At 71.4% G+C, this 55,954-nt stretch carries 54 protein-coding genes (1 of these 54 only partly in view); 22 read left to right on the forward strand and 32 right to left on the reverse strand.

Going from position 1 to position 55,954, the window contains the following annotated elements:
• From AW271_RS20545 to AW271_RS20585, 9 genes are all read left to right on the forward strand, one after another.
• A protein-coding gene (locus AW271_RS20545) for a TcpE family conjugal transfer membrane protein (RefSeq protein ID WP_169806368.1) crosses the window boundary here: on the forward strand, positions 1 to 1,899 show its 3' portion. Its footprint begins 633 nt before the window's first position; the window shows 1,899 of its 2,532 coding nt (coding positions 634-2,532); its start codon lies beyond the left edge, outside the window; it ends in the stop codon at positions 1,897 to 1,899.
• On the forward strand, positions 1,892 to 4,366 hold the full coding sequence (locus tag AW271_RS20550; protein WP_062338996.1) for an ATP-binding protein: 2,475 nt from the start codon (positions 1,892 to 1,894) through the stop codon (positions 4,364 to 4,366). The genes AW271_RS20545 and AW271_RS20550 overlap by 8 nt, the downstream gene beginning before the upstream one ends.
• Entirely contained in the window at positions 4,363 to 6,645 is a 2,283-nt protein-coding gene (locus AW271_RS20555) for a type IV secretion system protein (RefSeq protein ID WP_062338997.1), read from the forward strand. The genes AW271_RS20550 and AW271_RS20555 overlap by 4 nt, the downstream gene beginning before the upstream one ends.
• 2 nt (positions 6,646 to 6,647) lie before the next feature.
• Positions 6,648 to 7,280: a hypothetical protein gene (locus tag AW271_RS20560; protein ID WP_245653130.1), complete on the forward strand. Its 633-nt coding sequence runs from the start codon at positions 6,648 to 6,650 to the stop codon at positions 7,278 to 7,280.
• Positions 7,277 to 8,353 (forward strand): bifunctional lytic transglycosylase/C40 family peptidase, encoded by a 1,077-nt coding sequence (locus AW271_RS20565; protein WP_245653131.1) that lies wholly within the window; start codon positions 7,277 to 7,279, stop codon positions 8,351 to 8,353. Before AW271_RS20560 ends, AW271_RS20565 begins: the two co-directional genes overlap by 4 nt.
• Positions 8,354 to 8,359: 6 nt before the next feature.
• Positions 8,360 to 8,752 (forward strand): (deoxy)nucleoside triphosphate pyrophosphohydrolase, encoded by a 393-nt coding sequence (locus AW271_RS20570; RefSeq protein ID WP_062338999.1) that lies wholly within the window; start codon positions 8,360 to 8,362, stop codon positions 8,750 to 8,752.
• Between the two features lie 55 nt (positions 8,753 to 8,807).
• Positions 8,808 to 10,376: a hypothetical protein gene (locus tag AW271_RS20575; protein ID WP_157554421.1), complete on the forward strand. Its 1,569-nt coding sequence runs from the start codon at positions 8,808 to 8,810 to the stop codon at positions 10,374 to 10,376.
• 105 nt (positions 10,377 to 10,481) lie between these two features.
• On the forward strand, positions 10,482 to 11,432 hold the full coding sequence (locus AW271_RS20580; RefSeq protein ID WP_062339001.1) for a hypothetical protein: 951 nt from the start codon (positions 10,482 to 10,484) through the stop codon (positions 11,430 to 11,432).
• 202 nt (positions 11,433 to 11,634) lie between these two features.
• Positions 11,635 to 13,644, forward strand: a complete 2,010-nt coding sequence (locus AW271_RS20585) for a glycosyl hydrolase family 28-related protein (protein WP_062339002.1) — start codon at positions 11,635 to 11,637, stop codon at positions 13,642 to 13,644.
• Between the two features lie 40 nt (positions 13,645 to 13,684).
• Here the strand turns inward: AW271_RS20585 and AW271_RS20590 are convergent, their stop codons facing one another.
• The 19 genes from AW271_RS20590 to AW271_RS20655 all read right to left on the reverse strand — a co-directional run bounded on the left by AW271_RS20590 (position 13,685) and on the right by AW271_RS20655 (position 29,580).
• Positions 13,685 to 14,884 (reverse strand): M16 family metallopeptidase, encoded by a 1,200-nt coding sequence (locus tag AW271_RS20590; protein WP_062339003.1) that lies wholly within the window; start codon positions 14,882 to 14,884, stop codon positions 13,685 to 13,687.
• Positions 14,881 to 16,140: a M16 family metallopeptidase gene (locus AW271_RS20595; RefSeq protein ID WP_062339004.1), complete on the reverse strand. Its 1,260-nt coding sequence runs from the start codon at positions 16,138 to 16,140 to the stop codon at positions 14,881 to 14,883. The genes AW271_RS20590 and AW271_RS20595 overlap by 4 nt, the downstream gene beginning before the upstream one ends.
• On the reverse strand, positions 16,137 to 17,054 hold the full coding sequence (locus AW271_RS20600) for an aminoglycoside phosphotransferase family protein (protein ID WP_062339005.1): 918 nt from the start codon (positions 17,052 to 17,054) through the stop codon (positions 16,137 to 16,139). The genes AW271_RS20595 and AW271_RS20600 overlap by 4 nt, the downstream gene beginning before the upstream one ends.
• Complete coding sequence (locus tag AW271_RS20605) at positions 17,051 to 17,632, reverse strand: flavoprotein (protein WP_062339006.1); 582 nt, start codon at positions 17,630 to 17,632, stop codon at positions 17,051 to 17,053. The genes AW271_RS20600 and AW271_RS20605 overlap by 4 nt, the downstream gene beginning before the upstream one ends.
• Entirely contained in the window at positions 17,625 to 18,587 is a 963-nt protein-coding gene (locus tag AW271_RS20610) for an LLM class flavin-dependent oxidoreductase (RefSeq protein ID WP_062339007.1), read from the reverse strand. The genes AW271_RS20605 and AW271_RS20610 overlap by 8 nt, the downstream gene beginning before the upstream one ends.
• A gap of 98 nt (positions 18,588 to 18,685) precedes the next feature.
• Positions 18,686 to 18,847 (reverse strand): LxmA leader domain family RiPP, encoded by a 162-nt coding sequence (locus AW271_RS39860; RefSeq protein ID WP_157554423.1) that lies wholly within the window; start codon positions 18,845 to 18,847, stop codon positions 18,686 to 18,688.
• A 72-nt stretch (positions 18,848 to 18,919) separates the two neighbouring features.
• Positions 18,920 to 19,069: an LxmA leader domain family RiPP gene (locus tag AW271_RS39865; RefSeq protein WP_157554425.1), complete on the reverse strand. Its 150-nt coding sequence runs from the start codon at positions 19,067 to 19,069 to the stop codon at positions 18,920 to 18,922.
• A gap of 36 nt (positions 19,070 to 19,105) precedes the next feature.
• On the reverse strand, positions 19,106 to 19,252 hold the full coding sequence (locus tag AW271_RS39870; protein WP_157554427.1) for a hypothetical protein: 147 nt from the start codon (positions 19,250 to 19,252) through the stop codon (positions 19,106 to 19,108).
• A gap of 5 nt (positions 19,253 to 19,257) precedes the next feature.
• Entirely contained in the window at positions 19,258 to 19,422 is a 165-nt protein-coding gene (locus AW271_RS39875) for a hypothetical protein (protein WP_157554429.1), read from the reverse strand.
• 31 nt (positions 19,423 to 19,453) lie between these two features.
• Positions 19,454 to 19,612, reverse strand: coding sequence for an LxmA leader domain family RiPP (locus AW271_RS39880; RefSeq protein ID WP_157554431.1), 159 nt, complete (start codon positions 19,610 to 19,612; stop codon positions 19,454 to 19,456).
• Between the two features lie 42 nt (positions 19,613 to 19,654).
• The gene (locus AW271_RS20615) at positions 19,655 to 20,575 is read right to left on the reverse strand and encodes a T3SS effector HopA1 family protein (RefSeq protein WP_062339008.1); all 921 of its coding nucleotides are present in this window, start codon (positions 20,573 to 20,575) and stop codon (positions 19,655 to 19,657) included.
• Entirely contained in the window at positions 20,572 to 21,639 is a 1,068-nt protein-coding gene (lxmK, locus tag AW271_RS20620; RefSeq protein WP_062339009.1) for a class V lanthionine synthetase subunit LxmK, read from the reverse strand. The genes AW271_RS20615 and lxmK overlap by 4 nt, the downstream gene beginning before the upstream one ends.
• A 202-nt stretch (positions 21,640 to 21,841) precedes the next feature.
• Entirely contained in the window at positions 21,842 to 22,588 is a 747-nt protein-coding gene (locus AW271_RS20625; protein WP_062339010.1) for a succinate dehydrogenase/fumarate reductase iron-sulfur subunit, read from the reverse strand.
• Positions 22,585 to 24,486, reverse strand: a complete 1,902-nt coding sequence (locus tag AW271_RS20630) for a fumarate reductase/succinate dehydrogenase flavoprotein subunit (protein WP_062339011.1) — start codon at positions 24,484 to 24,486, stop codon at positions 22,585 to 22,587. Before AW271_RS20630 ends, AW271_RS20625 begins: the two co-directional genes overlap by 4 nt.
• A 3-nt stretch (positions 24,487 to 24,489) precedes the next feature.
• On the reverse strand, positions 24,490 to 25,275 hold the full coding sequence (gene sdhC, locus AW271_RS20635; RefSeq protein WP_062339012.1) for a succinate dehydrogenase subunit SdhC: 786 nt from the start codon (positions 25,273 to 25,275) through the stop codon (positions 24,490 to 24,492).
• Between the two features lie 166 nt (positions 25,276 to 25,441).
• The gene (locus AW271_RS20640) at positions 25,442 to 25,894 is read right to left on the reverse strand and encodes a response regulator (protein WP_157554433.1); all 453 of its coding nucleotides are present in this window, start codon (positions 25,892 to 25,894) and stop codon (positions 25,442 to 25,444) included.
• Complete coding sequence (locus AW271_RS20645) at positions 25,887 to 27,446, reverse strand: sensor histidine kinase (RefSeq protein WP_169806369.1); 1,560 nt, start codon at positions 27,444 to 27,446, stop codon at positions 25,887 to 25,889. Before AW271_RS20645 ends, AW271_RS20640 begins: the two co-directional genes overlap by 8 nt.
• 1 nt (position 27,447) lies before the next feature.
• A complete protein-coding gene (locus AW271_RS20650; RefSeq protein ID WP_062339013.1) occupies positions 27,448 to 28,602 on the reverse strand; it encodes a PP2C family protein-serine/threonine phosphatase in 1,155 nt (384 codons plus the stop codon).
• 48 nt (positions 28,603 to 28,650) lie between these two features.
• Entirely contained in the window at positions 28,651 to 29,580 is a 930-nt protein-coding gene (locus AW271_RS20655) for a LysR family transcriptional regulator (protein WP_062339014.1), read from the reverse strand.
• A gap of 152 nt (positions 29,581 to 29,732) precedes the next feature.
• Here AW271_RS20655 and AW271_RS20660 point away from each other — a divergent pair, with 152 nt between their 5' ends.
• The 3 genes from AW271_RS20660 to AW271_RS20670 are packed head-to-tail and all read left to right on the forward strand — an operon-like array spanning position 29,733 to position 33,135.
• Entirely contained in the window at positions 29,733 to 30,470 is a 738-nt protein-coding gene (locus AW271_RS20660) for a succinate dehydrogenase cytochrome b subunit (RefSeq protein WP_369408453.1), read from the forward strand.
• Positions 30,467 to 32,392, forward strand: a complete 1,926-nt coding sequence (locus AW271_RS20665) for a fumarate reductase/succinate dehydrogenase flavoprotein subunit (protein WP_062339015.1) — start codon at positions 30,467 to 30,469, stop codon at positions 32,390 to 32,392. The genes AW271_RS20660 and AW271_RS20665 overlap by 4 nt, the downstream gene beginning before the upstream one ends.
• Positions 32,389 to 33,135 (forward strand): succinate dehydrogenase/fumarate reductase iron-sulfur subunit, encoded by a 747-nt coding sequence (locus tag AW271_RS20670; protein ID WP_062339016.1) that lies wholly within the window; start codon positions 32,389 to 32,391, stop codon positions 33,133 to 33,135. Before AW271_RS20665 ends, AW271_RS20670 begins: the two co-directional genes overlap by 4 nt.
• A gap of 63 nt (positions 33,136 to 33,198) precedes the next feature.
• Here the strand turns inward: AW271_RS20670 and AW271_RS20675 are convergent, their stop codons facing one another.
• Both AW271_RS20675 and AW271_RS20680 read right to left on the reverse strand, forming a co-directional pair.
• Positions 33,199 to 33,774, reverse strand: coding sequence for a Clp protease N-terminal domain-containing protein (locus AW271_RS20675; protein ID WP_062339017.1), 576 nt, complete (start codon positions 33,772 to 33,774; stop codon positions 33,199 to 33,201).
• A 2-nt stretch (positions 33,775 to 33,776) separates the two neighbouring features.
• The gene (locus tag AW271_RS20680; RefSeq protein ID WP_030451855.1) at positions 33,777 to 34,010 is read right to left on the reverse strand and encodes a hypothetical protein; all 234 of its coding nucleotides are present in this window, start codon (positions 34,008 to 34,010) and stop codon (positions 33,777 to 33,779) included.
• A gap of 161 nt (positions 34,011 to 34,171) precedes the next feature.
• Between AW271_RS20680 and AW271_RS20685 the strand changes: the two genes are divergently transcribed.
• Positions 34,172 to 35,785, forward strand: coding sequence for an ABC transporter ATP-binding protein (locus AW271_RS20685; RefSeq protein ID WP_245653132.1), 1,614 nt, complete (start codon positions 34,172 to 34,174; stop codon positions 35,783 to 35,785).
• On the forward strand, positions 35,782 to 37,515 hold the full coding sequence (locus AW271_RS20690) for an ABC transporter ATP-binding protein (RefSeq protein ID WP_062339019.1): 1,734 nt from the start codon (positions 35,782 to 35,784) through the stop codon (positions 37,513 to 37,515). The genes AW271_RS20685 and AW271_RS20690 overlap by 4 nt, the downstream gene beginning before the upstream one ends.
• Here AW271_RS20690 and AW271_RS20695 read toward each other — a convergent pair.
• Positions 37,512 to 39,545 carry a prolyl oligopeptidase family serine peptidase gene (locus AW271_RS20695; RefSeq protein WP_062339020.1) on the reverse strand — a complete coding sequence of 678 codons (2,034 nt, stop codon included), beginning with the start codon at positions 39,543 to 39,545 and terminating at the stop codon, positions 37,512 to 37,514. The two genes, AW271_RS20690 and AW271_RS20695, sit on opposite strands and share 4 nt — an antisense overlap.
• A 19-nt stretch (positions 39,546 to 39,564) precedes the next feature.
• Here AW271_RS20695 and mshB point away from each other — a divergent pair, with 19 nt between their 5' ends.
• From mshB to AW271_RS20715, 4 genes are read left to right on the forward strand one after another with little or no spacing between them, the layout of a single operon-like run.
• On the forward strand, positions 39,565 to 40,353 hold the full coding sequence (gene mshB, locus AW271_RS20700; protein ID WP_062339021.1) for an N-acetyl-1-D-myo-inositol-2-amino-2-deoxy-alpha-D-glucopyranoside deacetylase: 789 nt from the start codon (positions 39,565 to 39,567) through the stop codon (positions 40,351 to 40,353).
• A 9-nt stretch (positions 40,354 to 40,362) separates the two neighbouring features.
• Positions 40,363 to 40,806: a DUF6113 family protein gene (locus AW271_RS39885; protein ID WP_062339022.1), complete on the forward strand. Its 444-nt coding sequence runs from the start codon at positions 40,363 to 40,365 to the stop codon at positions 40,804 to 40,806.
• Between the two features lie 5 nt (positions 40,807 to 40,811).
• A complete protein-coding gene (locus AW271_RS20710; protein WP_062339023.1) occupies positions 40,812 to 41,300 on the forward strand; it encodes a flavin reductase family protein in 489 nt (162 codons plus the stop codon).
• Between the two features lie 15 nt (positions 41,301 to 41,315).
• A complete protein-coding gene (locus AW271_RS20715) occupies positions 41,316 to 41,750 on the forward strand; it encodes a hypothetical protein (RefSeq protein WP_062339024.1) in 435 nt (144 codons plus the stop codon).
• Here the strand turns inward: AW271_RS20715 and AW271_RS20720 are convergent, their stop codons facing one another.
• The 9 genes from AW271_RS20720 to AW271_RS20760 all read right to left on the reverse strand — a co-directional run bounded on the left by AW271_RS20720 (position 41,751) and on the right by AW271_RS20760 (position 51,741).
• Positions 41,751 to 41,999 carry a type II toxin-antitoxin system VapC family toxin gene (locus AW271_RS20720; RefSeq protein WP_062339025.1) on the reverse strand — a complete coding sequence of 83 codons (249 nt, stop codon included), beginning with the start codon at positions 41,997 to 41,999 and terminating at the stop codon, positions 41,751 to 41,753.
• A 65-nt stretch (positions 42,000 to 42,064) separates the two neighbouring features.
• Positions 42,065 to 42,754 (reverse strand): hypothetical protein, encoded by a 690-nt coding sequence (locus tag AW271_RS20725; RefSeq protein WP_062339026.1) that lies wholly within the window; start codon positions 42,752 to 42,754, stop codon positions 42,065 to 42,067.
• 10 nt (positions 42,755 to 42,764) lie between these two features.
• The gene (locus AW271_RS20730; protein WP_062339027.1) at positions 42,765 to 43,727 is read right to left on the reverse strand and encodes a GH25 family lysozyme; all 963 of its coding nucleotides are present in this window, start codon (positions 43,725 to 43,727) and stop codon (positions 42,765 to 42,767) included.
• Between the two features lie 46 nt (positions 43,728 to 43,773).
• A complete protein-coding gene (locus AW271_RS20735) occupies positions 43,774 to 45,603 on the reverse strand; it encodes a sigma factor-like helix-turn-helix DNA-binding protein (protein WP_062339028.1) in 1,830 nt (609 codons plus the stop codon).
• A gap of 48 nt (positions 45,604 to 45,651) precedes the next feature.
• Positions 45,652 to 47,706 (reverse strand): UvrD-helicase domain-containing protein, encoded by a 2,055-nt coding sequence (locus AW271_RS20740; RefSeq protein WP_062339029.1) that lies wholly within the window; start codon positions 47,704 to 47,706, stop codon positions 45,652 to 45,654.
• 6 nt (positions 47,707 to 47,712) lie between these two features.
• Positions 47,713 to 49,455: a hypothetical protein gene (locus tag AW271_RS20745; protein WP_157554435.1), complete on the reverse strand. Its 1,743-nt coding sequence runs from the start codon at positions 49,453 to 49,455 to the stop codon at positions 47,713 to 47,715.
• Positions 49,456 to 49,560: 105 nt separating this feature from the next.
• A complete protein-coding gene (locus tag AW271_RS20750) occupies positions 49,561 to 50,313 on the reverse strand; it encodes a class I SAM-dependent methyltransferase (protein ID WP_062339031.1) in 753 nt (250 codons plus the stop codon).
• An 82-nt stretch (positions 50,314 to 50,395) separates the two neighbouring features.
• Positions 50,396 to 51,487 carry an ABC transporter substrate-binding protein gene (locus AW271_RS20755; RefSeq protein WP_083976937.1) on the reverse strand — a complete coding sequence of 364 codons (1,092 nt, stop codon included), beginning with the start codon at positions 51,485 to 51,487 and terminating at the stop codon, positions 50,396 to 50,398.
• Between the two features lie 47 nt (positions 51,488 to 51,534).
• Positions 51,535 to 51,741: a putative acetyltransferase gene (locus tag AW271_RS20760; protein WP_062339032.1), complete on the reverse strand. Its 207-nt coding sequence runs from the start codon at positions 51,739 to 51,741 to the stop codon at positions 51,535 to 51,537.
• Positions 51,742 to 51,838: 97 nt separating this feature from the next.
• On the opposite strand from AW271_RS20760, the gene fdxA reads away from it, so the two are divergent.
• The 3 genes from fdxA to AW271_RS20775 are packed head-to-tail and all read left to right on the forward strand — an operon-like array spanning position 51,839 to position 53,934.
• Positions 51,839 to 52,165 carry a ferredoxin gene (gene fdxA, locus AW271_RS20765; RefSeq protein ID WP_062339033.1) on the forward strand — a complete coding sequence of 109 codons (327 nt, stop codon included), beginning with the start codon at positions 51,839 to 51,841 and terminating at the stop codon, positions 52,163 to 52,165.
• Between the two features lie 24 nt (positions 52,166 to 52,189).
• Positions 52,190 to 53,275: a succinyldiaminopimelate transaminase gene (dapC, locus tag AW271_RS20770; protein ID WP_062339034.1), complete on the forward strand. Its 1,086-nt coding sequence runs from the start codon at positions 52,190 to 52,192 to the stop codon at positions 53,273 to 53,275.
• Positions 53,276 to 53,331: 56 nt separating this feature from the next.
• Complete coding sequence (locus AW271_RS20775; protein ID WP_062339035.1) at positions 53,332 to 53,934, forward strand: DUF4178 domain-containing protein; 603 nt, start codon at positions 53,332 to 53,334, stop codon at positions 53,932 to 53,934.
• Here AW271_RS20775 and AW271_RS20780 read toward each other — a convergent pair.
• Positions 53,931 to 54,701 carry a hypothetical protein gene (locus AW271_RS20780; RefSeq protein ID WP_063818046.1) on the reverse strand — a complete coding sequence of 257 codons (771 nt, stop codon included), beginning with the start codon at positions 54,699 to 54,701 and terminating at the stop codon, positions 53,931 to 53,933. The two genes, AW271_RS20775 and AW271_RS20780, sit on opposite strands and share 4 nt — an antisense overlap.
• Before the next feature lie 47 nt (positions 54,702 to 54,748).
• Here AW271_RS20780 and dapE point away from each other — a divergent pair, with 47 nt between their 5' ends.
• Complete coding sequence (dapE, locus tag AW271_RS20785; protein ID WP_062339036.1) at positions 54,749 to 55,795, forward strand: succinyl-diaminopimelate desuccinylase; 1,047 nt, start codon at positions 54,749 to 54,751, stop codon at positions 55,793 to 55,795.
• The last annotated feature ends 159 nt before the right edge of the window (positions 55,796 to 55,954 follow it).

Here is a 55,954-nt window from a genome sequence, read left to right on the forward strand (position 1 = left end):
CGCCCGGTGGGAGAACCCCCGGCCGACCCGGCGAAGGACCGCTCCCGCCCCCTCGCCGCCACCCCCCTCCGCCCGGCCCTCCTCGCCCACCCCTCCGACCAGCCCACGACCCCCGAAGCCCCCGAGTCCCCGACCCGCCCGCTCCGCCGGCCCGAGCCCCAGGTGGGCGAGACGCCTCCGCGCCCGCTTCAGCGGCCCGAGACCCCGGAGCGCGAGACGCGCCCACTCAGGCGGCCCGAGACCCCCGCGCGCGGGGAGACCGGGTCCCGGTCGCAGGGTCTCACCGTGCCGATGCGCCTGGTTCCCGGCGGCCCGGCCCGGCCGGGAGACGCCGGCGTGCCCACGCCCGCCGAGACCGGCCCCAAGCGGCAGGACTCCGACGTGGCCGCGCACACGGCGGCCGAAGCCCCGGCCCGTCCGGCGGAAGGCGGCGCCAAGCCGCAGACGCCCGAGGTGCCCGAGGTACCCGCCAAGCATCGGGCCGAGGAGTCTGCCCGCGCGCCGCGGGTCTCCGACGTGCCCGTGTGGCCGGTTCCCGACCACGAGGCACAGCCCGCTTCTGGTTCCGGGGCAGAGGGCGGGCCGACACCGCCTGCCGAAGTTCCCGCGCCCTCGCCCGCAGAGGCCGATGCCCCGGTTTCGCCGCAGTTCTCGTGGTCGCCGGTGGCCGAGGCCGAGCCTGTCGCAGCCGCCGGGCCTGACTCCGCCGAATCGGGCGCTGCCCAGTCCGTACAGGAAGAGGGCACGGCGCGGGTGGCCCGCCACTCCGGGGGTGAGGTCGCCGACGAGGAGTCCGCTTCGGCTCACGTGGGCAGGCATGCCGCGGCCGTGCCTCCCGCACGGGTGGAGCCGGAGCCCGCCGACGAGCCGGCCGAGGAGATCTCGTCGCCGCCGATACGGCCCGATGCGTTGCGGAGACTGCGGAGGCTGGCGGCGTCCGCCGACTCCGCCGTCGAGCCCGAGGCGCCCGCGCCCGCGGTCGACTGGCAGAAGGAGCGGCTCCGCAAGGGGCAGCCGCCGGCGCCGTTCATCCCGGCGGAGCGGGGGTCGGAGGCCACGTGGCGGCGGGTGTCGCAGGTCGTCGCCGGGTCCGACGGCGACAACGACGAAGACCGTGCCCGCACGACCATCAGCGGCAGCCGCCGCATCGTCGTGCTGGGCTGCACCGGCGGGGCGGGGCAGACGACGACCACGCTGCTCCTGGGGCACTCGCTGGCCCGCCTCAGGGAGGACGGGGTCGTCGTGGTCGACGCCAACTCCGGGGGCGACGGGCTCACCGGGCGCATCACGCCCGAGACGCCCGAGACGCTCAGCTCGTTCCTGACGGCGGTCGACGGCGTCGGCACCCGCGTGCGCGACTACACGACCCGGACCGACTCCGGGCTCGACGTGCTCGCCGCCGACGTCGACCCCGGGGCCGAGCAGCGTATCGGCGATCGGGGCTGGTTCTCTGACCAGCGCATTGCCCGGGCGATGCGGCTGCTCGACCAGCAGTACCGGATCATCCTGATGGACCCGGCCGCCGCGCTCGCGGCGCGGCTGCTGCCCTACGCCGACCAGCTCGTGCTGGTCGCGCCGGCCAGCGCCGACGCCCCCGACTCGGTCGCCATGACCTACGACTGGCTCGACGGGCACGGCTGCGCCGATCTGCGGCGCAGGGCCGTCGTGGTCATCAACGGCGTGTCGCGAAGGAGCATGGCCGATGTCGAGCGGGCCGAGACGGTCGCGCGCGGAAGGTGCAGGGCGATCGTGAGGGTCCCATGGGAAGACGAGCTGGCCGAACCCGGACAAGTCGACCTCGATGACCTTCGCAGCGGCGGCCGCAGGGCGTACGTTGCCCTTGCCGGGGTTGTCGCGAGCGGATTGACCACGGCGAGAGGGGAGAGCTTCGTTGGCTAGGGCGTCGCGGGCGCGCAGTCGCCTGGCGGTCCGGTACTTCGACGACCGGATCCTCCTCACCGACTCCGCTGCCTGGGCCTACTTCCGGTTGCCCACGGTCAGCTACGAGTTCATCACTCCCGAGGAGCGCGAGGCGCTCGCGAACAACATCACGATCGCGCTGGCCGCGATCCGGATGACCGACGCCGAGGTGCACCTGCGGGTGGCCCACCGCACCTACCCGGCGGCCGAGTGGGCGATGGCCCTCAACGCCACCTCCGACGAGGGGCCGGGCTGGCGCGACTACCTCGAGGAGATGTACCGCCACGTCTGGGCCAAGGACTTCTGGTCCAAGGAGGTCTACCTCGGGGTGCGGCTCGGGCCGCGCGGCGCGCAACTCGGCGAGGGCGTGCTGGCGCAGCTGTTCGGCTTCTACCAGAAGACCGAGAAGAACCTCGGGCTCGACGACGACCACGTGCCGGAGAAGGAGGTCGCGAAGTGGACCGACGCGGCCGAGCGGCTCGGCCGCGCGCTCGCCTCCGGTTCGCTGTACGCGCGGCACGCCACCTCCGTCGAGGTCGCCTGGTTGTTCCAGCACGCCGCGACCGGCGCGCTCGGCGACCCGCCGGCGTCGGCGTCGAAGCGGCGCAAGTGGGGGCGCGGCGAGATCGAGGCCCTCGTCGAGGGGCAGATCCACAACGGCCGGTCGCTGCTGCGGATCGAGCAGCCCGGCGGCGACTCCTACGTCGCCCACCTGTCGTTCGCCCGGTTCCCCGACCTGATGCCGTTCCCCGACGGCGAGCCCTGGATGCACTTCGGCGACCAGCTCCCGTTCCCGGTCGAGATCTCCTCCCGGATGCGGCTCATCCCGCCCGTACGCGCCTCCCGCGACGTCGCCAGGAAGCTGGCCCACGCGCGCGACATGGACATCCACATCCGCGAGGCGGGCGCCGAGGCGCCGCTGGCGCTGGCCGAGCAGATCGACGCCGCCCGCATGCTCGAACACGGCATCACGAAGGAGCGCCTGCCGTTCGTCTACGGCTGGCACCGCATGAGCGTGAGCGCGCCGACCGAGGAGATGTGCGTCCAGCGGGTCGAGGCGGTCATCGAGCACTACCGCGACATGGGCATCGACGTCGTCAACTCGACCGGCGACCAGTTCTCGTTGTTCTGCGAGGCGCTGCCGGGCGAGAAGGTCAGGGTGAACGCCTACGCCCAGCGGCAGCCGCTGCGCACCATCGCGGGCGGCATGGCGACCGCCACGGTCGACCTGGGCGACCGGGCCGACGAGGCGGGGTGGCTGGGGCCGTACATCGGGGAGACGCTGGGGCGGGCACGCTCCATCGTGCACTTCGACCCGCTGGTGGCGGCGACCAAGAACCGGCCGACGGCCATCGCGATCACCGGTGAGCCCGGCGGCGGCAAGACCACGCTGGCGCTGCTGCTCATCTACCAGATGGCGCTGCGCGGGGTCACCGTCGCGGTCATCGACCCGAAGGGCGACGCCGAGTCGCTGGTGCAGCTGCTGCGGCGGCGCGGACGGCAGGCCCGCACGATCCCCCTCGGGTCGGCCGCGCCGGGGCTGCTCGACCCGTTCTCGTTCGGCGACGACCTGGCCGCCAAGAAGACGATGGCCACCGAGACGCTGCGGCTGCTGCTGCCGCGCATGTCGGAGGAGCGCGAGTCGGCCATGGTGCAGGCCGTCGCGGCCGTCGCCAACGAGCCCGACCCCTCGCTCGGGAAGGTGATCGACCACCTCGACCGGTCGGAGGACGCCGCGTCCAAGAACCTGGGCGCCGTGTTGCGGTCGATGTCTGAAATGCACCTTGCCCGGCTGTGCTTCGACCCCTCCGGCGGCGACCAGATCGACACCGAGGGCTGGACCACCGTGTTCACCCTGGGCGGTCTCACGCTGCCCGACGCGGCGACCGGGCGCGACGACTACTCCTACGAGCAGCGGCTGTCGGTCGCCCTGCTCTACCTGGTCTCGCAGTTCGCCCGGCGGCTGATGAACGGGCTCGACAGACGTACCCCCAAAGCGATCTTCCTCGACGAGGCGTGGGCGATCACGTCCACGCCCGAGGGCGCCAAGCTGGTGCCCGAGGTGTCCCGCATGGGACGGTCGCGCAACACCGCACTCGTGCTGGTGTCCCAGAACGCGGGTGACCTGCTGAACGAGCAGGTCACCAACTGCCTTTCCTCGGTGTTCGCCTTCCGCTCGACCGAACGGGTCGAGGTGGAGCACGTACTGGAGCTCCTGGGAGTCGATCCGAACGAGGAACACAAGGGCGTGCTGCGCTCGCTGCGCAACGGCGAGTGCGTCTTCCGCGACCTCGACGGTCGGGCGGGCCGGATCGGCGTCGACCTGATCTCCGAGGAGCTGCTGCGCTGGCTCGACACCAATCCGACGCACGCCAAGCCGGATGAGGTCGAGCAGGACAAGGTGGGTTCGGGTCGTTCGGGGGTCGCGCGGGAGGTGCGCTCGTGAAACGCAGGGTCGCCCTGCTCATGCTGGTGTTCGTCACGTTCTTCGTGGCGTCGCCGGTCATCGTCGGGTCGTCGGTGGCACACGCCGACGGGATCTGTGACATGTCCGCCGCCCTCGCGCCGGAGGTGGTGGGCTCGGGCGTCGACGGGCTCGTCAAACCCCCGCCGCCCGATGTGGGCGACACCGGCGCCGCCGCCGGCGCCGGTCTCGGAGCGGGCGCCGGTACGTCGGTCAAGGCGCCCGAAGTGGCCCCGATGACCAACTACGAGACCTACGGCATGTCGGGCCAGTTCTGGCACACCTACGAGCTCGGCTGCTCCGACGTCGCGGCCGTCATCGGCAACGCCTGGGCCAACGCGATCTTCTCGTGGGCCAAGGCGGTCGACCGGCTGACCATCACGACGTACGAGGCCGCCGCGACCGAAGGTCCGCTGCTGCCCATCAAGAACGTCGTCGACGACATCGTCACCAACCTGGCCGACGCGATGTACTGGCCGTTCCTGCGGCCGATCGTGATCATCGCGGCGATCTGGCTGGCCTGGTACGGCCTGCTCCGCAAACGCGCCACCACGACCGCCGAGGCGGTCATCTGGATGGTCGTCGCGGTCACGGTCGCGACCTGGTTCTTCAGCCGTCCGCAAGACCTGACCGGCGTCGGCAAGACCATCACCGACAAGACGACCGAGATCGTCAACTCGGCCTTCGCCGGCCTGCCCGGCGCGGGCGGCGCGTCCTGCCTGCCGCCCCCCGCGACCACCCCGGCCGCCGCCGACGCCGCCACTCCGGCCACCCCGGCGGCCGCCCCGCCGGTCACCGGCGGCGGCTACGGGCAGCCGGGCACGCCGGGCGTGGCGCAGAACGCCGACGCGCTCTGGTCGACCCTGGTCTGCAAGCCGTGGCTGATGGGCATGTTCGGCACCGCCGACGCGGGCTCGCCGATCGTGACGCAGTTCGGCGAGAAGGCCCTTTCGCTGCAGGCCCTCACCCAGGCCGAGCAGGCGGCCCGGCAGTCGCCCGGCGGCGACGCCCACCAGCGGGCCTGGGAGGAGCAGATCGCCGAGCCGCTGCGCGCCAGCCCGTCGTTCTACCTGCTCCAGGGCAAAGACTGGACCAGCCGTCTCGGCGTGGCGATCGGGGCGTTCATCGCGGCCATGGTCGCCGGGTTGCTGATCTTCCTGGTGGCGGTCTCGCTGCTGGTGCTGAAGGTCGGCTTCCTGTTGTTGCTGATCATGGGGCCGATCTTCCTGCTGATCGGCGTCCATCCCGGCACCGGGCGCATCATCGCGATGCGCTGGGTGGAGATGCTCGTCGGCACGCTGCTGAGACAGGCCGTGCTCGCCCTCGTGCTGGGCGTGCTGGTCTACGGCTACGCCCTGATCATCTCCACGCCGCTGCCGTGGGGCATGCAGATCATGTTCATGGCGCTGCTGACGCTGGCGGTGTTCTTCTACCGCAGGCCGTTCCAGCACCTGTTCTCCTCGCTCAGCGGCTCCACCTTCACCACCCGCGTGCTCGGCGAGGCCGCCACGGCCCCGACGCTGCAGCGGGCCGCCGGGGCGCTGCCGCCGGTCGCCGCGGCCCGGGTGGGCCGCTGGGGGCTGCGCAAGGCCGAGCCGATGCTCAACGCCGCCGTCGCCGGCGCGTCCGGTGGCGCGGCCGGAGCCGCGCAGACGGCCGCCGGGGTCGCCCAGGGCAAGGTCCGGGGCGAGGAACGGGTCGGTGTGCGCGCCAACGGCCAGCCCGCGCCGCTGGAGAACCCGGAGCAGGCGGCCCGGCGCAAGACCGGGGTGCCCGCGCCCCGGACCGGCGCGGCCCCGCCGCTCAACCTGAGCCGTCCGCCGGCCACGACCCGCCCGCCCGCGCCCGCACCGGCCGCTCCCGCCCGCGCCTCGTCGGGCGGTGGAGGCGGTGGCGGAGGCGGCGGTGGCGGCGGCTGGTTCAGCGGCCGTTCGGGCGGCTGGGCCTCGCGGCCCTCGGCGTCTCGCGGATCGGGGGGCGGCATCCTCGGCGGCGGGTTCTTCGGCGGCGGCGGACGGTCGTCGTCGGGTTCGTCGTCGCGCCGGTCGGCGTCGCCTCCGCAGCGGCCCCGCCCCGAGCCGACCCGCGCGCCCCGGGCCGAGTCGTCCCGGCCGGCCGAGCGGCCCGGCCGCTCGTCCGACGCGCCGCCGTTGTGGTTGCCGGGCCGGTCCGACAGCGGTCGCGGTGGCAGTGGCGGCAGCGGGGGTGGCAGCGGTGACGGCGCCGCGCCGTTCTGGCTGCGGCCCCGCGACAAGGACTGATCATGAACGACGGCCGGAGGAAGGGCCTGTTCGTCGCGGCCGTGGTCGTGCTGGCGGTGCTCGGGATCTACTTAACGACGCTGGGCGACGGCAGCGGCGAGGTCGGCACGGCCGATCCCGCCGCACCGGGAGCCACGCGCACGGTCACCGCGCCGCCGGTGGCCGTGCCGAGCCAGGTGGCGACCACGCCGTCGGCCGACTTCGACGTCTACTCCTACCTGCCGCTGTCGCGCGACCAGCTCGGCGCGGCGGCCGACCTGGCCCGCCGGTTCACCGCCGCGTACGGCACCTACAGCCACGACGACGCCGTGGGCCGGGCCGACCGGCTCAAGGCGTTCACCACGGTCGAGTTCGGCGACGACCTCACCCGTACGGTCACCTCCCCGGCCGCCGTCGAGCACGACACGGCCGACCAGATCGTGTCGAAGGGGACGGCTCGCCTGAAGTCGATCCGCGACATGTCGGCCAACTCGGTCGTCGTGGTCGTCGAGGGCACCGCCGAGATCACCGCGCTGAGCGGGGCCAAGGAGCAGATCGAGGACTACGCGGTCACCGTCGTCCAGGTCGGCGCCGACTGGCGGGTCTACGACCTGCAGCTGGCCGGCAGCGGCCAGGACGGGGACGTCACCCCGTGACCACGACCCGGCTCGCGAACTGGAAGTGGCTGGCCGGGCTGCTGGCGGTCATCGTGCCGCTGACCATGTTCGGCGCGATCGTGCTGATGACGCCGCTGCCCAACATCATGATGGGCGGCGGCTCGGCGGCCTGCGAGGTCGACACCTCCGACCTGTCGGAGACCGCGCAGGAGGACATCCCGCCGGAGATGCTGGAGCTCTACAAGCGGCACGGCGAGGCGATCGGCGTGCAGTGGAACGTGCTGGCCGCCGTCGGCAAACGCGAGACCGACCACGGCCGGTCGGAACTGCCCGGCGTGCAGAGCGGCACCAACTACGCGGGCGCGGCCGGGCCGATGCAGTTCCTCATCAGCACGTGGGGCGGCAAGGCGCGCATCCCGATCCCGTCGGAGTTCAACGGCTACGCCTCCGACGGCGACGACGACGGCGTCGCCGACGTCTACAACCCCGCCGACGCCATCCTGGGCGCCGCCAAGATGCTCAAGCGCAACGGCGCGCCCGACGACCTGCGCAAGGCCCTGTTCGTCTACAACCGCGCCAACTGGTACGTCGACCAGGTGCTGGAGATCGCCGCCAAGTACGCCCAGTCGGGCTCGGTCGACGTGCCGCCGGAGGCCAACCCGGCCTGTGAGGTGGCCTACGACGCGCCGAACGCGGTGGTCGACAAGATCCTCGACTACGCCCTCGCGCAGCGCGGCAAACCCTATGTCTGGGGCGGCACCGGGCCCGACGGCTACGACTGCTCGGGGATCATCTACATGGCGTACCGGAACGCGGGCCTGAACATCCCCCGCACCACCTTCGGGCAGTGGCCGTTCGGGGTGCGCATCGACGCGGGCGAGGAGCAGGCGGGGGACCTGGTGTTCTTCAACTCCGGTCCCGGCACGTCGGCCGACAACCCCGGCCACGTGGGCATGATCGTGTCGCCGGGCAAGATGGTCGAGGCGCGCTGCACGCTCTGCGGGCCTATCAAGGTGACCACCTACCGCGACCGCGGGGCCATCGTCGGGTTCACGCGCCCGCTGCAGAATCCCGATGTGCTGGAGCAGCTGAAGCGTCAGGCCCTAACCTAGGCAGGCATGACACAGGTCGTCGTAGGGGCCGCGATCATCGCGGACGGCCGTCTGCTGAGCGCTCAGCGGGCCGAACCGCCGGAACTGCGCGGCGGGTGGGAGTTTCCCGGCGGGAAGGTCGATCCGGGGGAGAGCGACCTCGACGCGCTCGTGCGCGAGTGCGAGGAGGAGCTCGGGGTCACGGTCGAGCCGGGCAAGAAGGTCGGCGGCGACTGGCCGCTCAGCAACGGCTACGTGTTGCGGATCTGGCTCTCGACCATCGTGTGCGGGCGCACGCCGGAGGCGCGGGAACACCTCGCCCTGCAGTGGCTGGAGCCGTTCGAGTTCGAGTCGGTGCCGTGGTTGCCCGCCGATCTGCCGATCGTCCGGGAGGTCCAAGATCTGCTCAAGGAGGGTTGAGTCCCCCCTCTTCGTGCCATAACGATTACTGAGAGTAATCGGGGGAGGGATTCTGGTGGTCGCTGGACGTGTGGTGTCCCTGGTCGGGGCCGGAATCCTGGCGCTGTCGGCCACACCGGCCGTGGCCTCGGAGGATCCCGGGCGGTGGATGAGAACGGGCGACGTCTGGCGGTTCCGCCTGGCGGCCCCCTGTGGTCACGCGGCGTGTTCGACGCCCGATGAGTCGACCGCGCCGGGGTGGCGCTGCCCGGTCCAAACGAGCCCCGTCCAGACGAGCCCCGACCAGACCATGACGGGCCCGGGCCTGTTCGTGGAGGCGCCGGCCGCGATGCGGCTGAACCTCGACACGGCCGAGCTGGCCCGCCGGGTGGCCGTCGTGTGCGCCCGCCTGAGCGCGCTGCCGCCCGGGAAGCTGAGCGCGCTCGCGTCGACGGGCGAACTGGCCGACGGCGTGACCCAGTCGGCCGAGTCGGCCGCCGTGGTCGACGCCGAGGCCCGCGCCCTGGCGGGGCAGTTCGCCGAGGAGGCCGCCCGGGTGACCGCCCAGAGCCACTCCGTCTCCCTGGCGGAGAGCCAGGCGTTCGAGAGCATGGTCGCGCCGCCGATGCAGCCCTTCGAGGGGTACGCCTCCCCGGCGGAGGCGCCGGTCTACGTTCCGGCCGACCCCTCGATCCGCGAGACCGCGTCGCGGCCCCGCACCCGGCAGGCCGAGGGCCGGCACCGGCCGAAGGCCCGGGACGCCGAAGCCCATGGACGCCAGAAGGCCCGCGGCGAGAAGCGGAACCGGCCCCGGGTCCGCGAGGCCGAGATGCAGAGCCGGCCCGAGATGCACGGCGGGTTCGAGCAGGGCCCGCCTCAGATGGGTGGCGGCTTCGAGCAGGGCCCGCCTCAGATGGGTGGCGGCTTCGAGCAGGGCCCGCCTCAGATGGGTGGCGGCTTCGAGCAGGGTCCGCCCGAGATGCGCGGGCGCGGCGAGCAGGGTCCGCCGCAGCTTCCCGGTGGGATGGAGCACGGGCCGAAGGGGCCGCAGCTGGTCGAGCCCATGGCGCAGCCGCAGGCCATGCCGGGCGTTCCGATGCCCGAGATGCCCGGTGGTGTCAACCCTGGTCAGAGCCCGCTCGTCGACGGTGCGCCGGGCCCGCAGCCGAACCTGCCCCCGGCGCCTCCGTCCGGTCAGGAGGTCCAGGTCGCCCCTGGTCAGGTGGCGATCGGTGAACCGCAGGCCCCGGGTGCTCCGGGCGTGCAGGCGGAGGTGCCGCAGCCGATGCCGAACGCGGCGCCCGCGCCCATGCCGGGCGACCTGATGCAGGAGCCGTTGTCAGGAGCGTTGTCGAATCTGCCGCCGCTGCCGCAGCTGCCGCCGGGCGGGCCGCTGCCGCCCGGGATGGTCGAGGGGGGCACGCCCCCGGAGCTGCTCATGCCGATGGCGACGCCCACGCCGAGCGGTCCGCCGCTGACCCGGTCGCTGAACAACACGCAGGCGATCGCGCAGGAGGACTCGGCGTTGGAGCTCGTCAAGGGCTGGCCCGGCGTGGTGGCCGCGATCGCGGCCCTGATCGCGGTGCTGGCGCTGCAGATGCGGCTCGGACGGCGCAAGGTCGTTTCCGACCCGCAATCAAAGTGAGGTTTGCCGTTACTTTGCCGGACTAGTATTTGTTTGACGTACGGAGTCAGGCAAAAGCGGCGGAGGAACCCGGTGGTCGGTCGAGCGCCCAGGAGAGCCGCGGCGGTGCTCGCCGCGGTGGTCGGTTCGCTCGGCGTCGCCGTGATGGTGGCCGCCGGCGCGAGCGCGGCCAACCCGGTCGATCCCTGCGATGTGAACCAGTCGTGCGACACGGTGACCACGACGGTGACCATGACGCCGTCGCCGACCCCGTCGGAGGCCGTGGTCACCGTCACCCAGACGGTCACCCCGACGCCGACGAAGAAGCCGACGACCCCGTCGGCGCAGCAGACGCAGGAGCAGGAGCCGACGCAGCAGCAGCCGGTCCCGACGGTGACGCAGGAGCAGCCGGTCGCGCCGCCCACCAACGACGTCCCGCCGCCGACGAACGAGACGGCGCCGACCGAGCCCAGCGAGCCGGAGCCCGGCGTCACCCTGGCCCCGGCCGACCCGCCGGCGAGCACCCCGCCGTCCACGGGCATGAACCAGCCGGTGCCCGAGGCGGCCCAGGTGGAGATCCGCAACGCGACGCCCTACTTCGACGAGGTCACGCTCAGCCGCAAACTGGCCGTCCCGGCCGCGGTGCTGGTGCTGCTGGCGCTGCTCGCCTGGCTGATCTTCGAGGGCCGGCTGCGCCGCCTGGCCCACGCGGCGGCGGTCCGCAGGGCGGGTCCGCAGATGCCGCCGAACATGGCGATGATGCCCTACCCGGGTTACCCGATGCAGCCCTACGGCCCCCAGCCCTACGCGCACCCCTATGCGCAACCGCCCTACGCGCAGCCCTACCCGCCGCAGCAGCCGCCGCCGCAGCAGGTCGTCAACTACGTGCCGGTGCCCTATCCGATGCCGTTCCCGACGCCGGCCGCGCCGCCGCAGGACTACACGCAGCCCTACGTCTACCAGCAGCAGCCCCCGTCGACGCCGCCGCCGGCGCCCGCGCCGCCGTCGCCGACCTACGCCAAGGGTTACGTCCTCGAGAGCTCCAACCACCCGCCGGACGACGACCTGAAGCGCTGAGCCGGATCAGAAAACAGCCCTCCGATCGGAGGGCTGTTTTTTTGTGCGCAGGATGCGTGGACGTGCAACACGCGGCTTCAAAGCGCGCAAGAAAGCGAGAGCGTTACGAAACTATTTCGCAGGGCTCTTGTGGAACGGGGCACGGGCGACCTACTGTCACCTCACCCTCAGGTGTTCACCCCCCGACAGAAACGAGCACGAGATGTCACGAAAAGTGGCGTTGGCGGCGGTCACCGCCGCCGCCGTGGGCTTAAGCCTGGTGGTGGCCGGCCCAGCGGCGGCCCATCAGACGGCGACCCCGACCGCGGTCACGCGGGCCGCGCTCGACCCGTCACTGGTGGCGGGCCGCGGCGCGAACGTCCCGTTCGTCGAGCAGGAGGCCGAGAACGCGGCCACCAACGGCGTCGTGATCGGCCCCGACAGGAACGCGTACACGCTCCCGGCCGAGGCGTCGGGCCGCAAGGCGGTCAAGCTGACCCCCGGGCAGTGGGTGGAGTTCACCCTGCCGAAGGCCGCCAACGCCGTCACCGTTCGCTACAGCGTGCCCGACGCCCCGAACGGCGGTGGCATCACCGCTCCGCTGAACCTGACCGTCAACGGCGGCAACAAGAAGACCCTGACGCTGACCAGCCAGTTCGCGTGGCTCTACAACCAGTATCCGTTCACCAACGACCCGAACGCCGGGCTGCTGCACCCCGACTGGTGGATCACCGAGTGCCAGTGCGTGCCGGCCGCGACCAGCCCTGCGCCCGAGATCACCAAGCCGTTCCGGCCGATGCACTTCTACGACGAGCAGCGGCTCCTGCTCGGCAAGACGTACAAGGCCGGTGACAAGGTCAGGCTCACCGCCCCGGCGAACAGCAACGCCGCCTGGACGGTCATCGACCTGCTCGACTCCGAGGTCGTCGGCGCTCCGCACGTGCGGGTGCTGGCCGCCAACGTGCTGCTGTTCGGGGCCGACCCGACCGGCCGCAAGGACTCGGCCCCGGCCATCGAGAAGGCCATCGCGTTCGCCAAGCGCGGCAACCTGAAGGTCTACATTCCGCCGGGCACCTACCAGGTCAACCGCCACATCATCGTCGACGACGTGACGATCGAGGGCGCGGGCTCCTGGTACACGATCATCAAGGGCAAGGAGGTCGCGCTGCCGACCCCCGCCCCCGACGGCTCGGTGCACACCGGCGTCGGCTTCTACGGCAAGGACGCCGCCGAGGGCGGCAGCCGCAACGTGCACCTGTCGGGCTTCACCATCGAGGGCGACGTACGGGAACGCATCGACACCGACCAGGTCAACGGCATCGGCGGCGCGATGAGCGACTCGACGATCAAGGGCCTGTACATCCGGCACACCAAGGTCGGCCTCTGGTTCGACGGCCCGATGGACAACATCAAGGTGACCGACAACGTCATCGTCGACCAGATCGCCGACGCCCTGAACTTCCACGGCGGCGTGACCAACTCGGTCGTGGCCAACAACTTCATCCGCAACACGGGTGACGACGGCCTGGCCATGTGGTCGGAGAAGAACCCCAACGTCGGCAACGTCTTCGACCGCAACACCGTGCAGACCCCGACGCTCGCCAACGGCATCGCGATTTACGGCGGCAAGGACAACGTCGTCTCGAACAACCTGGTGGCCGACCCGCTGCGGGAGGGCTCCGGCCTGCACGCCGGTTCCCGCTTCGGCGCCGAGCCCTTCACCGGCACGCTGAAGTTCACCGACAACACCACCGTCCGGGCCGGCGCGTTCGACCTGAACTGGCGCATCGGCCTCGGCTCGATCTGGTTCTACGCCCTCGACCGCTCGATCGAGAACGACATCCAGGTCACCGGCGACCACTACCTCGACAGCACCTACAACGCGATCATGATGGTGAGCGAGTGGGGCGTGAAGGACCTCTACTCGATCACCGGCGTGAAGTTCAAGAACGTCCGGATCGACGGCACCGGCACGTCGGTGCTGAGCGCCCGCGTCAAGGGCGGCGCGTCGTTCGAGAACGTCGACGCCCGCAACGTCGGGGCCGTCGGCATCAACAACTGCGGCTCGTTCGGCTTCCCGCCCACGGGTTCGGAGTTCTCCGTGACCGACCTGGGCGGCAACGACGGCGGCGGCACCACCGGGCCGTGGGCGGGCTCCTGGCAGCTGCCCAACACCATCACGTGTGACGACCGCCCGCCGGTCGTGGCGCCCCCGGCGCCGTCTCCCTGGTAGGACAACCCGAAGGCCGGCCCGCTGATCGGGCCGGCCTTTCCTATGGGACGAGGGAGAGCGTGTCCGGCAGCGCGCCGGGGTCGGCGGCGACCACGCCGGAGAACCGGGCGGGCGCGAGATGCGCGGCCGTCGCGGCGACCACCTCCTCGGTCGTCACCGTCTCCAAGCGGCGGGTGAAGCCGAACAGCAGCAGCGGGTCCACCGAGCGGCCGGCCAGGTCGGCCAGCCCGTTGGCGAGGGCGGCACGGGAGGCCAGCCGGGTCGCGGCCGAGCCGAGGGCGTAGGCGCGGGCGGCGCGCACCTCGGCCTCGGTGGGCGGGTGTGTCGTGGTCAGGCGGTGGAGCTCCGCGCCCATCACCTCCAGGGCGGCTGAGGTGGTCGCGGCGGAGGTGTCGGCCTCGACGGCGAACAGCGGGCGGCCGGGGTGCAGGTCGAAGTAGGACATGATCCCGTACACGTAGCCGTTGTCCTCGCGCAGGCTTCTGGCCAGCCGCGAGGAGAGGTAGCCGCCCGTGATGTTGCTCGCGACGAAGAGGGCGGGATAGCGCTCGTCGTGAACCGCCACGGCGGGCGCGCGGAGTCTGATCCGGGACTGCGGGGCGCCCGGCTGGGAGAGCGCGGCCAGCCGGCCGGTCCCGATCTCGGGGAGGGGCGGAAGCGGGGCGCCGGGGCTCGGCCGCCAGCCGCCCAGGGCCTTCTCCGCCAGTTCCGCCAGCCGCTCGGGGTCCTCGGGGGCGAGGATGATCAGGACCGCGCCCCGCGCGCTGAAGGGACGGTGTGCGTTGGTGACGGCGGCCACCTCGTCCGGCGTGGGGACGGGGTGGCTGACCGGATGGTCGCCGAACAGGTGGCGGGCCAGCGCGGCCCGGGTCGCGAGGTCGGGGTGGGCCCCGAGCACCCGGAGTTGCGATCCCAGCTGGCCGCGCGCGATCGCGAGGTCGCCGGCCGCCCCCTCGACCACGTCGGCGAGGGCGGTCAGCAGGAGGTCGAGGTCGGTGAGGGCGGCGGAGGCGCTGACCGCCACCCGGTGCACGTCGCCCATGGCGCTCAGCTCCACCCCGTCACCCGCGTCCCGGCTCAGCGTCAGACCGGTGGACAGCAGCATCGAGGCGGCCAGGTCGGCGGCCGTGTGACAGGGCGCGGGCAGGTGCAGGCGGGCCTCCACCATCGGCATGAGGCCGTGCTGGAGCGCGAGGATGCGCAGGCCGTTGGCCAGCGTGCGGTCGACGAGTCCGTTCATCGGGCCGCTCCCGGAGTGATCGTCAACAGGGCGCGCGAGTCGGCCCGGAGCATGGCCGCGGCCTTCGCCGCGTCCTCCGGCGTCACGGCCGCGCACAGGCCGGGCAGCAGGTCGACCGTGCCGGCGTCGCCGAAGAGGACCTCGAAGCGGCCCAGCGCGCGGACCCGCTGGGCGGGTTCGTCCATGGCGCGGTGGTGGGTGTTGGTCCAGCTCGTGCGGCGGCGGGCGAGCTCCTCCAGGGTGGGGCCGAAGCGGGCGATCGACTCCAGTTCGGCGTCGACGGCCGCCAGCACCCGCTCGGCGGGCAGTTCCCGAGGGTGGATGGCGGTGAGGATCCACATGTCGGGGTCGCGGGCGTCGAGCAGGTCGAACAGGCCCATCCGCGCCGAGAACGTCACGGTGTGCCCGGTTTCCGCCCGCAGCCGCTCCCGCAGCCGGGGGCGGCTGCCCCCGGTCAGCGCATGAGCCACGGCGGCGAACGCGAAGTGCGGGCCGAAACCGGCCGCCGGGTCGGGCACCCGGTGGCCGATCGCGAAGGCGGGCAGCGGGGCCATCGGGTCGACGTGTTCGCCCTCCACCCGGCCTGCGGGCTCCGGCTCCCATCGGGTCGCCCGCGCCGGGACCGGGGCCGCCGGGAGCTCCCCGAACGTGCGGTGCACGACGTCCAGCACCTGGTCGGTCCGGACGGCCCCGGTCACGGTGAGCACCGCGTTGCCGGGGCCGTAGTGACGGGTGAAGAAGTCGGCGCACTCGTCCACGGTGACGTTCAGCAGCGCCTCGTAGTCGCCGTAGCCGTCATGGGCGTTGGCGAAGTCGCGGAAGAGCACGGGCGACAGGCGCGGCCAGGGAAAACCGCCGTACGGCTTGCGGAGTTTGCCGAGGATCTCTTCGCGGATCACCTCGGTCTGGGCCCTGACGGCGCGTGCGGTGATCTTCGGGGCGCGCATGCGGGCGGCCTCCACGGCGATCACCTGGTCGACCGCCTCGGCGGGCACGACCGTGTAGAAGTCGGTGTAGTCCTGCCGGGTCGACGCGTTGCAGAAGCCGCCGATGCTCTCCACCTGCTGGAAGTGGTCGCCGTCCCGATCCTGGGCGCCCTGGAACATCAGGTGTTCGAACAGATGGGCCAGCCCTGACCGGTCCTCGGTCTCGGCGCGGAACCCGACGTCGTAGTGCACGGCCACGCTCGCGACCGGCGCCGAGTGGTACTCCTCGACGACCACCCGGAGGCCGTTGGGCAGGGTCAGCCTCTTCATCGGACGCTCGTCTCCCGCAATAGGCGCCCGCCGGCCGCCGCGTCGACGACCTCCGCCAGGACGGTCAGGGAGCCGTCCAGCGTCTCGTGCCAGCCCACGTACGCGGAGAAGTCGTGGGTGTGGGTGAGGAACCGTAGCAGGGCCACCCTGCCGACCGCGGCACGGTCGAGTGGCGCGGGGTAGGCGTCGAGCAGGCCGTGGATGAGGGCGTCGTAGTCGTCGCGGCCGAGCGGGCCCGGGGCGCCGACGTGACCGAACTCCACGAACTCGCCGACGAGCCAGCCCAGGTCGAACTCGGGCGGACCGGCCGCCAGCTCCTCACCGATCAGCAGCACGCCGTCCTCCACGGGCAGCAGGATGCCGCTGCCGGGGGCGCCGTGCAGCAGCACCCGGCGTTCACCGCCGATGGCGCACCAGCTCTCCACCAGCTCCAGCCGCTCCCGGCCGAGCACCGCACGGGCCCGGCGGTGCAGCTCGGCCGCGCCGCGCGGCCCCTGGCCACCGCGCAACCAGCCCAGAAGCCTCCGTACGCCCGTCGGCACGTCCGGCAGCGCCGCGTCCGGCACCGGCACGGCGTGCAGCCCGGCGAGGGTCCTGGCGGTCTCCGCCAGTGTGTCTCCGGCCAGTTCGCGCAGGCCGGGCACCTCTCCCGTCAGCCCGAGGAACATGCCCGCGAGCGACCGGAACCGCCTGACCCGGTAGGTCACCCCGTCCTCCACCGACTCGGGCAGGATGAGCGCGACCCGGCCCGGGGGCACCGACGCGACGGCCGCGCGCAGCAGGGGATCGGGGGCCTGGATGGCGCGCCCCCGGTCGGCTCCGGGGCGCCTGGTCCACAGATAGGTTCCGTCGTCGTCCAGGGTGATCGTGGTGCGCAGGTATCCCGTGGCGTACGACGCGACGATCTCGCTCATCGCAGCGCCTCCATCCGTTCGATCAGGTGGGGTAGCGGGGGCGGCGACAAGGCCGTCCACTCCCGCGTGTGCGCGCTCAGCCCGGCGATGGGGTCGCCGACGACCACGTTGGGCCGGGCGTCCAGCGCGGCGCGGTTGGCGCGATAGGCGTGCGACTCACCGGCGCCCGGTGGCAGGGCCGGGCCGATGCCGATCAGGGCTTTGGTGGTCTGGAGCGCCAGCAGCACGGGGGTGTCGGCCAGCCCGCCCGCGAACCTGCTCAGGAAGTTGTACGTCGCCGGGTAGACCAGCACGGTGTCCGGCCAGGTGGCGTAGTGGACGTGCGGCGAGCCGGGCGCCGGGTCGTCCGGCCAGGCGTCGAGCGGCACGTCCCGGTTCAGCAGCGCGGCCAGCGAGTGCCGGGTGACGAACCGCTCGGCGCTCCGCGTGACCACGGCCTGGATCTCCAGCTTCGGATACGAGAGCTGCAACCAGTTCAGCCAGTAAGGGGCGAACGTGGCGTTGAGCGAGCCGGTGATCATGACCAGCAGGCGTTCGGACGTGAACTCGGGCGCTCTCGCGGCGGAGGGGTCAGACATCGGCGTCCTCCAGCGCGGTGAGGATCTCCCCGGCGTCGGCCAGGCCGGCCTTGAGGCCCTCGACCGCGCCGATCCCGCCGGTGTTGACGACGATCTCGTCCACGCCGGCCTCGCGGTAGGCCCGCAGCCGCGCCACGACCTCGTCGAGCGTGCCGTAGGCGTACACCCCCGCGTCGACCATCGCCCGGGCGCCCGCGACGGGATCCGACGCGTCGGCGGGCACCCCGGCCCTGCGGAGCATGTCGGTGTAGTGCTGCGACCCCAGATGGCCGCGTGCCACGGAGAGCAGCAGCCGGACGGGGTCGCGCCCGGGGCCGTCGAGGCCGGCGTGCACCACAGTGGCCACCCGGGGCGTCCTGCGCCCCGCCGCGCCCTCGGCCAGCGCCGGGATCAGCGTGTCCCTGACGTAGGCGGGCGGCGTCATCCAGGTGACGGCCACGTCGGCCACGCCTCCCGCGGCCCGCGCCATCCCCGGCCGGAGCACGCCCAGGCCGACCTCGACGGTCGGATGGTTCATCGGCGGCAGTGTGCCCGAGGCGGTGCACGCCTCGCAGACGTGCCCGGACACCCCCTTGCCAAGGAGGCCGCGCACCGCCGCGGCGTAGCCGGCGCCGGCGGTGGCGGGCCTCGCGTAGGGCTTTCCGCGCAGGGCTTCCACCATCTCGGGCGTGGCCGCGCCATACCCGGCGACCACCGGCCGCCCGGTGAGCAGGGCGACGCTGCGGGCCTGGGCCGCCGCCTCCATCGGATGGCGCAGCGGCATCAGCGTCACGCCGAGGCCGGCCGGCACCCGCAGTCCCCGCCCCGCCAGATAGGCGAACACCTGATGCGACTCGACCCCGAAGGACTGGCCCAGCCAGAGGCGGCCGGCCCGCCCCCGGTTCACCAGGTCGGCGAAGGGCACGACCTGCTCGGGATGAGAGGGTTGGAGCGGGAACATCACCGCGTGGGACATCGATCAACTCCGTGGGTGGACAGAAGCCGGCGGTGTCACGGGCAATTCGAGTGCCCGTGACACCGCCTTCTCACGCCGCGGTCAGGCGGCAGGACGGACTAGCAGTCCAGGGCGTAGGTGAAGCTGGCCACGCTGATGGTGGTGATGGTGGTGACGGTGATGGTCGGCAGCATCTCGGGAGAGTCGAACTCACCCGACGCGGCGACCTCGGCGAGCGAGGTGTAGGCGTCGGCGCCTTCCATGAGCAGTTCGGCGGACATGGGTACTCCTTCTGGTTCGGTTTTCGGTTTCCCCGCAGGCCGGCGGCCCCGGGAGCTGGCGCGTGCCGTGGATCAGCACTCGAGGATGATGGTGGAGCTGAAGAACGTGGTGATGCTGATCGTGATCGGCGTCGCCTCAGGCGATTCGGCCGGCTCGGTCGTCGCGACCTCGGCGAGCGAGGTGTAGGCGTCGGCGCCTTCCATCAGCGATTCGGCGGACATGCGATGTCTCCTCTCGGTTGGGGCGGCCGCCCGCGTTCAGCAGCCGCCCTGAAGGGTGAGCGTGCAGATGCTCCAGATGATCGTGTCGATGAGCCGCTCGGGAGCTTCGATCTCGGCGGCCGTCGCGACCTCGGCGAGCGAGGTGTACGCGTCGGCGCCCTCCATCAGGAGTTCGGTGGACATATCGGTCAGCAGCTCCAGTAGTAGGTGCCCATCACCGACACGCCGTAGCTGACGCCGGTGAGGAACGAGACGACCGGCGTCGCCTCGGGACTGTCGGATTCGGTGGCCGTCGCGACCTCGGCGAGCGAGGTGTACGCGCCGGCGCCCTCCATGAGGAGTTCAGCGGACATGGTGGCGTTCCTTGGGTGGAAGAGGACCGGTTCAGCAGCTGAAGGCCATGGTCGTGGTGATGCTGACGGCGGCCCCGGTGAAGAAGGAGATCGCCGGGGTGACCTCGGGAGTCTCGGCCTCGGCCGTCGCCGCGATCTCGGCGAGCGAGGTGTACGCTCCCGCGCCCTCCATCAGGAGGTCGGTGTGCATGGATGTCACCTCCTCTCGCACCCTCGTCGTCCCGGCCCCGGGTCAGGGACCGGTGGTCTCGAAGGGGAGCGCCGGCGAGCCGGTGTTCCGGTGCGGGGCGCCGGGGACGATCCCGGCTTCGCGCAGGGCGTGCTCGACCGCCTGCTCCCGGTCGCCGCCGCGCTCGGCGTGCGCCAGCAGCCCGGCGGCGACGGCCCGCGACCGGTGTTCGCCGAAGCTCAGCCCGCGCATGCCCGGCCGGTCGTCGCGGGGTTCCCAGGCCCACCCGACACCGGTCCCGAGCGGTGCGACGAACGCCGACACGTCCTCCCGCGTCAGACCGGTCGCCACGGCGGCCCCGGCCACGTCGGGTACCGCATGCCAGGCCCGCTCGCCCAGGTAGACGACGATGGCGTCACGGCGGGGATAGAGATCACGGGCGGAGAGCACCTTGGCCCGGTAGGGAAGCCGCGACTCCTCCAACCGGGCGAGCACGGCCTCCCAGAGCGGGGGAGCCGCTTCCGCCACGGCCACGCCCACGTAGAGCCGCACGTGCCCGGCCGACTGGGCACCGCCGCCCGTGGCGCCGTTCACGAACAGGAATCCGGGCGAGGCCGCCGGGAGCACCGCGGGAAGGTCGACACGGCGGGACGGGCCGATCTCCTCGCCGAGGCGGTCCTCGGGGATCCGCACCCGCACGCCGCCGAGCCTGACCACACCGGGCATCCCCTCCTCGGCGCGGGCGACCACGGTGGACGACCGGTGCGGGACCACCGCGCGCAGGTCCTGCTCGAACGGCGGGTCCCTGAGCGTCCGGGGCCTGGGCCCGTCCTGGGCGGCCCGGCCCGCGTGGAAGACGTCGTAGAGCGCGCCGGCCAGCGCCGAGCGCAGACCCTTGGGACTCTCCGCGGTGACCTCACGGTCGTCCACCGTCGCGGAGGTGAGGCCGGGGGCGACGCGCACCCGGTCGAGTAACGACTTCACCGGTTCTCTCCAATGCCCAGGGTGGTGGTGAAGGCGGCGGGGTCGAGCAGGACTCTGCGCCCGACCCCCGCGGCGGCCCGTTCGAGCGGGGTCAGCCGGGCCCTCTCATAGCCGGCGGCGAGCACCCGGTCGAACAGGTGCCATCCGGCGAACCCGGCCGTGCGCGCCGCCAGTTCACCGTCTTCGTGCGCGGTCGGCCGGGCCTCCAGGTAACCCGTCCAGAACGCCTCGATGTACGGACGCAAGCTCTCGAACCTGCGGGCGCCGTTGGCCACCACCTCGCGGTCGCTCGCCCCGTCCTCCCGCCCGGCCATGCCGAGCACGCCCCGGTAGAGCCACTCGCCCACGAAACCGCCCAGGTCCCGGGCCGCGTCGCCGACCCGGCTCTCCTCCCAGTCGACCAGGTACAGCCGGTCGTCGTGGATCAGGAACTGGTCGAGCCGCAGGTCGCCGTGGATGAGCACGCGTGGCGCGGCCTGCTGCCTGTCGGCGAGTCCCCTGATCGCCTCGACCACCTCGGCGTCGTTGTGCAGGATCGCCCAGGCCTCTAGCTCGGCGCCGCTGGCGAGCAGGTACATCTCCATCGGCAGCGCCGTCAGCGCCGTCAACGGCGGCAGCGGCGGTTCCGAGTCGTCCTCGGCCACCACGCCGGGTGGCGTCAGGGTGTGCAGGGCGCCCAGCTGGAGGCCCGCCGACCGGGCCAGCTCCCAGCTGAACCCCTCACCGGCCACATCGGACACGCTCTCCGCGTCCTCCAGCAGGCTGAACGCGACCAGGGCGTTCGTCTCGTCGTGGCCCAGAAACCGGGGGACGGTCACGACCGGATGCACGTTGAACAACTCGCCCATGGCGGCGATCCGGGTCATCCGGCGGCGGACGTCGGCTTCGCCGCCGCCCACCCGCTTGACGAACACCGGCTGACCCGTGCTGGTCACGCCCGCCCACGAGTCGTTGCGCCCCCGGAAGGCGGAGACCTCGCCCTGCCGCAGGACACCCTGGCCGAGCCCGGTGAGGAACGCGGCGACCTCGGGAACCCGGTCCAGCGGCACCGGCGCGAAGGTCATCCGTCTCTGGCCCGTTTCTGTCTGCATCGTGTTCCCCGCCCCCTGTGGATCGGCGATTCCCGACCGACGCCGAGCCTGCCCAGGGGGCCTTGTGCGCCGGTTGTGGATCACTGGCCCATGGGTGGCAGACAACTGCAACCGCACGTCGGGGGCATGAAAAAAGCCGGCCTGGACGCTCCAGACCGGCTCTTTCCCGTACGCGCTAACGGCGGAAGATCTTGTTCCCCAGCCACACCAGCGGGTCGTACTTCCGGTCGACCACGCGCTCCTTCATCGGGATCAGCGCGTTGTCGGTGATCTTGATGTGCTCGGGGCACACCTCCGTACAACACTTGGTGATGTTGCAGTAGCCCAGGCCGTGGTCCTCCTGCGCGGAGTCCTTGCGGTCGGCCACGTCGTAGGGGTGCATGTCGAGCTCGGCGATCCGCATGAGGAAACGCGGCCCCGCGAAGTGGGTCTTGTTCTCCTCGTGGTCGCGGATCACGTGGCAGACGTTGTTGCACATGAAGCACTCGATGCACTTGCGGAACTCCTGCGAGCGTTCCACGTCGATCTGCTGCATGCGGTACTCGCCCGGCTTCACGTCCTTCGGCGGCGTGAACGACGGGATCTCGCGGGCCTTCTGGTAGTTGTACGACACGTCGGTGACCAGGTCCTTGATGACCGGGAAGGTGCGCATCGGGGTGACCGTGATGGTCTCGTCCTCGGTGAAGGTCGACATGCGGGTCATGCAGCCCAGACGCGGCTTGCCGTTGATCTCCATCGAGCACGAGCCGCACTTGCCGGCCTTGCAGTTCCAGCGCACCGCCAGGTCGGGGGCCTGGGTGGCCTGCAGGCGGTGGATGACGTCGAGGACGACCTCGCCCTCGTTGACCTCGACCGTGAAGTCCTCCAGGCGGCCTTCTCCGCCCTCGCCGCGCCAGACGCGGAACTTGCCCTTGTAACTCATGACAACTCCTTGGCCGCGGCGTCGTACTCCGCGAGTTCGTCCTCGGTGAGGTACTTCGACAACTCGGCCCGGTCGAACAGGGTGATCAGGTCGTCGCGCATGGAGACCTGGGTCTTCTCGACGACCTGGACCTCGGAGCCGTCGGGCTTGGCCGAGCAGACCAGCAGCTTGCGCCGCCACTCCGGCTCCATCGCCGGGTAGTCGTCGCGGGTGTGGCCGCCCCGGCTCTCCTGGCGCAGCAGCGCGGCCTTGGCCACGCACTCGCTGACCAGCAGCATGTTGCGCAGGTCGAGAGCGAGGTGCCAGCCCGGGTTGTAGACCTTGCCGCCGGGGGCGGTCGTGTTGGTCGCCCGCTCCTTCAGCTTCTCGACGACCTGGAGGGCCTCGGCGACCTCGGTCTCCTTGCGGATGATGCCGACCAGCTCGTTCATCGTGCGCTGGAGCTCGTGGTGGACCTCGTAGGGGTTCTCGCCGCCCTGGCGCTCCAGCGGGGCCAGCGCCTCGGCGTGGGCCTCCTCGACGCCGGTCACCTGCGGGCGCCTCGCGCCCAGCGAGTCGACGTACGCCGCCGCGCCCGCGCCCGCCCGGCGGCCGAAGACCAGCAGGTCGGACAGGGAGTTGCCGCCCAGGCGGTTGGAGCCGTGCATGCCGCCCGACACCTCGCCGGCCGCGAACAGGCCCGGCACCGAGGCCGCGCCCGTGTCGGCGTCGACCTCGACGCCGCCCATGACGTAGTGGCACGTCGGGCCGACCTGCATCGGCTCGGCGGTGATGTCGACGTCGGCCAGCTCCTTGAACTGGTGGTGCATCGACGGCAGCCGCTTGATGATCTCAGCCGCGGGGAGCCGGGAGGAGACGTCCAGGAAGACCCCGCCCTGGGGGGAGCCACGACCGGCCTTCACCTCGGCGTTGATCGCGCGGGCGACCTCGTCGCGCGGCAGCAGCTCCGGAGGGCGGCGGTTGTTGGCCTGGTCGGTGTACCAGCGGTCGCCCTCCTCCTCGGAGGTGGCGTACTTGTCCTTGAAGACGTCCGGGATGTAGTCGAACATGAACCGGCGGCCCTCGGAGTTGCGCAGCACCCCGCCGTCGCCGCGGACCGACTCGGTCACCAGGATGCCCCGCACCGACGGCGGCCAGACCATGCCGGTCGGGTGGAACTGGATGAACTCCATGTTGATCAGCTGGGCGCCCGCGAGCAGCGCCAGCGCGTGGCCGTCGCCCGTGTACTCCCAGGAGTTCGAGGTGACCACGAACGACTTGCCGATGCCGCCGGTGGCCAGGACCACGGCCGGGGCGTCGAAGACCATGAACTTGCCGGTCTCGCGCCAGTAGGCGAACGCGCCGGAGATGGCGTCGCCGTCCTTCAGCAGGCGGGTGACGGTGCACTCGGCGAAGACCTTGATGTACGCCTCGTAGTCGCCGTGGACCTCGAAGTCCTCCTGCTGGAGGGCCACCACGCGCTGCTGGAGGGTGCGGATCATCTCCAGGCCGGTGCGGTCGCCGACGTGCGCCAGGCGCGGGTACTCGTGCCCGCCGAAGTTGCGCTGGCTGATCTTGCCGTCTTTGGTGCGGTCGAACAGCGCGCCCCACGCCTCGAGCTCCCAGACCCGGTCGGGAGCCTCCTTCGCGTGCAGCTCGGCCATCCGCCAGTTGTTCAGGAACTTGCCGCCCCGCATGGTGTCGCGGAAGTGGACCATCCAGTTGTCGTCGGAGTTGACGTTGCCCATCGCCGCCGCCGCGCCGCCCTCGGCCATGACGGTGTGGGCCTTGCCGAAGAGCGACTTGCAGATGATCGCGGTGCGCTTGCCCTGCTGACGTGCCTCGATCGCCGCCCGGAGCCCGGCTCCGCCGGCTCCGATGACGACGACGTCGTATTCGTGACGTTCCACGGTGAACAGTCCTTACGCGAACGGGAAGGTGATGACGCCCTTGGCCACCATGCGGACGTAGAAGTCGGCGATCATCACCGAGAACAGCGACGCCCACGCCAGCTGCATGTGCTTGGCGTTGAGCTTGGAGACGAAGGTCCAGGCCCGGTAGCGCAGCGGGTGCTTCGAGAAGTGGTTCAGCCGCCCGGCGGTGATGTGCCGGCACGAGTGGCACGACAGCGTGTACAGCACGATCAGGGCGGCGTTGACCAGCAGGATCCAGGTGCCCAGGCCCGCCGGCTTGTGGATCAGCGCGAGGATCGCGTCGTAGCTCAGGATCGCGCCGATCAGGATCGCGCCGTAGAAGAAGTAGCGGTGGACGTTCTGGATGACCAGCGGAAGGCGGGTCTCGCCGGTGTACTTCTTGTGGGGCTCGCCGACGGCGCAGGCGGGCGGGCTCAGCCAGAACGACCGGTAGTACGACTTCCGATAGTAGTAACACGTGAACCGGAAGCCGGCCGGCAGGCCCAGGATGATCAGACCGGGCGGCAACGTGAACCAGTCGCCGATCGGGGCCCAGCCGAACAACCGGGCGCCCTCCGGGCACGCCGTCGTCAGACACGGCGACGAGAAGGGCGCGATATAGGGCTCGACGAAGTAACTCTTGTCGAAGATCGCCCAGAAACCGTAGATCAAGAAGAAGGTGAGACCGGCGAACGTGAGCGCCGGCGCGAGCCACCATCGGTCGGTGCGGAGCGTGCGCACCTTGAGCTGAGCGCGTTGTTTTCTGGCCGGGCTCTCGGCCGTCTGCTGGGTCATCGGAGACCTTCCACCGGAACTGACCGCGTGACGCCGTGTTGGGCGGCTCGCGCCGAACCGCCGCGTCGCCACGCCGTATTGGTGGGGGCTACGTTACGACCATGTCATAGATACGTGTGAGGAGGGTCACTGACTTCTGGCCTGTGATTCCTGTCACGTTTCTTGATCATGACCCCCTGGCGGAGTTTCCCGGGAGCTTCACGACAGTCACGAAGAAATCATCGATCTGTCGTACTACCCGGATGAACTGGTCGAAATCCACCGGCTTGGAGACGTACGCGTTGGCGTGCAGCTTGTAGCTCCGCACGATGTCCTCCTCGGCCTCCGACGTGGTCAGCACCACCACGGGGATCGAGCGCAGCTCCGGGTCGGCCTTGATCTCCTCCAGCACCTCCCGGCCGTCCTTACGCGGCAGGTTCAGGTCGAGCAGGATCAGGTCGGGGCGGGCCGAACCGGCGTACTCGCCCTCGTGGCGGAGGAAGCGCATCGCCTGCTCGCCGTCGTTGACGATGTGGAGCTTGTTGCGCACCTTGTTCAGCTCGAAGGCCTCCTGGGTGAGCAGCACGTCGCCCGGGTCGTCCTCGACCAGGAGCACGTCGATCCAGCGCAGCTCATTCATCAGTGGCCTCCAGAGTGAAGCGGAACGTGGTGCCCTTGTGATCGGGGCTCTCTTCGAGCCAGATCCGGCCACCGTGATATTCGACGATCTTCCGGCACAGCGCCAGCCCGATGCCCGTCCCGGGATAGACGTCCCGGGGGTGCAGGCGCTGGAAGATCAGGAAGATGCGGTCGGCGTACTTGGCGTCGACGCCGATGCCGTTGTCGGAACAGGCGAACTCCCACATTCCGTCTTTGCGCTCGGCGGTGACGACGATCTGGGGGGGCTCCTCCGACCGGAACTTGATCGCGTTGCCGACCAGGTTCTGGAAGAGCTGGGTGAGCAGCAGCTTGTTGCCGCTGACCATCGGCAGGTCGTCGTGGACGACCGTGGCGCCGGTGTCCTCGATGCGGACGGTCAGGTTGTCGAGCGCGGTCTGCAGCGCGTCGGCCGTCGAGGTCGGCACCCGGTCGCCGGTGACCCGGCCGACCCGGCTGAAGTCGAGCAGGTCGTTGATCAGCAGCTGCATGCGCTTGGCGCCGTCGACGGCGAACTTGATGTACTGCTTGGCCCGGTCGTCGAGCTGGTCGCCGTAACGCTGCTCCAGCATCTGGCTGAAGCTAGAGACCTTGCGCAGGGGCTCCTGGAGGTCGTGGCTGGCGACGTACGCGAACTGCTCCAGCTCGCTGTTCGACCGCTTGAGCTCGGCGGCCTGGTCGGCCAGGGCCTGCTGGGCGCGCTGGGTGGCCCGCCACTCGCGCAGCACCCGGCGGCGCATCGCGTCGACGTGGCCCGACAACTCGGCCATCTCGGCCGGGCGGGCCACGTTGAGCTCGTTGTCGAAGTCGCCCGCGGCGACCTTGCGGACCTGCGCCTGCAGCGCGGCCACGGGCCGCAGGACGACGTAGCGCACCAGCAGGGTGAAGGCGATCGCGGCCAGCAGCAGGACGGCGGCGAGGGTGCCGAGCGCGGCGTAGAAGACGTCCCAGCCCCGCTCCAGGCGGGTGGCGGCGTCGCCGTGCAGCAGGGTCAGGTGCCCCTGCTGGGCGGCCAGCGCGCCGCGCACCGCACCGAACGCCTCGTTGTTCACCGACGCCAGGTTGGAAGCGGTGTCCTTGCCCGTCTGGGGCACCTGCCGGACGATCTCCTGGGCGTAGACCCTGCGCCAGTTCTCGATCGCGGCGAACAGGCGGTCGCTGTCGTCTCTGACCTCGGGGGCCCTCGGCAGCAGCGCCTCCAGTTTGGCCTTGGCGGTCGCCGTCGCCTTCTCGGCGGTGTCGTAGTCCTGGAGGTAGAACGCCTCGTTGGTGCGGCCGTAGCCGCGCATGGCGCTCTCCTCGTTGGAGACCGACGTCGACGTCTCCAGGGTGTGGAGCACGAGCGGGTCGATCACCTCGATGAGCGTGGCCCGCGCCTCGCGGGTGTCGTTCATCGTCGTGAGGGTGAACGCGATCGACGCCGCGAACAGCAGCGTCACGATCGCGCCGACGAGCAGGAACCAGCGGCCCGCCGGGAGCCGGCCCAGCCCGCGCGGCGGCTTGGGCGGGGCGAGCGGACTGATGGTCCTGCTCATATCACCTCCGGGAGAGCGCGACGGCCGCGAGGTCATCGGTCAGCGCGTCGGCGTGCATGGTCTTGACCTGTTCGATCAGCTGGTCGAGGAAGACGCCGCCCTGCTCGCGGACCAGCCGGATCAGCCCTTCGGTGCCCAGCAGGTCGCGGCCGTCGCCCACGGTGGCCTCGATCAGCCCGTCGGTGTAGAAGAGGAGCGACCAGGGCTCGCCCAGGGTGATGTCGACCGGCACCCACTCCATGTCGGGGAAGATCCCGAGCGGCGGGCCCGAGGGGATCTCGGTGACCACCTCGACGTCGTCACCGAGGATAACCACGGGCGGCGGGTGCCCGACCACGTAGAGCCGGGCCGAGTCGAGGCCGGGGCTGATCGTCGCGGTGACGAGCGTGGTGAAGATCTCGGGGGAGCCGCGCTCCAGCCGCAGCACCGAGTCCATCGTCCGCAGCACGCCGTTGCCGTCGAGCCCGGCCAGGGTCAGGGTCCGCCACGCGATGCGCAGGGCCGCGCCCAGCGCGGCCTCGTCGGGGCCGTGCCCGCAGACGTCGCCGACCAGGACGTGGATCGCCCCGTCGCCGGTCTGGATGGTGTCCCAGAAGTCGCCCGCGAGCAGGCCGGCCTGGCGGCCGGGCAGGTAGGTCGACTGGTGGACCAGGTCGTCGGTGTGCAGGATCGGCGTCGGCAGCAGCCCGTGTTCGAGCCGGGCGGTCTCCTCGCGGATCAGGCGCTGCTCGACCAGTTCGCGTTCGGCGATGTCGCCGCGCTTGCGCTCCATGGCGTAGCGGATCGCCCGGGCCAGCAGGCCGCCGTCGACGTCCTGCTTGATCAGATAGTCTTCGGCGCCGGCGGCGACCGCGTCGATGGCGATCTGCACGTCGTTGAGGCCGGTCAGCACGACCACGGCCGTGTCGGGCGCCATCGCGGTCACCTGGCGCACGGCGTCGAGACCCATCGCGTCGGGCAGCGACAGGTCGACGAGGACGCAGCTCACCTCGGCGGTGAACCGGTCGCGTCCCTCGGCGAGGCTGCGGGCCCAGATGATCTTCGGCGGCTTCTGCGCGTCGGCCAGCAGCTCCTCGACAAGGAAAGCGTCCTCGGCGTCGTCCTCGATCAGGAGGATGGTGACGAGGTCGGGCAGACCATGGGAGAGAGCGGGCACGAAGGCCTCTTTCCAGAGGAGGGCACCCCAAATAGTAGCGACAGGCTACTAGTGCTGGGGGAGCGCTTCGACGCCTTCTGGGAGCGTGCCCTCGCGGGTCGCCTCGTCGAGGAACCCCAGCAGAACCGCCCTGAACGCCTGGGCCGCCCGGGTCGGCTCAACATCCTTGCGGTGCGCCAGCGCAACGGTTCTGCGCAGGCCCGGCAGCAGGGGGGCGCCCACCAGGCCGGGCCGTCCGTCGAGCACCATCGAGGGCACCACGGCCACTCCGAGCCCGGCTTCGACGAACCGGAGGACGGCGTCCATCTCGCCGCCCTCGACGGCGAACCGGGGTTCGAACCCGGCCTGCCGGCACGCGTTCAGGGTGGCCTCGCGCAGGTCGTACCCGCGCCGGAACATCACCAGCGGACGGCGGCGCAGCTCGTCGATGCGCACGTGAGGCCGGCGCGGGGCCAGGTGGGCGGGGGCGGCCACAACGAGGTGCTCCCGGAGGATCTCCTCGGTCACCAGCGACGGGTCGTCGCTCTGCAGCGGCAGGATGATCAGCGACAGGTCGAGCTGCCCCCGGGCCAGCGCCCGCACCAGGTCTCGCGAGCCGCCCTCCTCGACCTGGATCTCCACCCCCGGATAGTCGTGATGGAACCGGGCCAGCGCGTCAGCCAGCAGCCCCGCGCAGAGCGACGGCGTGGCCCCGAGCCTGACCCGGCCGCGCCGCAGCCCGGCGAGCTCGGCGACCTCGCGCCGGGCGGTCTCGGCGTCGGCCAGCATGCGCCGCGCCAGCGGCAGCAGGGCCTCCCCTGCGGGGGTGAGCGTCACGTTGCCGCGCGCCCGGCTGAACAGGGGCGCGCCGAGGTCGGTCTCCAGGGTCTTGATCTGCTTGCTCAGCGACGGCTGGGCCACCCGCATCCGCTCGGCCGCGTGGGTGAAGTGACGCGTCTCCGCCACCGCCACGAAGTAGGCGAGCTGCTGCAACTGCACAGCTCATCACTGTACGGCTGTGACATTCGTCGCACGGGATCACCCTGGCCCGAAGGTCTTCCGCGCCAGGCCAGAGCACATAGCCAGGGGCTATCGAAACCAGAACCGCGATGACTTGGACGCCTTTTGTGCAGGTACTTAGCGTTTCGAGCGTGACTGCCACCATCGACCGGGGCAAGGCCACCGAACCGGTCACCCAGATACCCTCACGGCCCCGGCGATCCCGGCGCCGGGTCTCGTCGAACTCTCTCAAGGCCGTCATGGCCGTGTCGGGCGCGGTCCTGGTCTTCTTCCTGGTCGCCCACATGGCCGGCAACCTGAAGATCTTCGCCGGCGCCGAGTCGTTCAACGGCTACGCCGCCTGGCTGCGCGAGGTCGGCTACCCGCTGCTGCCGCACCGGGGCCTGCTGACCATCCTCGAAGCCGGCCTGGTCGTCGCCATCGCGGCCCACATGTACTCGGCGATCGTGCTGGCCCGCCGGGCGGCGCACGCCCGCCCGGTCAAGTACGCCGCCCGCGTGAAGTCCCGCGCCAACGGCTACGCCACCCGCACCATGCGCTGGGGCGGCGTGATCATCTTCTTCTTCGTGATCTACCACCTGCTCGACATGACCTTCGGCGTGGCCAACCCCGAGGGCCACGACGCGACCCCGTTCGCCCGGATGGTGGCCGGGTTCGAGCCGGCCCGGTGGTACATCACGGTGTTCTACGTGATCTCGGTGGTCATGGTGGGCCTGCACCTGCGGCACGGCCTGTGGAGCGCCCTGCAGACCCTCGGCCTGGCCCGGCGCTACCCCGTGCTGAAGATCTCGGCCGCCCTCGTCAGCGCGGTCCTGACGATCGGTTTCCTGGTCGTCCCGCTGGCCATCACGTTCGGAGTCGTGCGATGAACTACCGCGAAGGTGCGCCGATCAAGGACACCAAGGCGCCCGAGGGCCCGATCGAGGACCGCTGGGAGAAGCGCAAGTTCTCGGCGCGCCTGGTCAACCCGGCCAACAAGCGCAAGATCAACGTCATCGTGGTCGGCACCGGCCTCGCGGGCGGCTCGGCCGCCGCGACCCTGGGCGAGCTGGGCTACAAGGTCAAGTCGTTCTGCTACCAGGACTCGCCCCGCCGGGCCCACTCGATCGCCGCGCAGGGCGGCATCAACGCGGCCAAGAACTACCGGGGCGACGGCGACTCGATCTACCGCCTCTTCTACGACACCGTGAAGGGCGGCGACTTCCGCGCCCGCGAGTCGAACGTCTACCGCCTGGCCCAGGTGTCGGTGAACATCATCGACCAGGCCGTGGCCCAGGGCGTGCCGTTCGCCCGCGAGTACGGCGGCCTCCTCGACACCCGCTCCTTCGGCGGCGCCCAGGTGTCGCGCACCTTCTACGCGCGCGGCCAGACGGGCCAGCAGCTGCTCCTGGGCGCCTACTCGGCGCTGGAGCGGCAGATCGCGGCCGGGACCGTCGAGATGCACACCCGCCACGAGATGCTCGAACTGATCATCTCCGACGGCCGGGCGCGCGGCGTCGTGGTGCGCGACATGGTCACCGGCGAGGTCGAGACCCACCTGGCCGACGCGGTCGTGCTGGCCACCGGCGGCTACGGCAACGTCTTCTTCCTGTCGACCAACGCCAAGGGCTGCAACACCACGGCGATCTGGCGGGCCCACCAGAAGGGGGCCGTGTTCGCCAACCCGTGCTACACGCAGATCCACCCGACCTGCATCCCGGTCTCCGGCGAGTACCAGTCGAAGCTGACGCTGATGTCGGAGTCGCTGCGCAACGACGGCCGCGTCTGGGTGCCGCTCAAGGGCGGCGACCCCCGTCCGGTCGCGGAGATCCCCGAGGACGAGCGCGACTACTACCTGGAGCGCATCTACCCGGCGTTCGGCAACCTGGTGCCGCGCGACATCGCCTCCCGCGCCGCCAAGAACGTCTGCGACGAGGGCCGCGGCGTCGGGCCGGGCGGCCTGGGCGTCTACCTCGACTTCGCCGACGCCATCAAGCGGCTCGGCCGCGACGCCGTGGAGAAGAAGTACGGCAACCTCTTCGAGATGTACGAGCGCATCACCGGCGAGGACCCGTACACCCAGCCGATGCGCATCTACCCGGCCGTCCACTACACGATGGGCGGGCTGTGGGTCGACTACGACCTCCAGTCGTCCGTGCCCGGCCTGTTCGTGATCGGCGAGGCCAACTTCTCCGACCACGGCGCCAACCGCCTCGGCGCCTCGGCGCTGATGCAGGGCCTGGCCGACGGCTACTTCGTGCTGCCGACGACGATCGGCGACTACCTCGCCGACGCGCACACGTTCGACGCCATCGACGACCAGCAGGTCGCCGAGGCCGAGATCGCGGTGAAGAACCGGATCGAGAAGCTGCTGTCGGTGAACGGCACCCGCACCGCCGACTCCTTCCACCGCGAGCTCGGCAAGCTCATGTGGGACTACTGCGGCATGGAGCGCACCGAGGAGGGCCTGCGCAAGGCCCTGGAGCGCATCCCCGAGCTGCGCGCCGAGTTCTGGCGCGACGTCAAGGTCAGCGGCGTCAACGAGGAGCTCAACCAGGCCCTCGAACGCGCCGGCCGGGTGGCCGACTTCTTCGACCTGGCCGAGCTCATGTGCCTGGACGCCCTGCACCGCACCGAGTCGTGCGGCGGCCACTTCCGGGCCGAGTCGCAGGACGCCGACGGCGAGGCCCTGCGCGACGACGAGCACTTCGCCTACGTCGCCGCCTGGGAATCGACCCCCGACGGCCCGGTCCTGCACAAGGAAGACCTCGAGTACGAGTACGTGAAGATGACCCAGCGGAGCTACAAGTGAACCTCACCCTGAAGGTCTGGCGGCAGAGCGGCCCCGACGACGACGGGCGGCTGGTGCGCTACGAGATCGAGGACGTCTCCCCGGACATGTCGTTCCTGGAGATGCTCGACGTGCTCAACGAGGGGCTCATCCTGGCGGGCGACGACCCGGTCGCGTTCGACCACGACTGCCGCGAGGGCATCTGCGGCATGTGCTCGATGATGATCGACGGCGTCGCGCACGGCCCGCAGAAGAACACCACCACCTGCCAGCTGCACATGCGCCACTACAACGACGGCGACACCATCGTCATCGAGCCGTGGCGGGCCCGCCCGTTCCCCGTGGTGAAGGACCTGGTCGTCGACCGGTCGGCGTTCGACCGCATCATCCAGGCGGGCGGCTTCATCTCGGTCCCGGCCGGTTCTGCCCCGGACGCCCACGCGATGCCGGTCCCCAAGGCCGACGCCGACGACGCGTTCGACGCGGCGACCTGCATCGGCTGCGGCGCGTGCGTCGCCGCCTGCCCGAACGGCTCGGCCTCGCTGTTCACCGCCGCCAAGATCACCCACCTGGGCCTGCTCCCGCAGGGCCAGCCCGAGCGGGGCTCCCGGGCCCGCGCCATGGTCGAGCAGATGGACGAGGAGGGCTTCGGCGGCTGCACCAACACCGGCGAATGCACCGCGGTATGCCCGAAGGGCATTCCTCTCGACACGATCGCTCGCATGAACGCCGACTACCTGAGAGCATCCCGCAAGTCTGGGTAGGGACAGGGACGCTCGATCCCCCGCCAAGGTCCAAATGGCCGGTCTTTGGCGGGGGATCGTGCTTCATCTGGCCGGGCTGCTCAGTTCCTGGACGAGCGCCTCGCGGACCCGTACCGGGGAGATGCCCGACTCGACGATGATCTGCATGCCCAGGCCCTCGCCCTCGCGGATGACGCCCAGCAGGACGTGCCCGTCGGTGATGGCCTTGTGCTTGAGGGCGATGGCCTCGCGCAGCGACAACTCCAGCGTCTTCTTCGCGCGCGGGCCGAAGGGGATGTGCTTGCCGCTGCGCAGGTGGCCCCGGTGGTCGCGGACCGGTTCGCGGTCGAGGGCGCCGGGCCCGAAGGCCTCCTCGACCTTCTCCCTGATGGCGTCGAGGTCGATGCCGATCGTGCTGAGCAGTTCGGCGTCGAGCTCGGGCCCCCGCCGCCCGCCGGGCTGGTTGAGGATGTCGCGCAGCCGGGCCTCGGCGCCTCCGTGGTCGAGGCCCGTCAGGACGCGGGCGGCCAGCGACTCCGGGTCCTGGAGCATGCCCAGGAGGAGGTGTTCGGTGCCGATGCGCGGATGGTTCAGGCGCCGGGCCTCCACCTGTGCGGCGGTGACCACCCGGCGGGCGTCGTCGGTGAATCGTTCGAACATCGTCAGTCTCCCCGTCTGAGCAGGCCGCGCCCGCCCGCGTACTTCTTGTGGACGGCCTGTCTGGTGACGTCGAGGTGGACGGCGATGTCCTGCCACGACCAGCCCTGTTCGCGGGCGTTCTCGACCTGGAGGGCCTCCAGGCGGTCGACGAGGATCCGCAGCGCCCTCACGGCCCGCAGACCGATCGAGGGATCACGGCTGCTCGCGTCGGAGGCGAGCTGCGCTGTCTCGTTCATGGTGTCAATGTAGGTTGACGCCACCCTTCATGTCAACCCGCGTTGACGTAAATGGCTGGACGGCTGTTCAGCGAGGTTGCCAGGCTGGCAGGATGCGCGCTCTTCCGGCCGGCGATCCCGGCCAACCAGACACGCGCGGGCCCGGCAGATACCTCTGGTGGATGGCTCGCGAACAGGGCCTGCCCATGTGGCTCGGCATCACCTACGCAATCCTGTGGTGGACCACCCAGGCCCTCATCCCGGCGGTGATCGGGTTCGGCGTCGACGCGCTGATCGGCAGGGACACCGGCGAGCTCGCGCGCTGGTCGGCGGTGCTCTTCGGGCTCGGCGCGGCGCAGGCCCTCACCGGCGTGCTGCGGCACCGCTGCGCCGTCTACACCTGGATCTCCTCCGCCTACACCACCGTCCAGCTGACCAGCCGCCAGGCCACCCGCCTCGGCGCGACCCTGCCCAAGCGCCTGTCGACCGGTGAGGTGGTGAGCGTCGGCAACTCCGACATCGCCCACATCGGCAACGCGATGGACATCATCCTGCGGGGCGCGGGCGCGGCCGTGGCCGTCGTCGTGGTGAGCGTCATCATGGTGTCGGCGTCGTTGCCGCTCGGCCTGCTCGTGGTGATCGGGGTGCCGCTGATGGCGCTGGCGATCAGCCCGCTGCTGCGGCCGCTGCACCGCAGGCAGCACGCCCATCGCGACCTCCAGGGCGACCTCGCCACCCGGGCCGGCGACATCGTCGCGGGGCTGCGTGTGCTGCGCGGCATCGGCGGCGAGCAGGTGTTCGCCGACCGCTACCGGGCCGAGTCGCAGCGCACCCGCGCGGCGGGCGTGCGGGTCGCCTCGGTCGAGTCGCTGCTCGAAGGCGCGCAGGTGCTGCTGCCGGGTCTGCTGATCGCCTGCGTGACCTGGCTGGGCGCGCGCTTCGCGCTCGCGGGCGACCTGTCGGCGGGCGAGCTCGTCTCCTTCTACGGGTACGCCGTCTTCCTGATCGCCCCGCTGCGCACGCTCACCGAGGCCGCCGACAAGCTGACCAAGGGCGTCGTCGCGTCCAAGCGGGTCGTGCGCATCCTGTCGCTGGAGCCCGAGATCACCGGCGGCGCCGGCGCGGTCCGCCACGGCGACCTGCGTGACGAGGAGTCGGGGGTCGTGCTCCGCGAGGGATCGGTCACCGCGCTCGCCGCGGCCACGCCCGAGGAGGCGAGCGCCATCGCCGACCGCCTCGGCCGCTACTCCGACGGCCGGGTGACGCTCGGCGGCGTGCCGCTGGCCGACCTGTCCGTTGCGGCGGTGCGCGAGCACATCCTGGTCGCCGACAACGCCGCCGCGCTGTTCGCCGGGGTGCTCCGCGAGGAGCTCGACGTCCGGGGCCGCGGCGACGTCGAGGCGGCCGTGCACGCCGCCTGCGCCGACGACATCGTCGACGCGCTGCCCGACGGCCTGGACACCCACGTGGCCGAGGCCGGGCGGGAGTTCTCCGGCGGCCAGCAGCAGCGGCTCCGGCTCGCGCGGGCGCTGACCGCCGACCCGGAGATCCTGATCCTGGTCGAGCCGACCAGCGCCGTCGACGCCCACACCGAGGCCCGCATCGCCGAACGCCTCGCCAAGGCCCGCGCCGGGCGGGCCACCCTGGTCGTCACCACGAGCCCGCTCGTGCTCGACCGGGCCGACCACGTCTTCTACGTGGAAGACGGCCGGACGGCCGCCGAGGGCACCCACCGCGAGCTGCTGACCGCCAGCACCGCCTACCGCGCCACCGTCACCCGAGGGGAGGACCGATGAGCCGCCAGATCCTGCCGGTCGCCGACAAGGCGCAGGTGCGCGCCTACGCCCGGCGTCTGATGGTCAAGTATCCGAAGCAGCTGTCGCTCGCGCTGGCCCTCCACGGACTGGCCGCGCTCACCGGCCTGGCCGGCCCGGCCCTGCTGGGCGGTCTCGTGCAGGCGGTCGCCGACGGCGAGCACGACGCGAACGTCGACACGATCGCGCTGGCCATCGCCGGCTTCGTGATCGCCCAGGGCATCTTGACCCGGTTCGCCGTGTACGCGTCCTCGCGGCTCGGCGAGAAGGTACTCGCCGAGCTGCGCCAGGAGTTCGTCGACCGAGTGCTCGCGCTGCCGCTCTCCACGGTCGAGCGGGCCGGGTCGGGCGACCTGATCACCCGGACCTCCCGCGACGTCGACTCGTTGTCGCGGACCGTCCGGCACGCCGTGCCGGAGATCCTGATCGCGCTGGTCACCGGCGTGTTCATGATCGGCGCGCTGTTCGTAATCGGCCCGCTGATGCTCTTGCCGTCGCTGCTGGCGGCGCCGCTGCTGTGGATCTCCACCCGGTGGTACCTGAACCGGTCGGGCCCCGCCTACCTGCGGGAGGGCGCGGCGTACGCCAACCTCACCGAGGGCCTCGCGCAGACCGTCGAGGGCGCCCGGACCGTCGAGGCCCTGGGCCTGGCCGACCGGCGGCGCGACCGGACCGACGACGACATCCGGGAGTCCTACGCCGCCGAGCGCTACTCGCTGAGCCTGCGGACCGTCTGGTTCCCGTCGGTCGAGATGGGCTACGTGATCCCGGTCGTCGCCACCCTGTTCATCGGCGGCCTGTTCTACACGCAGGGCTGGGTCACGCTGTTCCAGGTCACCGCGGGCACACTCTACGTCCAGCAGCTCGTCGACCCGCTCGACCGGTTGTTGTCGTGGATCGACGAGCTCCAGGTCGGCAGCGCCTCGATGGCCCGACTCCTGGGCGTCGCCAACGTGCCCGACGACCGGGCCCCGTCCGGGGCGAGCCCCGACGGCGACGCGATCAGGGCCGAGGACGTGCGGTACGCCTACCGCGAAGGACACGACGTCCTGCACGGCATCGACCTCGACGTGCGGCCGGGCGAACGGCTGGCCATGGTCGGGCCGTCGGGCGCCGGCAAGTCGACCCTCGGGCGGCTGCTGGCCGGCATCCACGGCCCCCGGACCGGCGCGGTCACCGTCGGCGGCGCGTCGCTGATCGAGCTGCCGCTCGGCGAGCTGCGCGGCCAGGTCGCCCTGGTCACGCAGGAACACCACGTGTTCAAGGGGACGCTGCGCGACAACGTCCTCATCGGCCGTCCCGAGGCCGATGACGACGCCGTGCGGCGGGCCCTGGAAGCCGTCGACGCCTGGGAGTGGGCCGAGAAGCTGGGCCTGGACGCCGAGGTCGGCTCGGGCGGCGTCAGCGTCTCACCGGCGCAGGCGCAGCAGCTCGCGCTGGCGCGGCTGGTGCTGGCCGACCCGCACACGCTGGTGCTCGACGAGGCGACCTCGCTGATCGACCCCCGCCAGGCCCGCCACCTGGAGCGGTCGCTGGCGGCGGTCCTCGACGGGCGCACCGTGATCGCCATCGCGCACCGTCTCTACACGGCCCACGACGCCGACCGGGTGGCCGTCGTCGAGGACGGCCGGATCAGCGAACTCGGCTCTCACGAGGAACTGGTCGAGGCCGGCGGCCCCTACGCGGCCCTGTGGGAGAGCTGGCGGCGCTAAGCGAGGGCTCGGCGGAGGAACTCCACCTGGAGCAGCAGGAGGTTCTCGGCCACGACCTCCTGCGGCGTCATGTGAGTGACGCCCGACAGCGGCAGCACGGTGTGCGGCCGCCCGGCGGCCAGCAGCGCCGACGACAACCGCAGCGTGTGGGCGGCCACCACGTTGTCGTCGGCCAGGCCGTGGATCAGCATGAGCGGGCGCTCCAGCTTCTCGGCGTCGGCCGCCAGCAGCGAGGAGTGCTCGTAGTGGCCCTCCGACGGGTGGCCCAGATAACGCTCGGTGTACGCCGTGTCGTAGAGCCGCCAGTCGGTCACCGGCGCGCCCGCGATGGCGGCGTGGAACACGTCGGGCCGCCGCAGCACCGCCAGCGCCGCCAGGTAGCCGCCGAACGACCAGCCCCGGATCGCGACCTTGGTCAGGTCGAGGTCGGGGTGGGGCATCGACTGGAGCACCTCGACCTGGTCGTCGAGCGTGATCGTGAAGTCGTGGTGCACCTCGCGCTCGAAGGCCGGGCCGCGGCCGGGCGTGCCGCGCCCGTCGGAGACGATGACCGCGAAGCCCTGCTCGGCCCACCACTGGGGCTCCAGGAACATCCGGTGGGAGTGCAGCACCCGCTGGGCGTGCGGCCCGCCGTAGGGGTCCATCAGGACGGGCAGCTTGGCCGACCCCTCGACGTGCCACGACGGCAGCAGGACGGCCGTGGAGAGCTCGCGGGAGCCCGCCCGCGACAGGGAGACGCGCAGGTCGAGACCGGGCCTCTCGGCCACGCTGGCGATCGGCGCCGAGCTGCCGTCGAGCCGGATCACCCGCACCGACACGCCCTCGTGGTCGAGCGACTGCGCCACCACGACGGTCACGCCGCCGCTGCGGCGGCCGGTGAACACGCCCGCGTCGGTCGAGAGGGGGCTGAGGGTGCCCTGGGCGTAGGACCACAACTGGACCTGCGCCGGGTCGCCGCCGCTCGCGGTGAACAGCACGACGTTGTCGTCGACGTCGACCACGCTGCGGACCTGCAACGACGGCGGCGTCACGGGGTCGGCGCCGACGTACAGCCGCCGGCCGCCGTCGGCGTCGGCGACCCAGACCACCGCGCCGTCGGCGGTGTGCGCCGGGACGCCCGGAGCCGCCTCGACCCACGCGTCGTCGACGTCCTCCCTGATCAGGGTGGTGCCGCCGGTCGTCGGGTCGACCGAGAGCAGGCGCAGCGACCGCTGGTCGCGGGCCAGCGTCACGATGAGCGGGCCGAAGGCGTCCCAGGAGGCGGTGACCAGGTATTCGTGCTCGAACGGCACCTCGGTGCGGATCCCGTCGAGCCCGACGATGTAGAGGTTGACCCGCGCGTTGGCGGTGCCGGCGGCCGGATAGGCGATGGCGACCGGGTCGTTGCCGGGGTTGGCGGGGTCGGCGATGTGCCAGATCTGCACCGGCGAGTCGTCGACCCGGGCGACCAGCAGCGCCGAGGCGTCGGGCGACCACCAGTAGCCGCGCATCCGGTCGAGCTCCTCGGAGGCGATGAACTCGGCCAGGCCCCAGGTCGCGCCGTCTTCGCCGGCCACCTCGAAGTCGGAGCCGGTCTCCAGGTCCTGCACGCGCAGGCGGCCGCCGCTGACGTAGGCGACCTTGCCGCCGTCGGGGGACAGGCGCGGGTCGATGACCCCTCCCGGGGTCTTCAGCCAGCGGATCTCGCCGGCCTCCCAGACGTACAGGGCGCCGGAAAGGGTGAAGACGATCCGGTGCCCCGCGTAGGAGAACCCGACCACGCCGCCGGCCGACTCGCGGGCGCGCTCACGCCGGGCCCGCTCCTCCGGCGGCAGCTCCTCCTCGGCCGCGCCCAGGATCAGCGGGTCGACGAGCAGCCGCTCCTCGCCCGAGGCGACGTCGAGTTCCCACAGGCAGGTCACGGGGTCGGTGCCCGACTTGGTCCGCTGGAAGATCACCTTGTCACCGGAGGGGGTGAGGGTGAATCCGCGCGGCACCCCGAGCGTGAACCGGCGGGTCCGGGCATGCAGGCGAGGGAAGCTCTCAGTCATAGCCCCTTATAGTGCCAGCATGCCCGACCGACGCCTCCTCCTCGTGCACGCCCATCCCGACGACGAGACGATCGGCACCGGCGCCACGATGGCCCGCTACGCCGCCGAGGGCGCCCACGTGACCCTCGTCACCTGCACCCGCGGCGAGGAGGGCGAGATCATCCCCTCGACCCTGGCCCATCTGGGCCCCGACGACCTGGGCGCCTACCGCGGGCGGGAACTGGCGGCGGCCTGCCGGGCGCTCGGCGTCGACGACCACCGTTTCCTCGGCTACCGCGACAGCGGCATGATCGGCGCGCCCTCGAACGACGACCCCCGCTGCTTCTGGCGGGCCGACGTCGACGAGGCCGCCGACCGGCTGCTGGCGATCATCGAGGAGGTGCGCCCCCAGGTGATCGTCACCTACGACGAGAACGGCCTCTACGGCCACCCCGACCACATCCAGGCCCACCGTGTGGCCTGGCGGGCGTTCGAGCGGGCCGGCACGGTCGCGAAGTTCTACCAGACCGCCCAGTTGCGCTCCGAGATGCTCGAAGCGGCGGCCCGGATGGAGATCTTCCGGCCAGAAGACGTCGACGCCCTCGGCTACGGCCGCGAGACGGTCACCACCTCGATCGACGCCCGCGCCTACCTCGATGCCAAACTCGACGCCCTGCGCGCCCACGGCACCCAGATCACCGTCGACGCCCCCCGCTTCGCGTTGTCGAACGGGGTCGGCCAGGAGGCCCGGGGCGTCGAACACTTCGTACGCAAAGCGGGACCCACCGTAGCGGGTTGCGAGGACGACCTGTTCGCCGGCATCGGCTAGCCTCGCCCCATGATGGTGAACGCCGCTCCCGAGACCGCCGAACACGACGACGGTCCGAGCGGCGCCGAGCCCGCCGTCACCGGCGCCGCCTACGGCGTGCTCCTCATGCTCGGCCTGGTCGTGGGGGTCGTCGGCGCCTTCGAGCACGAGTGGTACCTGTTCGGCACCCTCCCCATCGGGGGAGTGCTGGCGGTGCTGGTGCTGTTCGCGATCCCCTACACGATGGGCCGCCTGATGCGCACCCGCCTGGCCGCCGGGGTGGTGGCCGTCGGCTGGGTGATCCCCTCGATGATCCTGGCGGGCCCGCGCCCCGAGGGCGACCTGGCCATCGCCGCGACCCTGGGCGGATACATCTACCTCTACGGCGGTCTGGTGGCCGTCGCCCTGGCCGTCGTGCTCGTCCCGTCAACGGGAGGCTCCTGGCTGCTCAGGCAGAACATCCACATAAGGTAGCGAGCGTGCTCGCCGACAGGGATCTTTACCGGAAGGTGGCCGGTCGTTTCGCGACCGGGATCGTCATCGTCACGACCGTCGACCCGTCGGGCGCCGACCACGCGATGACGGTCAACTCCTTCGCGTCGGTGTCGCTCGACCCCCTGCTGGCCCTGTTCTGCGCTGAGAAGATCGCCCGCTTCCACGACACGGTGGCCGGGGCGGGCGTGTGGGGCGTCTCGGTCCTCGGCGAGGACGACGAGGAGGTCTCGCGCTACCTGGCCAAACGCGGCCGCCCGCTGGAGGGCCAGCTGACCGGGTTCCCCCACCACCGGGGCACGCTGGGCGTCGCGCTGCTCGACCGCGCCATCGCCACCCTGGAGTGCCGGACCGTCGCCGTCCACGACGCGGGCGACCACTCGATCGTCGTCGGCGGCGTCGAGGCCGTGGCGACCCCGCGCGACGCCGCGCCGCTGATCTACCACCGGGGGCACTACTCGTTCCTGGCCCAGTGAGCGCATGATGTGCTGATGGGGCCGTACTTCCGCTTCCGCCGCGCCGTCAACTGGATCAACCTCTCGACCCCGCTGGGCCTGCTGATCGCCCGCATCGGCGGGGCGACCCTGCACCAGGGCGAGCTCGGTCTGCTCTACGCCCACGGCTACCGCCTGTCGTTCCCGATCGCCGGGGCCTTCACGGTCGGGAACGTGGTCCTCACCAAGCACCCCCACGGCTACCTGACCGGCCGGCTCCTGTTGCACGAATCCCGCCACGCCAGCCAGTACGCCGCCTGCGTCGGCCTGCCGATGCTCCCGCTCTACGTGGTGTCGGTGCTGGTGTCGGTGCTGACGTGCGGGAACCCGGCGACGTACAACCCGTTCGAGCGCCTGGCCGACCTCGACGACGGCGGCTACGCGAGGGTGCCCCCGTGGTGGCGCCGGCGCGGCCGATCACGCGGCGACTGATCAGCTGAACAGCAGGACCCGGGCTCCGTGGTCGCCGCCCTTCTGAACCAGCTTGGCATCGCAGGTGACCAGCGGCAGTTCGAGCGCCTCGGCCAGCACGATGTGGGCGGCGTCATAGGGGGTGAAGTTGTGGCGCAGTTCCCAGATCCGGTCGATGAACCCCGACACCGGTTGCAGATGGATCCACGTCTCCGCGTAGAGCTGCCTGCTCTCTTCGGCGGTCGCCGGGTCGAGCCTGCCGCCCAGCACCAGCCCGCGCAGGACGGAGGTGAACTCCAGCTCCAGCAGGTGGGGTGCGTGCAGGTCGCCGGATTCTAGCGGCCGATCTCGATCGAGAGGTCGAGGGCCAGGATGTGGTCGGCGTGCAGGAAGGTCTCGAACTTCGAGCCCGGGGCCACCTCGCCGTCGTCCTCCAGGTCGCGGAGGACACGCAGCGCCCCCGGCGTGTCGAGGTCGTCGGCGAACGCCTCGGTCAGGGCGTCGGCCCGGTCTTTCGCGATCGGGAGACTGGGCTGTTCGGCCCACTCGGCCACCTTCCGCCGCCAGCGGCCGACGGTGTCGGCGGCCTCGCGGAGGGCGTCGGCGGTGATGGTCGCCGCGTCGCGGTAGCGGTGCTCCATGAGCGCCAGGCGCAGCGCCAGCGGGTCGGCGGGCGGCGGCGCGTCGAGGGTGGCGGCGCTCCGGGCGCGGTGCCGGACGACCCCGTCGTCGACCGTCTCGTCGCCGTCGCCGAGGTAGAGGTCGACGCGGCCGCCCAGGAGGCGCAGCGCGCCCGCCATCCCGTCGGGGACGTGCTCGGCCGGGCGCACGTTCAGCGGCGTCAGGTCGCCGCCGAGGCTCCGGCAGGCGAGCACTCTGACGCCCGACCGTTCGAGCACCCGCCGGATCAGGTCGGCGTGGACCTGCCCCGGCAGGCCGGCGGAGGTGTAGGCGCGCAGCGCGCGTGAGCCGGGGGGCAGGAGCGGCTCCACGAGCCGGTGACGGGTGTCATAGAGCCGCAACATGCGTCCGACATTACTTGAGGGTCACCTTCGTCGACCCGACGAGGAAGTTGATGCCGACCGGCTTAGCGCCTCTCGGCCGGGTGGAGAACTTGAGCGTGACGCTGCGGCCGGGGGCCAGGCTGTTGATCGCGCACTTGACGGTGGTCGCGGTGCGCTTGCACGCCTTCGGCGCGTAGGTGAGGCGGTTGTTGCCGAAGACCTTGCCCGAGATGTTGATCTTCGTGGCGAGCTTGGCGCCGGTGTTGGAGAGCTTGAGGACGTACTGCGACCGGCTCTTCGCGCCCCCGGAGATCAGCAGCCGCACCGGCGGGTCGGCCAGCGCGTGTAACTGCGACAACGTGCCGTTGAAGGCGTCGGAACCGCCGGCGTGGTCGGCCTTCTCGGCCTTCTGCCAGAACGTCCACTTGCTCCACGCGGCCGGCAGCTCGCCCGGGTCGGCGCCCCAGCGGGCGATCCAGAGCGGGTTCTTGGCGAACTTCTTGGTGTCGCCCGTGCAGGTCTTCCACCAGGAGGTCGTCGTGTAGATGATCGCGTCGCGCTTCGTCCACGCCTTGTAGCGGGACAGCCAGTCGCCGATCCACTTGACCATCGCGGCCTGGTCGAGGCCGTAGCAGCTGTTCAGGCCGTTGCGGTTGTTGTAGGGGTTGTCCTCGACGTCGAGCACCCCCGGCAGCGTGCGCCCGTCGGCGGTCCAGTTGCCGCCGTTGCGGACGAAGAAGTCGGCCTGTTCCTTGCCGCCCGACTCGTGCGGCTGGGCGAAGTGGTAGGCGCCCCGGTACATGCCCTCGGTCAGGGCGCCGGAGAACTGGGTGCCGAACCTCGGGCTCTTGTAGTTGGGACCTTCGGTGGCGTGCACGAAGACGAACTCCGCGCCCTTGCCCTTGACCTCGGTCCAGTCGACGTCACCGGTCCAGTTGCTGACGTCGGCCCCCATCACGGTCGTCGTCGCGACCAGTAACAAAGCGGCGTACATTCATGATCCTTCCCCGTGCGGAGAACGATCGTCCCACAAACCTTCTTTACAGATAGAGAAGAATGTCGCGATCTCCGCGTTCTCTCAGCCTTCCGAGCACATCGTCCTTGCCCGCGCCGTCGGGCATGCCGATGCGGGCGCCGATGAGCCGCAGGCCCTCGGCCTCGGAGGCGACGGGGGCGGTGTATCCGATCAGGTGGAGGGCCTTGTTGAGCGGCGGCAGCCCGGCCGCGCCCTGCGGCAGGAACCGGGTCAGCAACTCGCCGCCGTCGGAGACGGTCAGGAAGACGTGGTCGCCCTCGCCGGCGTTGTACTCGGCCAGGATCGGGCGGATCGAGCCCATCGTCGGCTGGTTGTGCCACGAGATCACCACCTCCCCCTGCGGGGTCGAGGCGGTGAGCTGGCCGCCGGGCGCCATGCCGAGGTGGGCCGCGAACCCGGTCGGCAGCGGGGAACCCGAGCCGCGCAGGTGCTCGGCGTTGACGTCGACCCGGTGCCACCAGCGGCCGTCGCGGCTGCGGAAGCAGCGGCGGGTCATCGACACGTCGCGGCGCGGTTGGTAGTCGGCCGGTTCGGCGCCCGCGACCCTGATCCAGCCGCGCTGGGTGCGCTCGAACCCGGGGCCGCCGGCGTAGGCGCGCACCGAGCTCTCGCTCACCTCGTAACGCGAGGTCAGCGACGCCACGATCGTGTTGACCGACGCCTCGCCGCCGGCCTTCTCGATCTCGCGGGCGATCATTTCGCGGATGCCGAGGTACTCCTCGCCGCCCCATCGCGCCAGGCCGTACTTGTTGCGGTCGAGCCGCAGGAAACGGTCGTCGGCGGTGAGCTGATTGCGGATGCCGACCAGGCTGTAGTCTTCGCCGATCCGGTTCTGGATCTCCTCGGGCGTGAGCGGGGTGCCCGCCACGGCCAGGACGGCCTCGGCCTTGTCGTTCACGCTCCTCGGCCACGGCACGACGTGGCCTTCGAGCAGCCGCAGCTGCGGCACCGCGCCGAGCCAGCGCTCCCCGACGTCCTCCCGGACGCCGAGCTGCGCCACCATGCCGACCGCCTCACCCAGCGGCACCGGCCCGTCGGTGAACAACTGCCGCGTCTTCTCCCGCAGCTCGTCGGCGCCGCCGGCCACCAGCCACCCGTCGACCTGGTCGTAGCCGGTCAGTAACGTGCGGACGAACCGCCAGGCCGGGATGCCCAGCGTGGCCAGCTCGGTGCGGTGCCAGGGCACCGCCGCCATGAGGTCGTCGGCCGGGACCGCCGAGCCCAGCCGGGTGCGCAACCACGTGAGGTGGGCGGTCAGCGGGGTGGCCTCCTGGCCGCGCAGCCAGTTGTCGACGTGGTCGCGCAGGTCGCGCTCGATCTGCCGGATGCGCTCGCGGGTGACCGAGAACCGCTGCGCCAGTTCGTCGAGGGTGGCGCGGTGCTCGGCGTAGAGCCGGTCGCGGGCGATGGCGCGCTGCCGGTCGTCGAGCCGCTGGAACAGCTCGTCGATGATCTCGGGCAGCGGCCGTTCGGGCACCGCGGGCGGCACGCTCGCCAGCGGGTTGAGCGGCTCGGTGTCCATGAGCCGGTCGAGCACCCCGGCGAACAGCAGCCGCACGCTGTCGCGGCTGCCCGGCGTGCGCTGGCTCTCGGCCGGTGCGGTGAACCGCAGCAGCGGCATGATGTCGCCGAGGATCAGGTGTCCCCAGCAGGCGGACGTGAGATCGGCCAGTTTGGCCGCGATCTGGGCCGGCCCGACCGTGGCGCAGGCGCGGTCGATCGGGAGCGCCTGCCACCACGAGTTCGGGAGGCCGGGATCGCTGGCGATCGGCTCCACCTGGCTGGGCGCGGTCCAGCGCAGGGGGGGCACGATGTCGCTCAGGCTCAAATTCATGCAGGTCCAACCGGCAAGGGGAATATATCCGCAGTTCAGATTAGGGGATCAGGCGGGAAGGAAGGGACTCGCGCGACCGGAGTAGGACACGTAGAGCAACTCGTTCGCCCGCGTGCACGCGACATAGAGCAACCCCCGTTCTCGCTGCAGGTCGTGCGCTCGTGCCATCGGATCTTCGGCGTGGGGCGTGAGCGCGTCGGGCGCCGGGATGATCCCCTCTGCGACACCTATCACGGCCACCCGCCGGAACTCCAGCCCCTTCATACCGTGCAGCATCGTGACTTTCACCTCGATGCCCGCGTCGCGCAGGGCGGCACGGGCGGTCCGGACGATCTCGACCGTGCGGGCCGTCACGGCGATCTCCTCGGGGGCGACGCCGTCGGCCAGCCAGTCGCTCACGTGGGCGACCAGGCCGCCGATCTCGGCGTCCGGGGAGACGTACTCGCGCACCAGCGGGCGCGGGCCGTGGACGGTGGAGCGGTAGCCGTACATCTCGGCCGCGCCCTCGACCAGGCCGTCGACCGGGCCGCCGCCGCGCAGCCGGACGCCGAACGACAGGATCTCGTGCGGCAGCCGGTAGGAGATCTTCAGGTGGAACCGGCGGACCGGGATGCCCATGCCGGCCAGGGCCGCGCGGGTGTCGAACATGCGCTGGTGGGGGTCGCCCACGATGAACATGTCGTTCGGGCCCGGTGGCACCGCGGCCCGAAGCAACCGCCACTGCGCGGGGTGCAGGTCCTGCGCTTCGTCGATCACCACGTGTTTGTACGGCTCCCGCCGAGGCGCGTCGCTCTCGAGCACGTCGGTCGTGCGCCCCAGCAACTCGGCGCCCTCGGAGGCCAGCTGGAGGAGAGTACGCCGCCCCGACTCCCGGAGACGGCCCTCGACGTGCTCCACCGCCCGCCACACGCTGGTGCGGATGTCGGCGTTGAGCTGCACGCCCCGGCCGGGCCGTTCGGCCGCCAGGTACTCCTCCAGCGTGCGCAGGTTCTGGGAGAGGATCACCTGCTCCCACTCGCGCAGCAGGAACGCCGCGCCGAAGCGGCTGCCGGCCGCCTCCTCCCACAACTTGGTGACGTCGCCGACCAGCGTGGGGGCCTTGCCCTCGTGGGCGGCGACGATGCGGTGGGCCAGCCGGTCGACGTTGGTGACCTCGACCCGCTTGCGCACGACCTCGTCGTCGATGATCAGGTCGAGCTTGGCCGACAACTCGTTGGCGAGCACCTGGGAGAAGGTGGTCAGCAGGATCGGCCCGCTGTTCTCCTTGGCCAGGTGGGCCGCCCGGTGCAGCGAGATCACCGTCTTGCCGGTGCCGGCGCCGCCGGTGACCAGCACGGGCCGGTCGTAGACGGGCCAGTTGGCGTAGGTGTACTGCGGGGCGTAGAGGAAGGTGCACCAGTGGGGCTTGGTCAGCACCCGGTCGAGCTCGACCCGGTCGGCGGCGAAGGCGGCCTGTCCGGGCGAGCGCTGCAGCGCCGCCTCCAGGTCGTCGAGGTCGAGGTTCTCGGCGGTGGTGACCCGGCAGCCGTCGAGTTCGCGCCAGGCCTCGGCCAGCGAGCCGCCGCGGGCCAGGACCGCCAGGGGGGCGTACTGGCTCTCGGGCAGCAGGGGCTCGACGGCGGCCAGGTGGGCGTCGGTGGCCATCATCCGGACCATCGGCAGCAGCAGTTCCTGGTCGATGCCGATGTCGATGAGGTCGGTCTCGCAGATGTGCCCGTAGAGGCGCTTCTCCGACCCGGCCGCCGACCGGCGGAGGGCGGGCTCGACGCGGGCCAGGGCTTCGGCGTCCCAGACCTCGATGACGCCGATCGCGGAGTTCACGGTGAAGCGGTGCCGTTGCGCGTAGGTGTAGGCCTCGGCGTCGGGCAGGACCGTGACGAGCCAGTAGACGTCTCGCTGGCGGACGGCCACCGCCCGGTGCCGGTCGGCCAGGCGTAACGTCGTCACGCGGGGGTCGCGCGCGTTCCGCACCCGCTCGGGCACGGGGCCGGCGGGCGAGTTGTGCAGGAACCGTCTGACGGACACCACGGCGTCCCGCCGCACCGGGCGGGCCAGTGCGGCGAGTTCCTGAGTGAAGTCCAGGGAGACGGCGAGGCGGGGCATGGGGGCCTAACCCAGCAGGGACAGCAGGTCTCTGTCCCCACGTTCTCGGAGGCGGGCCCGCAGTTCGTCGGGCGGGGTCGGGCCGGTCAGGCCGATGCGTGTGGCGATGACGCGGTCGGCCTGGTCGGAGTTTCCGCCGGGGGCCGTGTAGCCGACCAGGCGCAGCGCCCGCGCGATCGTGTCGCCGGAGCTGGCGGCGGGGAGATGGCGGACCCTGAGCATGCCCTCGTCGGAGAGGGTGAGAAAGATGTGGCTGCCCTCCTTGGCCGCGACCTCGCTGAGGATGCGGCCGAGCGAGTCGATGGCGGGGGACTCCCGCCAGGTCATCGTGACGTCTCCGGCGGCGCTGCGCACCGTTCTTTCGCCACCCGGCGACAACCCCAGGTAGAGGGCGAAGCCCTCCGGGAGGCCGACCGACGTCCCGGCCAGGTGGCCGGCGTCGACGTCGACCCGCAACCACCAGCGCCCGTCGGGCTGCCGGAAGCAGCGCTGCGTCTGCGACACGTCGGCCGGGGCGGGTGGCGGGGGGACGGGAGCAGCGGGAGCGGGCGCCGCGCCGTTGGGACTCTGTATCCGCAACTGCGGGACGTTCTCCAGCCACTCCTTGGCGACCTCGGGGTGGATGCCGAGGGAGGAGACGAGTTCGAGGGCCCGCGACACGGTCGGCGGGCGGTCGGCGTTCACGATCAGGCCGCGGGTGCGTTCGTGCAGCTCGGCCAGGTCGCCCTGGACGACCCAGTCGCCGGAGACCTGGTAGCCGGGCAGTGTGGCCAGCACGAACTGCCAGGCCAGCACGTCGAGCGAGGGCAGCTCGCGGGTGTGCCACTCGGCCGCGTTGACCAGCCGCGACTTGGGGGCGGCCACGCCGAGGAGGTCGGTCAGGTTGAGCAGGTAGCCGCGGTAGCGGGCGGCGGGCGGCGAGGCGAGCCACTCCTTGAGCCGGGAGCGCAGCGTGTTCTCGGTCGCCTCCAGGAGGCCCGAGGGCACGCCGAGCAGCTTGGAGAGCGACTCGGGCGAGGTCGGGGAGTCGGTGAAGATCCGGTTCTGCGCGACCATCCAGCTCTGGTCGTCGAGCGAGGCGAAGACCCGGTCGATCACCTCGGGGAAGTCGGGGTCGTCGTCCTCACCCGTGAGCCGGGGCTGCGGCACGACCGGCACGACCGGCACGACCGGGACCGCCGGGGCGACGGGCGGCGCCGTGGGCGGGTCGTCGGCCTCTTTCTGCTCCTCGGCCTGCGCCTTGGGCTGGAACGGCGCCCGGAAGGGCGACTTCAGCGCGGCCCGGGTCTCGTAGGGTTCCTCGGCGGGCGCCTCGGGCTCGGGTTCCACCGGCGCCTTGGACGGCGCCTCGGTGGCCGCCAGCTTGGCCAGCACCGCCGAATAGAGGGCCGCCAGCAGCGGCCGGGCCTTCACGAACGGCTGCTCCGTCAGCTCCCGGCCGGTCAGCGCCAGCAGGCCGGGCCACGACCCGGCCCGGTCGAGCGCGATGCCCACCTGGGGGTCGTCGGCGTCGTCGGGGTCGAGCACGTGCAGGGCGGGCAGCACGTCGCCCACCGCCGCGGCCGGCCACTGCTCCAGGGTCAGATCGGTCAGCAACTCGGCGAGCGCGTCGACCCCGAAGGCGGGCAGCACCCGGCCCATGGGGAGCGAACGCCACCACGCGTCGGGTAATCCGGCCCGGCCGGTCAGGATGGGGGCAGCATCACTCCAGCGCAGCGGTGGCACGAGGTCACTCAGGCAGAAGTTCATCGCTATCCCCATCACTTCCGTAAGACCAGACCATAGTCTGGCAAATCCCCTGCCGTGGCGGGAGTTTCATCCGTGACGAACAGCCACAAACGATGGTGTCACCCTTCAGTGGCGCACCGCTGCGAAACGCAGTCTCACGTAGTCGGCCATCCAGCCGGAGTCGTTGCGGAGGGCCGGGGCGGCGAGTTCGTTCACCCGCCGGAGCAGCGGCTCGACGGTCGCCGGGGGCACGCCGTCGAGGAGCGACCCGGCGAACATCCGCACCCAGTCGGCCGCGCCGTTGGGGCACTCGTCGAGCGGGGTCGGCCGGTCGAAGTGCTCCAGGATGCGCAGGGTGAACCCGGCGCGTTCCAAACGGACGGCGTACTCGGCCGGGCTGGGGAAGAACCAGGGGAGTTCGGGCTCGCGCAGGCCGTGCTCGCGCCAGGCGGTCAGCATGGCCGAGGTGAGGGCGGCGCAGTTGCCGGCCCCGCCGAGCTCGGCCACGAACCGGCCGCCGGGACGCAGCGCGTCGCGGACCGAGTCGATGACCGCGTCGGGGTCGCGGCTCATCCAGTGGAGGGCCGCGTTGGAGAAGACCGCGTCGAAGGGCTGGGCGACGGTGAAGTCGTGACCGTCGCCGACCGTGAAGTCGAGCCGGGGGAACTGCGCGATGGCCGTCTCGATCATCGCCTGCGAGCCGTCGATGCCCAGCACGTAGGCCCCGCGGAGGGCGATCTCGCCGCTCAGCACGCCCGTGCCGCAGCCCAGGTCGAGCACGCGCTCGCCCGGCTGCGGGTCGAGCAGCTCCACGAGGGGAGCGCCCTGCGCCGAGACGTAGCCGAAGGAGCTGTCGTAGGCGCGAGCGTTCCACCTCATGAGCGTCGGTGTGTCATATCGCAAGATGGCTCACTTCCACGGTTGTCCGCATAGAGTACGCCAGCCGTGGAATCAGTGTTTTTCAGCTCATTTGCTGAGACCAGTGTTTCTGGAGATACACCTTGGCCTCGTCCTGCTGCGGGATGGTCATGAAGACCGGCGTCCCGTTCGCCTTCGGCAACTTCCCGGCCGCCTCGTTGTCGAGGGTGCTCTTCATCTGCATGGCCTCCATCCGCGAGGGCCGCGCGTAGCCCCTGAGCAGGATGTTCTGGCCCTCGTCGGAGAACAGGAACTCGGTCCAGAGCCGGGCCGCCGCCGGGTGGGGCGCGCTCGCGCTGATCGCCTGCACGTAGGGCGCGGCCAGGATCGACCCCGCCGGGATGGTCACCTGCCAGTTGGCCGCGTTGGCGGCCGAGCGGGCGGCGTTCAGGTAGTCCCAGTCGAGCACCGCGGCGGCCTGCTCGGGCGCGGCGGCGACCGCCCCGGCCTTCTTCAGCGCCGCGAAGGCCTGCACGCCCCTGCGGGCGTCGAACTTGGCGCCCTGCGCCGACGACTGCATCGAGGCCGCCATCACGCCGTTGAAGCCGCTCGCGTTCTTCAGCGGGTCGCCCGCGAGCGCGACCGTGGTCCCGGCCGGGCGGCCGACGGGCTTGAGGAGTTCGGCGTACGACGCCGGCGCCTTCATCTTGCGCGGGTCGTAGCCGATCGACATGTAGCCGCCGTAGCCGGCGTACCAGGTGCCGTTGGCGGCCTTGACCTCGTCGGGGACGTCGGTCCAGCCGGTCACCTGGTAGGGGGCGAACTTGGCGGCGTTGGCCAGGGCCACGTCGATGCTGAGGTCGAACACGTCGGGCTTCTGGGCCGTGGCGACGGCGTCGATCTGCTGCTGGCTGTTGGCCGCCGGGTTGAGCGACTCGATCTGGATGCCGTACTTGTCGGCGAAGACGTCCATCAGCTCGCCGTGGTTGACCCATTCGCGGGGCAGCCCGACGACGGTCAGTCTGCCCTCCTTCTGGGCGGCCTCGACCAGCCGGTCGAAGTTGCCGAAGCCCGCCTGGAGGCTGGCGCCCTTCACGTTGACCGGCGGGAGGGCCTTGGTCTCGCCGCTTTGGGACGAACAGGCCGCCAGGGCCAGCAGGGCCGCCAGCGCGGGAGTGGTCACGAGTCTGGTCACGGATCGAATGCTTGGCGGCGGGTCGCGCCGGGTCGAGACGGCACGCCTCAGCCTGGGACGACCTTTGCCGCCGCCATGACCTTTTCTGGGAACTCCACGAGCGTGCCGTCGCGTTTGCGCACCGCGAGCACGCCGTCCTCCCAGGACTCCAGCACGCCCACGACGTCGCGGAAGCCCTCGGGCAGCGCCCTGCGGACGGTGACCCGCCTGCCGACGTCGGCCGGCGTGATGGTCACCTTGAGCTGGAAGGCCATGACATTGGCCCCTCCTGTTCCGGCCACCTGACAGTCACCGCAATACTAGGACGGAGCAACCTGCGGCCCATGTCGTGCCGGAAAGAAGGAGCTAGAGGTGACCTACGTCATCGCGCAGCCTTGCGTGGACGTCCTGGACAAGGCGTGCATCGAAGAGTGCCCTGTCGACTGCATCTACGAGGGCGAGCGCATGCTCTACATCCACCCCGACGAGTGCGTCGACTGTGGGGCGTGCGAGCCGGTCTGCCCGGTCGAGGCCATCTTCTACGAAGACGACCTGCCCGAGCAGTGGAAAGACTTCTACAAGGCCAACGTTGACTTCTTCGAGGACCTGGGTTCGCCCGGCGGCGCCTCGAAGGTTGGCAAGATCGAGAAGGACCACCCGATCGTGGCCGCGCTGCCGCCGCAGGCGGAAGACCACTGACGCGCTGACCCTGGAGAGTCGTTCGTGATCGCCCTGCCCGACTTCCCGTGGGACAGCCTCGCCTCGTACAAGACGACGGCCGAGGCTCATCCCGACGGCATCGCCGACCTGTCGGTCGGCACCCCCGTCGACCCGGTTCCCGAAGTCGTGCGCAGGGCGCTCGCCGACGCCGCCGACAGCCCGGGTTATCCGCTCACCTACGGCACCGCCCGGTTGCGCGAGGCAGCGGCGGGCTGGCTGGCCCGCCGCCACGGCGTGACGGCCGACCCGGCCGGCGTGCTGCCCACCATCGGTTCGAAGGAACTGGTCGCCTGGTTGCCGACCCTGCTCGGCGTCGGCCCCGGCGACAAGGTGATCTTCCCCGAGCTGGCCTACCCGACCTACGACGTGGGCGCCCGGCTGGCCGGGGCCGAGCCCTTCCCGACCGACGGCCTGCTCTCGCTCGGCCCCGAGCGGGTGCCCCTGGTCTGGGTCAACTCGCCGAGCAACCCCACCGGGAAGGTGCTCCCGGCCGAACACCTGGCCAAGGTGGTCGCCTGGGCCCGCGAACGCGGCGCGGTCGTCGCCTCCGACGAGTGCTACATCGAGCTCGGCTGGGAGAAGCGCCCCGTCTCGATCCTCCACCCCGACGTGTCGGGCGGCTCCCACGAGGGGCTGCTGGCCGTCCACTCCCTCTCCAAGCGCTCCAACCTGGCGGGCTACCGCGCCGCCTTCGTGGCCGGCGACCCGGTCCTGGTGAAGCGCCTGCTCGAGATCCGCAAGCACGCCGGCATGATCGTGCCCGAGCCGGTCCAGGCCGCCATGACGGCCGCCCTCGACGACGACGCCCACGCCGACGAGCAGCGCGAGCGCTACTCGGCCCGGCGCACCGCCCTGCGGGCCGCGCTGGAATCGGTCGGCTGGCGGGTCGACCACTCCGAGGCCGGGCTCTACCTGTGGGCCACCGACGGCACCGGCTGCTGGGACCAGGTCGCGCGGCTGGCCAAACTCGGCGTGCTGGTCGCGCCCGGCAGCTTCTACGGCACGGCCGGAGAGAGCCACATCCGGGTCGCGATCACCGCCACAGACGAAAGAATCGCCGCAGCGGTCGCACGCCTCACAACCGCCTAGCGACCCGTCCGCATACGGGCGGATATGGCGCGTTTGTGTTGATAGGATCGCGCGCCATGACGACAGCGGTGGTGCTCGGTCTGTGCCTCGCGGCGGTGGCCGTCGTGCTGGTCGCCTATTTCGTCACCGCCCGCCGCGACGGGCGGGGCCAGGGCCGCACGGCAGTCGAGGTCGAAGCCGACTTCTACCATGAATTCGACTATTTCGACCCCCGCACCATCCAGGTCGGCGACACCGCCACCGTGGAGGGCTCCCGGTTCAAGGCCATCGGCGCCCTCCACCTGATGCGGCAGGGCGACGAGTGGACCGAGCACCTGCTCGACGACGGCAGCCGCCGCGTCCACTGGCTCTCGGTCCAGGAGCGGCCCGAGGGCCTCGAGGTCATGTTGTGGACGCCGGTCCAGGCCCAGGGCATGGTCCCGGCCAAGAGCATGCTGATCATGGAGGGCGTCGAGTTCTTCCCGGGCGACCGGGGCACCGTCGCCTACCGGGCCGAGGGCATGACCGGCCTGCCCGAGCGCGGCCTGCTCGACTTCGCCGACTACCGCGCCCACGACGGACGCCTGCTGTCGTTCCAGCGCGTCCAGGGCGGCCAGTGGGTCGCGTCGTACGCCTCCCCGCTGACCCCCGGCTCGATCCAGGTCGACCGCAAGCCCTAGCCCTGGCGCACCGGCTGCCATCCGTCCTGACCGGCCGAGGCGGTCCAGACGAACCCGTCGTGCACCACCTGGCGCAGCCCGTAGACCGGGGCGTGGGTGACGAACCAGGCGGCCTTCAGCCAGTCTTCCCGCGAGGCGCCCCTGGCGCGGGTGAACTCCTTCTTGGCGGCGGCGTCCTGCGGCGGGGGCGGCGACTCCTTCGGCGGATACCAGCAGTGCACCGCCCGGGGCTGGTCGCCGCGGAAGGCGGTGGCCAGGATCTCGGCGCTGCGCCGGTGGTCGGCGTAGGCGCCGCCGTCGGCCGACCGCTGCACGGCCTGGGCGGCGTCGTGGAGGTCCATGTCGAGGTAGCCGTCGACCTTCTCCAGGGCGGCGAAGAAGCGGCGGGTGGAGTAGACCGGGTCCATGATCTGTTTGACCGTGCCCCAGCCCTGGGAGGGCCGCTGCTGGAAGATGCCGACCGAGTCGCGGTCGCCGAAGGCGATGTTGGTCATCTTCGACTCCTGGATCGCCGTGATGTAGGCGATCTCCAGCGCCTGCTTGGGCAGCTTGCGCCGGGCCGCGACGGCGGCGATCGTGGCGGCCACCTGCGACTGCTCCAGGTCGAGGTCGAGGGTGCCCATCGGGACGGTGATCGTGCAGCCCTCGCCCAGCACGAATGGCTCGGCCTTCTTCATCAGCTGGTAGCCGGCGAAGAAGATCGCTCCCGCCAGGACGACCACGATGGCCACGATGGTCAGTGCTGTTCTGGAGGGACGCCGCGTCACAGCCCAAGAACCTACCTTCTCGCAGCGCTGCCGTAGGCTCGGCAGACATGCGACTTGATCAGGACGTGAGGACGTTGACCGCCGATCTGGTGGACGTCCGGTCGGAGAGCGGCGACGAGAAGGCCCTGGCCGACGAGATCGAGGAGGCGCTGCGGCGGTTGCCCCACCTGACCGTCGACCGCCACGGCAACAACGTGGTGGCGCGCACCTCCCTCGGCCGGGCCGAGCGGGTCGTCGTGGCGGGCCACCTCGACACCGTGCCGATCGCGGGCAACGTGCCGAGCCGGGTCGAGGGCGGCCGCCTGATCGGCTGCGGCGGCACCGACATGAAGGCCGGTGTGGCCGTCCAGCTGAAACTGGCCCTGCTCGACGCGCCCAACCGCGACCTGACCCTCGTCTTCTACGACCTGGAGGAGGTCGAGGCGGCCCGCAACGGCCTCGGCGTGCTGGTGCGCGAACGCCCCGACTGGGTGCGGGGCGACTTCGCCGTGCTGATGGAGCCGACCGACGGCGTGATCGAGGGCGGCTGCCAGGGCACCATCCGGGCCGAGATCGTCTCCCGGGGTGTACGCGCCCACAGCGCCCGCAGCTGGCTGGGGTTCAACGCGATCCACGGCGCGGCCCAGATCCTCAACCGCCTGGCCGCCTACGAGCCCCGTCGGCCCGTGGTCGACGGCCTGGAATACCACGAGGGCCTCAACGCGGTGCTGATCCGCGGCGGCCACGCCGGGAACGTCATCCCCGACGAGTGCGTGGTGACGGTCAACTACCGCTTCGCCCCCGACCTCACCGAGGAGCAGGCGCAGAACCACCTGCGCGAGGTCTTCGACGGCTTCGAGGTGACGATCGCCGACTCGGCCCCCGGGGCCCGGCCCGGCCTCGACCACCCGGTCGCGGCGGCATTCACGGAAGTGGTCGGCGGCGAACCCCGCGCGAAGGTCGCATGGACCGATGTGGCCCGTTTCTCCGCACTTGGAGTTCCAGCTGTGAACTACGGACCGGGCGATCCCGCGATGGCCCACAAAGTCGACGAATACGTCGAACTCGACAAGATCGTCGAGGCCGAGCGGGTCATGACAGCCTGGTTGACCTGAGGCTTCTACCCGTAGAAAGAAGAAAGTGGCTTTCCTCGCCGGCCATTTGGCGGGGAAAGCCACTTTCCGTCCCGAGCAGCACCCTCGACTGTTAGACGGGGCCGAAGCGAAATCCGGTTCCACGGTTCCGTGTGGATTCTCAAGATTTTTTCCACGGCC

Origin of the sequence: Herbidospora sakaeratensis (genome assembly GCF_001570525.1) — a bacterium.
GTDB classification, from domain to species: Bacteria; Actinomycetota; Actinomycetes; order Streptosporangiales; family Streptosporangiaceae; genus Herbidospora; species Herbidospora sakaeratensis.

Excerpts from the sequence above, each read along its gene's own strand:
- AW271_RS20560 (WP_245653130.1), top strand. The coding sequence starts at position 6,648 with ATGAACGACGGCCGGAGGAAGGGCCTGTTCGTCGCGGCCGTGGTCGTG.
- AW271_RS20570 (WP_062338999.1), top strand. The coding sequence starts at position 8,360 with ATGACACAGGTCGTCGTAGGGGCCGCGATCATCGCGGACGGCCGTCTG.
- AW271_RS20585 (WP_062339002.1), top strand. The coding sequence starts at position 11,635 with ATGTCACGAAAAGTGGCGTTGGCGGCGGTCACCGCCGCCGCCGTGGGC.
- AW271_RS20590 (WP_062339003.1), bottom strand. The coding sequence starts at position 14,884 with ATGAACGGACTCGTCGACCGCACGCTGGCCAACGGCCTGCGCATCCTC.
- AW271_RS20595 (WP_062339004.1), bottom strand. The coding sequence starts at position 16,140 with ATGAAGAGGCTGACCCTGCCCAACGGCCTCCGGGTGGTCGTCGAGGAG.
- AW271_RS20600 (WP_062339005.1), bottom strand. The coding sequence starts at position 17,054 with ATGAGCGAGATCGTCGCGTCGTACGCCACGGGATACCTGCGCACCACG.
- AW271_RS20605 (WP_062339006.1), bottom strand. The coding sequence starts at position 17,632 with ATGTCTGACCCCTCCGCCGCGAGAGCGCCCGAGTTCACGTCCGAACGC.
- AW271_RS20610 (WP_062339007.1), bottom strand. The coding sequence starts at position 18,587 with ATGTCCCACGCGGTGATGTTCCCGCTCCAACCCTCTCATCCCGAGCAG.
- AW271_RS39860 (WP_157554423.1), bottom strand. The coding sequence starts at position 18,847 with ATGTCCGCCGAACTGCTCATGGAAGGCGCCGACGCCTACACCTCGCTC.
- AW271_RS39865 (WP_157554425.1), bottom strand. The coding sequence starts at position 19,069 with ATGTCCGCCGAATCGCTGATGGAAGGCGCCGACGCCTACACCTCGCTC.
- AW271_RS39870 (WP_157554427.1), bottom strand. The coding sequence starts at position 19,252 with ATGTCCACCGAACTCCTGATGGAGGGCGCCGACGCGTACACCTCGCTC.
- AW271_RS39875 (WP_157554429.1), bottom strand. The coding sequence starts at position 19,422 with ATGTCCGCTGAACTCCTCATGGAGGGCGCCGGCGCGTACACCTCGCTC.
- AW271_RS39880 (WP_157554431.1), bottom strand. The coding sequence starts at position 19,612 with ATGCACACCGACCTCCTGATGGAGGGCGCGGGAGCGTACACCTCGCTC.
- lxmK (WP_062339009.1), bottom strand. The coding sequence starts at position 21,639 with ATGACCTTCGCGCCGGTGCCGCTGGACCGGGTTCCCGAGGTCGCCGCG.
- AW271_RS20625 (WP_062339010.1), bottom strand. The coding sequence starts at position 22,588 with ATGAGTTACAAGGGCAAGTTCCGCGTCTGGCGCGGCGAGGGCGGAGAA.
- sdhC (WP_062339012.1), bottom strand. The coding sequence starts at position 25,275 with ATGACCCAGCAGACGGCCGAGAGCCCGGCCAGAAAACAACGCGCTCAG.
- AW271_RS20640 (WP_157554433.1), bottom strand. The coding sequence starts at position 25,894 with ATGAATGAGCTGCGCTGGATCGACGTGCTCCTGGTCGAGGACGACCCG.
- AW271_RS20645 (WP_169806369.1), bottom strand. The coding sequence starts at position 27,446 with ATGAGCAGGACCATCAGTCCGCTCGCCCCGCCCAAGCCGCCGCGCGGG.
- AW271_RS20665 (WP_062339015.1), top strand. The coding sequence starts at position 30,467 with ATGAACTACCGCGAAGGTGCGCCGATCAAGGACACCAAGGCGCCCGAG.
- AW271_RS20675 (WP_062339017.1), bottom strand. The coding sequence starts at position 33,774 with ATGTTCGAACGATTCACCGACGACGCCCGCCGGGTGGTCACCGCCGCA.
- AW271_RS20680 (WP_030451855.1), bottom strand. The coding sequence starts at position 34,010 with ATGAACGAGACAGCGCAGCTCGCCTCCGACGCGAGCAGCCGTGATCCC.
- AW271_RS20685 (WP_245653132.1), top strand. The coding sequence starts at position 34,172 with ATGGCTCGCGAACAGGGCCTGCCCATGTGGCTCGGCATCACCTACGCA.
- AW271_RS20690 (WP_062339019.1), top strand. The coding sequence starts at position 35,782 with ATGAGCCGCCAGATCCTGCCGGTCGCCGACAAGGCGCAGGTGCGCGCC.
- AW271_RS20695 (WP_062339020.1), bottom strand. The coding sequence starts at position 39,545 with ATGACTGAGAGCTTCCCTCGCCTGCATGCCCGGACCCGCCGGTTCACG.
- mshB (WP_062339021.1), top strand. The coding sequence starts at position 39,565 with ATGCCCGACCGACGCCTCCTCCTCGTGCACGCCCATCCCGACGACGAG.
- AW271_RS39885 (WP_062339022.1), top strand. The coding sequence starts at position 40,363 with ATGATGGTGAACGCCGCTCCCGAGACCGCCGAACACGACGACGGTCCG.
- AW271_RS20715 (WP_062339024.1), top strand. The coding sequence starts at position 41,316 with ATGGGGCCGTACTTCCGCTTCCGCCGCGCCGTCAACTGGATCAACCTC.
- AW271_RS20725 (WP_062339026.1), bottom strand. The coding sequence starts at position 42,754 with ATGTTGCGGCTCTATGACACCCGTCACCGGCTCGTGGAGCCGCTCCTG.
- AW271_RS20730 (WP_062339027.1), bottom strand. The coding sequence starts at position 43,727 with ATGTACGCCGCTTTGTTACTGGTCGCGACGACGACCGTGATGGGGGCC.
- AW271_RS20735 (WP_062339028.1), bottom strand. The coding sequence starts at position 45,603 with ATGAATTTGAGCCTGAGCGACATCGTGCCCCCCCTGCGCTGGACCGCG.
- AW271_RS20740 (WP_062339029.1), bottom strand. The coding sequence starts at position 47,706 with ATGCCCCGCCTCGCCGTCTCCCTGGACTTCACTCAGGAACTCGCCGCA.
- AW271_RS20745 (WP_157554435.1), bottom strand. The coding sequence starts at position 49,455 with ATGAACTTCTGCCTGAGTGACCTCGTGCCACCGCTGCGCTGGAGTGAT.
- AW271_RS20750 (WP_062339031.1), bottom strand. The coding sequence starts at position 50,313 with ATGAGGTGGAACGCTCGCGCCTACGACAGCTCCTTCGGCTACGTCTCG.
- AW271_RS20760 (WP_062339032.1), bottom strand. The coding sequence starts at position 51,741 with ATGGCCTTCCAGCTCAAGGTGACCATCACGCCGGCCGACGTCGGCAGG.
- AW271_RS20775 (WP_062339035.1), top strand. The coding sequence starts at position 53,332 with ATGACGACAGCGGTGGTGCTCGGTCTGTGCCTCGCGGCGGTGGCCGTC.
- dapE (WP_062339036.1), top strand. The coding sequence starts at position 54,749 with ATGCGACTTGATCAGGACGTGAGGACGTTGACCGCCGATCTGGTGGAC.